The organism is Brevinematia bacterium, assembly GCA_039630355.1.
GTDB lineage: Bacteria > Spirochaetota > Brevinematia > DTOW01 > DTOW01 > SKYB106.
In genome coordinates, this window is the sequence record JBCNVF010000010.1 from 1 (window position 1) to 57,671 (window position 57,671).

The 57,671-nt window shown below is 37.1% G+C and carries 47 protein-coding genes and 2 tRNA genes (1 of these 49 running past the window's edge); 23 read left to right on the forward strand and 26 right to left on the reverse strand.

The window, feature by feature from the left end:
* The first annotated feature begins 207 nt into the window (after positions 1–207).
* The 6 genes from ABDH28_00435 (at position 208) to ABDH28_00460 (ending at position 7,894) form a co-directional block, all read left to right on the forward strand.
* On the forward strand, positions 208–1,263 hold the full coding sequence (locus ABDH28_00435; GenBank protein MEN2997497.1) for a glycosyltransferase family 2 protein: 1,056 nt from the start codon (positions 208–210) through the stop codon (positions 1,261–1,263).
* 161 nt (positions 1,264–1,424) lie between these two features.
* Positions 1,425–2,135 carry a TRAP transporter TatT component family protein gene (locus tag ABDH28_00440; protein ID MEN2997498.1) on the forward strand — a complete coding sequence of 237 codons (711 nt, stop codon included), beginning with the start codon at positions 1,425–1,427 and terminating at the stop codon, positions 2,133–2,135.
* Positions 2,136–2,278: 143 nt separating this feature from the next.
* Entirely contained in the window at positions 2,279–3,034 is a 756-nt protein-coding gene (locus ABDH28_00445) for a hypothetical protein (protein ID MEN2997499.1), read from the forward strand.
* A gap of 200 nt (positions 3,035–3,234) precedes the next feature.
* Entirely contained in the window at positions 3,235–4,671 is a 1,437-nt protein-coding gene (locus tag ABDH28_00450; protein ID MEN2997500.1) for a hypothetical protein, read from the forward strand.
* Between the two features lie 202 nt (positions 4,672–4,873).
* Entirely contained in the window at positions 4,874–6,811 is a 1,938-nt protein-coding gene (locus ABDH28_00455) for a sigma-70 family RNA polymerase sigma factor (protein ID MEN2997501.1), read from the forward strand.
* A 12-nt stretch (positions 6,812–6,823) separates the two neighbouring features.
* Complete coding sequence (locus ABDH28_00460; GenBank protein MEN2997502.1) at positions 6,824–7,894, forward strand: branched-chain amino acid ABC transporter permease; 1,071 nt, start codon at positions 6,824–6,826, stop codon at positions 7,892–7,894.
* Between the two features lie 2 nt (positions 7,895–7,896).
* Here the strand turns inward: ABDH28_00460 and ABDH28_00465 are convergent, their stop codons facing one another.
* Complete coding sequence (locus ABDH28_00465) at positions 7,897–8,997, reverse strand: M20/M25/M40 family metallo-hydrolase (GenBank protein MEN2997503.1); 1,101 nt, start codon at positions 8,995–8,997, stop codon at positions 7,897–7,899.
* A gap of 318 nt (positions 8,998–9,315) precedes the next feature.
* Here ABDH28_00465 and ABDH28_00470 point away from each other — a divergent pair, with 318 nt between their 5' ends.
* Together ABDH28_00470 and ABDH28_00475 are read left to right on the forward strand one after the other, a co-directional pair.
* On the forward strand, positions 9,316–12,246 hold the full coding sequence (locus ABDH28_00470) for a hypothetical protein (protein ID MEN2997504.1): 2,931 nt from the start codon (positions 9,316–9,318) through the stop codon (positions 12,244–12,246).
* A gap of 224 nt (positions 12,247–12,470) precedes the next feature.
* Positions 12,471–13,415, forward strand: coding sequence for an ROK family protein (locus ABDH28_00475; protein MEN2997505.1), 945 nt, complete (start codon positions 12,471–12,473; stop codon positions 13,413–13,415).
* On the opposite strand, the gene dapF is transcribed toward ABDH28_00475, so the two are convergent.
* From dapF to clpX, 3 genes are all read right to left on the reverse strand, one after another.
* A complete protein-coding gene (gene dapF / locus ABDH28_00480; GenBank protein ID MEN2997506.1) occupies positions 13,404–14,267 on the reverse strand; it encodes a diaminopimelate epimerase in 864 nt (287 codons plus the stop codon). The two genes, ABDH28_00475 and dapF, sit on opposite strands and share 12 nt — an antisense overlap.
* Positions 14,268–14,361: 94 nt before the next feature.
* On the reverse strand, positions 14,362–15,210 hold the full coding sequence (gene thyX, locus ABDH28_00485) for an FAD-dependent thymidylate synthase (GenBank protein MEN2997507.1): 849 nt from the start codon (positions 15,208–15,210) through the stop codon (positions 14,362–14,364).
* 25 nt (positions 15,211–15,235) lie between these two features.
* Positions 15,236–16,516: an ATP-dependent Clp protease ATP-binding subunit ClpX gene (clpX, locus tag ABDH28_00490; protein MEN2997508.1), complete on the reverse strand. Its 1,281-nt coding sequence runs from the start codon at positions 16,514–16,516 to the stop codon at positions 15,236–15,238.
* A gap of 132 nt (positions 16,517–16,648) precedes the next feature.
* Between clpX and ABDH28_00495 the strand changes: the two genes are divergently transcribed.
* Positions 16,649–17,572 (forward strand): hypothetical protein, encoded by a 924-nt coding sequence (locus ABDH28_00495; protein MEN2997509.1) that lies wholly within the window; start codon positions 16,649–16,651, stop codon positions 17,570–17,572.
* 12 nt (positions 17,573–17,584) lie between these two features.
* On the forward strand, positions 17,585–18,907 hold the full coding sequence (locus tag ABDH28_00500) for a hypothetical protein (GenBank protein ID MEN2997510.1): 1,323 nt from the start codon (positions 17,585–17,587) through the stop codon (positions 18,905–18,907).
* Here the strand turns inward: ABDH28_00500 and ABDH28_00505 are convergent, their stop codons facing one another.
* Positions 18,908–21,745 (reverse strand): HD domain-containing phosphohydrolase, encoded by a 2,838-nt coding sequence (locus ABDH28_00505; protein MEN2997511.1) that lies wholly within the window; start codon positions 21,743–21,745, stop codon positions 18,908–18,910.
* 131 nt (positions 21,746–21,876) lie between these two features.
* On the opposite strand from ABDH28_00505, the gene pth reads away from it, so the two are divergent.
* Together pth and ABDH28_00515 are read left to right on the forward strand one after the other, a co-directional pair.
* The gene (gene pth, locus ABDH28_00510; protein ID MEN2997512.1) at positions 21,877–22,518 is read left to right on the forward strand and encodes an aminoacyl-tRNA hydrolase; all 642 of its coding nucleotides are present in this window, start codon (positions 21,877–21,879) and stop codon (positions 22,516–22,518) included.
* Between the two features lies 1 nt (position 22,519).
* Positions 22,520–23,365 (forward strand): prephenate dehydrogenase, encoded by an 846-nt coding sequence (locus ABDH28_00515; protein ID MEN2997513.1) that lies wholly within the window; start codon positions 22,520–22,522, stop codon positions 23,363–23,365.
* A 22-nt stretch (positions 23,366–23,387) separates the two neighbouring features.
* Here the strand turns inward: ABDH28_00515 and ABDH28_00520 are convergent.
* Positions 23,388–23,459, reverse strand: a tRNA-Ala gene (locus tag ABDH28_00520).
* An 8-nt stretch (positions 23,460–23,467) separates the two neighbouring features.
* Complete coding sequence (locus ABDH28_00525) at positions 23,468–23,899, reverse strand: hypothetical protein (protein ID MEN2997514.1); 432 nt, start codon at positions 23,897–23,899, stop codon at positions 23,468–23,470.
* Between the two features lie 392 nt (positions 23,900–24,291).
* On the opposite strand from ABDH28_00525, the gene ABDH28_00530 reads away from it, so the two are divergent.
* Positions 24,292–26,304, forward strand: a complete 2,013-nt coding sequence (locus tag ABDH28_00530) for a hypothetical protein (protein ID MEN2997515.1) — start codon at positions 24,292–24,294, stop codon at positions 26,302–26,304.
* A 98-nt stretch (positions 26,305–26,402) separates the two neighbouring features.
* Positions 26,403–27,482: an L-threonylcarbamoyladenylate synthase gene (locus ABDH28_00535; GenBank protein ID MEN2997516.1), complete on the forward strand. Its 1,080-nt coding sequence runs from the start codon at positions 26,403–26,405 to the stop codon at positions 27,480–27,482.
* Here the strand turns inward: ABDH28_00535 and ABDH28_00540 are convergent.
* The 7 genes from ABDH28_00540 to ABDH28_00570 all read right to left on the reverse strand — a co-directional run bounded on the left by ABDH28_00540 (position 27,470) and on the right by ABDH28_00570 (position 30,999).
* A complete protein-coding gene (locus ABDH28_00540; protein MEN2997517.1) occupies positions 27,470–28,165 on the reverse strand; it encodes an ABC transporter ATP-binding protein in 696 nt (231 codons plus the stop codon). The genes ABDH28_00535 and ABDH28_00540 overlap by 13 nt on opposite strands.
* A complete protein-coding gene (gene rpmC, locus ABDH28_00545) occupies positions 28,165–28,380 on the reverse strand; it encodes a 50S ribosomal protein L29 (GenBank protein MEN2997518.1) in 216 nt (71 codons plus the stop codon). Before rpmC ends, ABDH28_00540 begins: the two co-directional genes overlap by 1 nt.
* A 10-nt stretch (positions 28,381–28,390) precedes the next feature.
* Positions 28,391–28,810, reverse strand: a complete 420-nt coding sequence (gene rplP / locus ABDH28_00550) for a 50S ribosomal protein L16 (GenBank protein ID MEN2997519.1) — start codon at positions 28,808–28,810, stop codon at positions 28,391–28,393.
* A gap of 14 nt (positions 28,811–28,824) precedes the next feature.
* Positions 28,825–29,454, reverse strand: a complete 630-nt coding sequence (gene rpsC, locus ABDH28_00555; GenBank protein MEN2997520.1) for a 30S ribosomal protein S3 — start codon at positions 29,452–29,454, stop codon at positions 28,825–28,827.
* Between the two features lie 22 nt (positions 29,455–29,476).
* Positions 29,477–29,815 carry an uL22 family ribosomal protein gene (locus ABDH28_00560; protein MEN2997521.1) on the reverse strand — a complete coding sequence of 113 codons (339 nt, stop codon included), beginning with the start codon at positions 29,813–29,815 and terminating at the stop codon, positions 29,477–29,479.
* 11 nt (positions 29,816–29,826) lie between these two features.
* Positions 29,827–30,108 (reverse strand): 30S ribosomal protein S19, encoded by a 282-nt coding sequence (rpsS, locus tag ABDH28_00565; GenBank protein ID MEN2997522.1) that lies wholly within the window; start codon positions 30,106–30,108, stop codon positions 29,827–29,829.
* Positions 30,109–30,507: 399 nt separating this feature from the next.
* Positions 30,508–30,999, reverse strand: a complete 492-nt coding sequence (locus ABDH28_00570; GenBank protein MEN2997523.1) for a hypothetical protein — start codon at positions 30,997–30,999, stop codon at positions 30,508–30,510.
* Positions 31,000–31,063: 64 nt separating this feature from the next.
* On the opposite strand from ABDH28_00570, the gene ABDH28_00575 reads away from it, so the two are divergent.
* Complete coding sequence (locus tag ABDH28_00575; protein MEN2997524.1) at positions 31,064–33,142, forward strand: heavy metal translocating P-type ATPase; 2,079 nt, start codon at positions 31,064–31,066, stop codon at positions 33,140–33,142.
* 26 nt (positions 33,143–33,168) lie between these two features.
* Here the strand turns inward: ABDH28_00575 and ABDH28_00580 are convergent, their stop codons facing one another.
* Positions 33,169–33,720 (reverse strand): cob(I)yrinic acid a,c-diamide adenosyltransferase, encoded by a 552-nt coding sequence (locus tag ABDH28_00580; GenBank protein ID MEN2997525.1) that lies wholly within the window; start codon positions 33,718–33,720, stop codon positions 33,169–33,171.
* Positions 33,721–33,983: 263 nt separating this feature from the next.
* Here ABDH28_00580 and pheS point away from each other — a divergent pair, with 263 nt between their 5' ends.
* Positions 33,984–35,033, forward strand: coding sequence for a phenylalanine--tRNA ligase subunit alpha (gene pheS, locus ABDH28_00585; GenBank protein MEN2997526.1), 1,050 nt, complete (start codon positions 33,984–33,986; stop codon positions 35,031–35,033).
* A gap of 2 nt (positions 35,034–35,035) precedes the next feature.
* On the opposite strand, the gene hemW is transcribed toward pheS, so the two are convergent.
* Complete coding sequence (hemW, locus tag ABDH28_00590) at positions 35,036–36,184, reverse strand: radical SAM family heme chaperone HemW (GenBank protein ID MEN2997527.1); 1,149 nt, start codon at positions 36,182–36,184, stop codon at positions 35,036–35,038.
* A gap of 451 nt (positions 36,185–36,635) precedes the next feature.
* Here hemW and ABDH28_00595 point away from each other — a divergent pair, with 451 nt between their 5' ends.
* A complete protein-coding gene (locus tag ABDH28_00595) occupies positions 36,636–37,385 on the forward strand; it encodes an SPOR domain-containing protein (GenBank protein ID MEN2997528.1) in 750 nt (249 codons plus the stop codon).
* A 93-nt stretch (positions 37,386–37,478) separates the two neighbouring features.
* Here ABDH28_00595 and ABDH28_00600 read toward each other — a convergent pair whose 3' ends face one another.
* Genes ABDH28_00600 through ABDH28_00610 form a run of 3 tightly spaced genes read right to left on the reverse strand, consistent with a single transcriptional unit; the run spans position 37,479 to position 39,229 of the window.
* Positions 37,479–38,225: an OmpA family protein gene (locus ABDH28_00600; GenBank protein ID MEN2997529.1), complete on the reverse strand. Its 747-nt coding sequence runs from the start codon at positions 38,223–38,225 to the stop codon at positions 37,479–37,481.
* Between the two features lie 4 nt (positions 38,226–38,229).
* Positions 38,230–39,027, reverse strand: a complete 798-nt coding sequence (locus ABDH28_00605) for a motility protein A (GenBank protein ID MEN2997530.1) — start codon at positions 39,025–39,027, stop codon at positions 38,230–38,232.
* Positions 39,020–39,229: a flagellar FlbD family protein gene (locus ABDH28_00610; GenBank protein ID MEN2997531.1), complete on the reverse strand. Its 210-nt coding sequence runs from the start codon at positions 39,227–39,229 to the stop codon at positions 39,020–39,022. The genes ABDH28_00605 and ABDH28_00610 overlap by 8 nt, the downstream gene beginning before the upstream one ends.
* A gap of 322 nt (positions 39,230–39,551) precedes the next feature.
* Between ABDH28_00610 and ABDH28_00615 the strand changes: the two genes are divergently transcribed.
* A complete protein-coding gene (locus ABDH28_00615; GenBank protein MEN2997532.1) occupies positions 39,552–41,216 on the forward strand; it encodes a GspE/PulE family protein in 1,665 nt (554 codons plus the stop codon).
* A gap of 1 nt (position 41,217) precedes the next feature.
* Entirely contained in the window at positions 41,218–42,213 is a 996-nt protein-coding gene (locus ABDH28_00620) for a hypothetical protein (protein MEN2997533.1), read from the forward strand.
* A gap of 34 nt (positions 42,214–42,247) precedes the next feature.
* On the opposite strand, the gene ABDH28_00625 is transcribed toward ABDH28_00620, so the two are convergent.
* Entirely contained in the window at positions 42,248–43,996 is a 1,749-nt protein-coding gene (locus tag ABDH28_00625) for an AMP-binding protein (GenBank protein ID MEN2997534.1), read from the reverse strand.
* 219 nt (positions 43,997–44,215) lie between these two features.
* On the opposite strand from ABDH28_00625, the gene ABDH28_00630 reads away from it, so the two are divergent.
* Entirely contained in the window at positions 44,216–46,213 is a 1,998-nt protein-coding gene (locus tag ABDH28_00630; GenBank protein MEN2997535.1) for a clostripain-related cysteine peptidase, read from the forward strand.
* A gap of 36 nt (positions 46,214–46,249) precedes the next feature.
* On the opposite strand, the gene ABDH28_00635 is transcribed toward ABDH28_00630, so the two are convergent.
* Both ABDH28_00635 and ABDH28_00640 read right to left on the reverse strand, forming a co-directional pair.
* Positions 46,250–47,371, reverse strand: coding sequence for a glycosyltransferase (locus ABDH28_00635; protein ID MEN2997536.1), 1,122 nt, complete (start codon positions 47,369–47,371; stop codon positions 46,250–46,252).
* A complete protein-coding gene (locus ABDH28_00640; protein MEN2997537.1) occupies positions 47,368–48,033 on the reverse strand; it encodes an SDR family oxidoreductase in 666 nt (221 codons plus the stop codon). Before ABDH28_00640 ends, ABDH28_00635 begins: the two co-directional genes overlap by 4 nt.
* 270 nt (positions 48,034–48,303) lie before the next feature.
* Between ABDH28_00640 and ABDH28_00645 the strand changes: the two genes are divergently transcribed.
* Positions 48,304–50,466 carry an adenylate/guanylate cyclase domain-containing protein gene (locus ABDH28_00645; GenBank protein ID MEN2997538.1) on the forward strand — a complete coding sequence of 721 codons (2,163 nt, stop codon included), beginning with the start codon at positions 48,304–48,306 and terminating at the stop codon, positions 50,464–50,466.
* A gap of 12 nt (positions 50,467–50,478) precedes the next feature.
* Here ABDH28_00645 and ABDH28_00650 read toward each other — a convergent pair.
* Positions 50,479–50,551: transfer RNA gene (locus tag ABDH28_00650), tRNA-Lys, on the reverse strand.
* A 124-nt stretch (positions 50,552–50,675) separates the two neighbouring features.
* Here ABDH28_00650 and ABDH28_00655 point away from each other — a divergent pair.
* Together ABDH28_00655 and ABDH28_00660 are read left to right on the forward strand one after the other, a co-directional pair.
* On the forward strand, positions 50,676–51,104 hold the full coding sequence (locus ABDH28_00655) for an NUDIX hydrolase (GenBank protein MEN2997539.1): 429 nt from the start codon (positions 50,676–50,678) through the stop codon (positions 51,102–51,104).
* A 4-nt stretch (positions 51,105–51,108) separates the two neighbouring features.
* On the forward strand, positions 51,109–52,848 hold the full coding sequence (locus ABDH28_00660; GenBank protein ID MEN2997540.1) for a hypothetical protein: 1,740 nt from the start codon (positions 51,109–51,111) through the stop codon (positions 52,846–52,848).
* Positions 52,849–52,987: 139 nt separating this feature from the next.
* Here ABDH28_00660 and ABDH28_00665 read toward each other — a convergent pair whose 3' ends face one another.
* The 3 genes from ABDH28_00665 to ABDH28_00675 form a co-directional block, all read right to left on the reverse strand.
* Positions 52,988–55,972: a hypothetical protein gene (locus tag ABDH28_00665; protein MEN2997541.1), complete on the reverse strand. Its 2,985-nt coding sequence runs from the start codon at positions 55,970–55,972 to the stop codon at positions 52,988–52,990.
* Positions 55,969–56,499: a hypothetical protein gene (locus ABDH28_00670; GenBank protein ID MEN2997542.1), complete on the reverse strand. Its 531-nt coding sequence runs from the start codon at positions 56,497–56,499 to the stop codon at positions 55,969–55,971. Before ABDH28_00670 ends, ABDH28_00665 begins: the two co-directional genes overlap by 4 nt.
* Before the next feature lie 89 nt (positions 56,500–56,588).
* Positions 56,589–57,671 carry the 3' portion of a hypothetical protein gene (locus ABDH28_00675; GenBank protein MEN2997543.1) on the reverse strand. 30 nt of this gene lie beyond the right edge of the window, so 1,083 of the gene's 1,113 nt are visible here — the last part of the coding sequence; its start codon lies off the right edge, out of view; it ends in the stop codon at positions 56,589–56,591.

Genomic DNA, 57,671 nt, shown 5'->3' on the forward strand with positions numbered 1-57,671 from the left:
GTATAACAAGATTTGAAAAGATACAGGATAAGCTAGATTCTCTAGAAATAAGGAAAAATTCGGAAAGGTTCTCTACCAGCAAATTTAAGGAAAGATTTAAGGAGTTTGTTGAGAGAAAAATTAGGGAGTTTTATGGATAGAGTTGCAATTTGACTTTGGTGTAAACGATGCCTTAGATTTCTTAATTAAGAGTAAAGGCATTTAGTTATGAGTAAGATATTTTCTGTGATAATACCTACTCTAAATTCTCAATCAACTTTGGAGATATGCTTATCTTCTGTGATTAGTCAGACTATTGGTAGAGAAAACATAGAAATACTAGTGGTTGATGGTGGATCTACTGACAAAACTGTCGAAATAGCTAAAGAGTATGGAGCGATTGTGTTAGACAATGAACTCTTCCAGCAAGAATACGCAAAGCATATAGGTATTCAGAAATCAACAGGTAAGTACTTGGTTTTTTTGGACTCTGATGAAGTTATATGCAGTGCTAGGACCTTTGAGGAGAGGTTAAATTTCTTTGAGAAGTATAAAAATTTGAAAATGATCTTGTCGGGAGGATATATCACGCCAGATAATTTCAATCCTATTAATTGTTACATAAACCTCCTCGGTGATCCTTTCTCTTCGTATGTTTATCAACTGAAGAATTACAAATCTTTTGTGGAACTTGTTGAAAACCGATATAGTGGTTTGGTAGATGGTGATCTGATAATTCTTGACAAAACTAAGCTTTCGAAAGACAATTCGCTATTGATAGATCTGAATGCTTCTAACTGTGTTGAGAAGGATTCATTGGTTGAACTGCTGAAGGGACAGTTGCAAGATTACACGTTTGTGCCTAAGGTGTTCTATCTTTATTCTAAGTCAGCTTACAGTATAGGAGTCGTAAGGAGTCAGTATGTGATACACTATTCATCGGCAACTCTTGGTAGATATCTGTCAAAACTGAGATGGAAGGTTATGGTTAATGTTCACTACAAAGAAATACCAGGAACTGGTTTCTCAAATAGAGAAGAGTTTTTATCGGGCTTAAGAAAGCTAAGGAAGATATTATTTTTGCCATATTCGTTTTCAGTTTTAGCTCCGTTAATTGATGGTATATTACTCTCTATGAAACATAGAAAGTTTGTATTTCTTTTGCATCCATTTTTAACCTTATATACCGCAATAATGATAGTTTATCATATGATTTTGAAGTTACTTGGTATAAGACCGAAGATGATACCTTATGGAAAGTCTGCATCTAAGTTTATGAAATAAAGTACTTGAACTTTATTAAAAAAGGTTACTCTCAGTTGTAATTGGATTTTGTTGTAATTTGTGGGTATAATTTTACATTAGAAGCAGTAGTTTGAGATAATAATACTTGATTATTAGTGGGACTTGACCTCAGGTAGATTGGTTTTTTAGGGAGGTTTAGTATGAGAAGGTATGTTTTGATGGTTGTGCTCATTTTGCTTTTGCCGGCTTTTGCAATGCCGGAGATTTTTAAGGATATAAGAACCAAAGAAGATGCAAAAAGCTTATATGAGCATTACAAGGAGGCTTTTGCAAAGGATAAAAACTACGAGAATGCGTGGAAACTTTGTGCTTTTGCTAGGTTTTATGGGTTTTATTTTGTAAAAGATAAAAGATCCAGAGAGGCAATATTTGAAGAAGCTAAAAATGCTGGTGAATATGCGGTAAAGGTTAATCCTGATGGAGTTGAGGGGAACTATTTTCTTGGTGTAGCTTATGGATCATGGGCTGAAGAAAGGGGTGTGATGAATAGCTTAGCTCTTGCGGGTCCTATAGTTGACCTTATGACAAAGGTTATAAAGAAGAACCCTTCTTTTAGAGATGGTGCAGGTTACATAGTTAGAGGCAGAGTATATGCGAAAGCACCTGGTTGGCCTATAAGTATAGGAGATGCGGATAAGGCAGTGAAGGATTTTGAGATGGCTATAAAATACCCAAATAGGACAGCATACAGGTATTACTCTGAGTTTCTAATAAGCAAGGGTGAATATAGGAAAGCAAGAGAGCTTATTGAAAAAGGGCTTTCGCTTCCTCCTTCCAATGAGTCCGTTGTTGATGAGTATGAAGTGAAACTCTTGAAAGAGCTGTTAGAGAAAGTTAAAGCTGAAAAGTAGTGCTTCAGCTTGTTTGTTGAATTTCTGCTAGAAGGTTGTTTCCACTGGTTCTCGGGAAGTAAAGGCTATAATTTTTATAGGAATTGTAATATTTGTGGAAACGAAGTTATGGAATCAATTAAAAAGTTTAGAAGGAGGAATATATGAAAAGATTGATTTTTGCTCTGTCTGTGATTGTCTTAGCTGTAGGAGGTGGAGAAGCTTGCTTTGATACATACTTGTTTCTTAACAAATATTCTATGGTTTACCCAAAAGGTAAATTCGTAAGTGATGTTCTTCTTGAGTATTCTGGAAACAGTGTGGTTTTACCAGAAAACGATACCTTCTTTGCTAATCTTAACTTTTTTTATGGTATTACTGATGGTTTATCTTTGCAACTGGGGATTGCAAGTAAGGAGATTACGAGAACTGAGGTATTGGAAGTGGAGGGTTTTGGAATAAGGCTTGTCTATAATCTCCTGTCACAGGTTTTACCTTTTGCTGACAGGTTTACAGTTGATGTTATTTTGGAGCATCATCAAGCTATATTTGGTAGAGATATGACATTTGAGTTTTCGGTGCCTGGAATATTTTATGTTGGATCTGTGGTTGGTGTTGTTCATCCTGTTTTCACACTTGCGGATCTTGAGAAAGAGGTGATAGAGTATAGTCTTGGTGGGCATGTTGGTTTGTTTTATCTCATAGGAAATAGTGCTTTAGTTGGTTTAGGTGCCGAGTATCAAAGTGCTCAGAATGGCTCAACATTTGGTTCTAGGCTCATTGAGGGAGAAGCTGGGGTGAGTGTATTTTTTGGTGCAAAGCTGGGAGATAATTTCTATTTGCAGAATGAGTTTGCTAAAGGTATTGCAAATGCTAGAGACTTTGGAATAGCTTTCACTCTAAAGGTTATTCCTTGGTAGTTTTCTATTGCTCTAAGTAGAATTTTTTGCAAGTGGTTTCAGGGGGCTTTAGGGTAAAAAGTCCCTTCTTCCGAAAATTAAGGGTGTTGGTTAGTAGAAGGTTAATAGGTTACATAGTTGTTTTTTTGCTACTTTTTCTCGGTTCTTACTGTGACTTGTTTGCCCAAATTTCTATTGCTTCAAAGTATGTTGAGGTTGTGATGGATAATTCAAGTGGTAGGTTTTATGTAGCAACTCTTTTAGGTGATCCTGATAATCCGAATGATGATAGGAAGAGAATGTTGTTTGAGAAAATGCCTCCTACTACTTATCCGAGTTTGATGGTTGATGAGGAAGGGTTTGCAGTAGGAACTGATGATGGGTATTTTGAAAATAGGCCAGGTATTTCAAAAAACAAGCTTGTGTGGACATGGAGGCCTAAGAAATTTGACAAAATCAAGATGTTGCAGGTGATAGAGATAGTAACAAATCCGTTCACTCTAAGGGACGATATGGTTAGGGTAAGTTATGTAATAGTTAACGAAGATAAGAGGGAACATAAAATTTCCGTAAGACTGTTACTTGATACTATTTTAGGGGAAGGTGATGAAGCTCCATTTTTTGTGCCATTTTTTGGAAAGATTGACAGAGAGACAGTATTTTACGAGGGGAATATGCCGTATATCTGGTATTCTTTTGATTCTATTAAAAACCCAAAAGTTAGAACTATGGGAATAGTTAGTGGCATAGAGGGTGTTTCTACTCCTGCAATGTTAGTTTTTGCAAATTGGCGTAAATTGGATAGGGATAAGTGGTTTTATGTGCCGGAAGTAGGGGCGAGTTTTGGAGGTGGGCTCTTTGGCGGAAGAGATAGTGCAGTTGCAGTGTATTTCAAAGAGGCAAAGCTTAAACCTCAGGAGTTAACACTTTACTCAACTATGTATGGGATCTATGGAGATACTCTTAGAAAGTTTGATAATTTCTCTGTGTCTCTTACTACTCCGGAGGTTGTTAAGAGCTTTCCTTTCACAGCATCAGTAACTATTGAGAATACACTTGGGGTTGACATAAGAGATTTACTAGTCAGAATAGATATTAACACTAACCACTTTTACATCACTAACTTGAATTATGTTTCATTGAGTAATCTAAAGATAGGAGATTCTGTGGCTTTTTCTTGGAGTATATTTCCTCAGACGGGTTTAGCTGAGGGAGAATATGAGGTTAAGGCAAAAATTTCAGGAGTTGCAGTGTCTACGAATTTTGAGGGAGAGGTATTTAGAAAGTTCAGGGTTTCTTTTGAAACGAAGGAACAAAGGGTTGAGCTTAAGGAGTTAGGTGTAAAACAGACGGAAGTTGTTACAAATTTTGGCACAACAAATGTTCTTACTATCACCAATTACTACACCAACTTCTTTACAAATTTCTTTACTAATGTCACTTACATTACAAACTTATCCGAGTATGTGCCTGTTGATGAAGTTAGTAGGCTTAGAGGGATTATAGAGAAGTTGAACAGAGAGATTGACTACCTTTTATCCACCTACCATCTAACAAGGACTCCTGAGGAGAGAGCATTAGTGAAGGAGAAAGTTAACCTTATAAGGGCGCAGATTGAGGTAGAGAAAGAAAAGTTGAGACTCTTGACGAAACCTTAGGATTTTTGTATATTTTCTTGTATATATTATATAGAGTTATTTTTCTCACTAACTTATGTTTTCTGCTAGTGGAAAGTCCTTCGCAGGGAGTACTTTGGGTTCTCTGTTTATACATAGGAGTGAAAATCTGGTAAATTTTTACAATTTGGACTTAGTTGTGGATTTTTGCAAGTTTTTATATTTTTAGTTTCTAGGAGGTTTTATGGGTTACAAGGCTAAAAGGAAAGAGAATGAATTTGGTGAAGAGTTAGAAGGATTTCATTTTGTTGAAGAATCAGAGTGTGGGGATGCTATTGGTGAGTTAGATAGTATTGATAGTGACTCTGAAGAGCAGGATGATGTTGATGAGGGTTTGTATGGTGAGGATGAGGGTGAGATTTCTGAGGATGATGTGGAGGAGGTAAGTCACTCTGAAGTTGGGAATCAGGGTGAGGAAGAGGAAGAGGATGTTGATATAGAGAAAGAGATAATGAGTATTCCTGCTGTTAAGAAAGTTATTTCCATCGCATCAATTAGGGGTAGGATTTCTTATGATGAGATCAACGATTTACTGCCGGAAGAGTTTGATCCCGAGAAGATAGAATACTTGTTCATGATTCTTCAGAAGATGGGTATTGAAATAATTGAGGAAGTTAAGCAAGATGAAGATATTGACACTAAGCTTATAAATCTTGATGGATTCCCTGCAAATGATAATCCTCTGAGGATCTATATGAAGAAGATAAGTCATAGGCTTTTAACTCACGAGGAGGAGATAGAACTTACTAAGCAGATGGAGGAGGGTAATCAGGAGATATATAGGGTTGCTAACGAATCTGGGGTTATAATATTTGAGGTAAAGAGAGCTCTGGATAGGGCGAAGGAGAGTAGGAGTAAGTTGTATGAGGTTTTGTCGCTTCCCAGAATTTACAGCTTCTCACCAAAGGATAGGAAAGCCCTTTCTGACAGAATAAAGAATCTTAGAGAAGTAGTAACTTGGGGGTTAAAGAAGATAAAGACGATCCATGATCAATATTCTATGGATGTAGTACCGGTAGATGAGGTTAATGAAGTTAGGAAAGTGCTACTTGATGAGATACGAGACCTTAACCTGAATATGGAACTTATAAAGAGAAGTGCAGATAGGATAGTAGACTTGTATAATGAGATGAAATCCAACCTTAAGATTCTTAGTGACATAGAGCTTAAATATGGTAAGTCTGTGGATGAGATAGAACAGATGGAGGATCTTAAGTATATGGATGACTATTTCCTTTATGAGGCTGAACTTACAGATGATGACCTTATAACCGATATAGCTAGGATAAAGAGAGCTAAGCTTGCTATCAATAAAATCAAGAGACAATTGAATATAACCGATCTCTCTCTATTGGAAGATTGGTATAGGAGGGTAGTTGAGGCTAGAAACAAGATAGAGGTTGCTAAACATAAGCTGATAGAAGCAAATCTTAGGTTGGTTATCTCTATTGCTAAGAAGTATGTTAATAAGGGGCTTTCTCTTTTTGACTTGATCCAGGAAGGTAATATAGGTTTGATGAAGGCTGTTGAAAAATTTGAATACAAGAAGGGATTTAAGTTTTCCACTTATGCTACTTGGTGGATAAAGCAGGCCATAACTAGGTCTATTTCTGAACAATCCAGGACTATTAGGATTCCAATACATCTTATAGAGTATGTAAATGAGATAAAGAAGACAGAGAGGGAGCTGATGGAGGAATTGGGTAGACAACCATTGATGCATGAAATAGCTGAGAGGATGGGAATATCTGAAGCTAGGATTGCTCAAATTCTTAACTCTATGAAGGATCCGATTTCACTTGACAGTCCTACTACAAGAAATGATGATGCAAGTGTTGGGGATTTCATTGAGGATGTTAAATCTGTTAATCCTTATACTAAGACGATGAATAATCTCCTTTCAGAGGTTATAGAACAGGTGCTTTCTACGCTACCTAAGAGGGAACAGAAAGTTCTTAAAATGAGGTTTGGGCTTGAGGATGGATATGTCCATACTCTTGAGGAAGTAGGCTATATATTCAAGGTAACTCGTGAAAGGATAAGGCAGATTGAGACGAAAGCTCTGAGGAAACTGAAAAGTCCTGAGATAAGGAACATGCTTAAGGAATACTTTGATATGTAGTAAAGTTAGGATATGAAGGCGTTAATACAGGGGGTTATTGGCTTTTGGGAGCAAGATAAGGTAAAGACTATAACCTACTTAGTAATATTACTCATTATGTTTATTCCAATAGTGCACTATGCTCTTACGGGTGGTGCGACTTCGTATTATCTTGATGTTGCTATAAGAGTGGGGGTTTATCTTCTTCTGGCGCTTGGGTTAAACTTGGTGATAGGGTATACTGGGTTGTTAGATCTTGGATTCATTGGAGTTTTTGGAGTTGCTTGTTATACCACTGCTATACTCAATACAAGCGGAGTTCCTTTCTTGTTATCTGCGACTTTTGCAATTCTTGCGGTTTTGATCTTCAGGCTACTGATAGGACTGCCAGTAATAAGACTTAGAGGAGATTACTTAGCAATAGCTACTCTTGGTTTTGGTGAAATAGTTAGGCTAGTTGCTAACAATTGGGATGCATTGACGAACGGTCCTAGAGGCCTACCAAGAGTAGGGCAAACTATTGAGAGTATTAACTTGGTAGTGTATTCTCTCAAATCTAGTCTGGAAGTATACATATTTACACTGATTATGATAGGATTAGGTATCCTAGTGTCATACAGAATTGAGAACTCTAAAATTGGTAGAGCTTTGGTTGCTATAAGGGAGGATGAGATAGCCTCTGCTCTTATGGGTGTTAATGTTGCTAAGTTAAAACTATTTATTTTCGTGATAAGTGGCATCTTTGGAGCAGTTGCTGGGATAATCTATACTCACAAGGTTGGGTATATTACACCAAATTTAATACAGTTTTGGGATTCTATACTGCTTGTAGCTATAGTGGTTATTGGTGGCATTGGTAGTATTCCTGGGGTTGTGGTTGGCGCTATTCTTTTTTACGGTGTTCCCGAGCTACTTAGGGATGTTCTAGGCTCGCAACTTACAGAGTATAGAATGTTGGTATTTGGGCTTCTTATGCTGATTATGGTTATCTTCAGACCTCAGGGAATTATACCTTCTGAGAGAAGAAAGATAGAGTTAAAGCCTGAAGATGCAAAAATCAGAGAGGAGGAGGATCAGTCTCTGTTTGATTTAGAGAGAAAGTAAGCTTAAGATGTAGCTAGGGATATTACAAGTTTAGTAATATCTATAAGGTCCTTTATGAGTATGAACTCTTCGGTAGAATGTGGGTTCCTCATGCCACAAGATATATTCAGAGTCTCCAGATTTTTTGCGTTTAGGATATTGGCATCGCTACCGCCCTTTGTTACAGTTAAGACGGGTTTTATGCCAATCTTATAGCAGGTGTCAACGAACCTCTTAACAGAAGGAGAGTGTTCGGGAATATCGTAGCCTTCATATAGTTTCTCTGTTTCTATCTTTACTTCGCCACCAAATTTCTTCTTAGCTTCCAAGGATATTTCCTTTATTCTGTCAAGTTCTTTCTCTATTTTACTTTGCTTAAAACTTCTTACCTCTCCCTCAAATACTGTGTACTCTGGAACAATATTTGTGGCTTTACCGCCCTTTATCTCACCTATGTTGATCACAGTATCTTCGTCTAGAGAGCCTGAAGGTAATCTGTCAATAATGTACGCGGACATCTTTATGGAGTTTATTCCTTTTTCAGGTTCTATACCAGCGTGTGAGGATTTGCCAATACATTCCACTTTGAACCTATAGTGTATTACGCCTTTAGTTATTGCTGTTCCTACATCGCCGTGTGAGTCTAAGCAGTAGCCATATTTAGCTTTTATTACCGACGTATCAAGATGTCTCGCACCAATTAGTCCTATCTCTTCACCTGAAGTTATTATCAGGTATATATCTCCGAACTTAGCATGAGCTTCTTCCTTAATATGGTATAATAATTCCAGCATTGCTGTTATTCCAGCTTTATCGTCTGCTCCCAAGATTGTTTTACCGTCAGATTTTATTATTCCATTCTCCTCGTCAACTATTGGATTTATGTCTTTACTAGGTTCTACTGTATCCGCATGAGCACAGAAGAATATAGCATCTCTGCTTTTGTCATTACCTTCCACAAATGCTATCATGTTCTTTACCTTTCCATTGATCTGAATCTCGGATACTACTCCTAGCTCTCTGAATTTCTTTGAGAGATACTCAAAAACGAAATCTTCCATAAGTGAAGGACTATATATCTTTATTAGTTCTATGAAGTTGTTTAGGATTCTTCTTGTGTCCATATTGAAAAATATTATGGATTTTCATTCGTTTTGATTTCAAGCAATTGCTTAGAGGATCAATAAATTCCAATTTGAGTGATCAGAATTCTAAACTTTTCGTTTACTTATTTCCCTCGGTTCTAGACAGCGTTCGTTCAATTACGAAACTTCACTTCATACTAAGTCTCTTGGAAGATACTTACCCAGTCCCGTCAGGGACTGCGAGAGAAATAAAAGAGAAACTATCCTAATTGTTAAATTTTGGACTTTGTTGTTAGGGAATTTGGAAGTAGGTATCAAAATTGATTTCCAACAGATCCTTTATTATAATTTTATTTTGTGAAAGGTGGGGTATTTAGTATCACTTTTAACATAATTCTGGGTTTGGTTGTCTTGCTCTTCAGTAATGTAGATGTTTTCGGGTTTGGTAAGAACAAGGTTAATCATCAGATCCATGACTGGTATATTTACGATCTGGGGAACTATAAGTTGTTTATAGATATTACTCAGACTAATCTTTCAAAGCTTCTTATGAGGGCTGTGAAAGATGCTGATGAAGAACTAAGGGGTTTAACATTGAAGGATCTTAATGAGGTATTTCCGGTTATAATTTTCCCTAACCAGATTGATTTCCAAGCGAATAATATATCTGATAATTTCATAGACGAGGGGATTGGCGGGTTTACTGAAGGTTTGAAGAATAGAGTTGTTATACCACTAAATGGCAACTGGGGGTTTTTTAGGAGGATTCTCAAGCATGAGATGGTGCATGCCTATCAGTTTGATTCGCTGAAGTCACCGCAATTTAGGAGATTTCTGAGAAACTTTGATGTTTCAATACCATTGTGGTTCATTGAAGGTATGGCGGAGTATTATTCTGCTGACTGGGATTTTTCTTCCGAAGAGATTATTAGAGATGTGACGATAAACAACATGATAGTTCCCCTAAGCAGGCTCTCGGATATAAATAAGCTCTCTCCGAAAGAGTATTACCTTGTGTATAAACAAGGACAAGCTTTTTTGAAGTATGTTGGAGATAGGTTTGGAAAACCAGTAGTTTACAAAATTTTCAAGGCTTATTTGACAGGTTCTAAAGATCCATTCAAGGCTGAAACTGGAATTGAACTAAAAGATATTGAGAAATCTTTTGTCTATGAGACTAGAAAAAAATACCTATCTTTGCTTTCTTCTTATGACGAAGTTAGCAGGTTCGCAAGATCAATTACCTCTGAGGCTTATGGTGAAGAAACTTATAGTAAATTTATTCCTACCTTTGTCTCCACGAATCTTGTTGCCTTCTTGACATACAAGGATATATATCCAAAGGTGGTTCTTTACGATATTAATCAAAGGAAGGTGGTTAAGACTTTAGTCATAGGAGGGTTTAATGAAAACTATCTTGAATTTCACATAAGCAGGAATAATATTTCTGCATCTACTAATGGTGTTGTGGTTTTTGTGTCTAAATCTGGTGGTAAGGATGCTATAAACGTATATTATCTCTCCAATAACACTACTTTTCAGATAGGGTTTGATGGGATAAGGATAATATCTTCGCCAGATGTTTCTGTAGATGGGAAGCTTGTGACTTTTTCGGGATTTGATGGAAATAAGGAAGATATATATCTATACAACCTTGATACAAGGGAGCTGAGAAGACTGACAGATGATCTATTCTATGATTCTGAGCCTAGGATCTCAAGTGACGGCAAGTATATATACTTTGTTACGTCAAGAAATAAGTCAAGTATATTCTCACAAGATACTGATATCTACAGAATTGAGGTAGATACGGGTAAGATGGAGAAGTTTATAGACATAGGAGGTGAGGAGCAGAATCCTTTTCTCTCAGTTGACGGCAAATATTTAGTTTTTGTTTCAACTATTGATGGAGTTAGAAATATATTTGTTTACAGCTTTGAGGAGCTAAGTATAAGAAGGTTTTCTAAGATTGTGACTGGTGCATTTTCTCCTAAGTTAGATATTTCTTCAACAAAGATAATCTTCTCTTCGGTTGATAATCTTACTTATAACTTGTATGAGAAAGAGTTTAGTATGTCTAACTTAGGTGGTGAGATTATAACTAATCATCTGGAAATTTCTCAGTCAGATCTGAGCAACTTTAGCTTTGAGAGTTCAAGGATAGTGGAAATAGACTATAGGGAGGCTTCAAGGTATTTTATCATTCCTACTGTTGACTATATAACTGGGGCTTTAACTTTGAGTTCGGACCTAGGCTTTATACTGCTTTTGGGGCTTAGCTTTAGTGACCTTTTAGGTGATCAGAGATTGTCTTTTATGTTTAACAACACTTATGTTGGGGGGTTTGAAACATTCAGTTTTACTGAGATGAACTACCTTTTATCCTATGCCAATTACAAATATTATTTTGACTTCGGTTTTGAGGTTTATAATCTTAGAAACTACCTATTTTCCCTTATGAACTTTTTCTATTTGCCTTCTGTGTTTTACGAAGTTGAGCATAACTACTACTCAAAAGCGGGTATTTTTGGGTTTGTGTCGTATCCGTTTTCTACATTTTCTAGAGCTGACTTAATTTTGGAAAGAGCAGAGTATTTTGGTATTCCTGAGTTTGATTATGGTTTATTTAGGTATCATTCAAGGAAGCTATATTCTCTTAACGAGATCTCACTACTCTATTCTTATGATTCTACGTTGTGGACAGTTGTTGGCCCAGTTAATGGAATAAGGGCTCAAGTTAAATTCTCCTACTATCCATTTCTGGTAGAAGGTGATAGAAGCTTTTTTTCCTTTGTGGGTGATTTTAGAAGCTACTTTATGATCACTCTTGTTGACACATTAGCGTTTAGGATTGTTGGAGGAGGTAAGGTTGGGCAGTCTGCTAAGGATATGGAATTCTATCTTGGTGGGGTGGGCACTATAAGGGGTTATGAGTTTGGAGAGTTTAGAACTACTTCTTTTCTTCTCTCAAACCTTGAGCTAAGAATAGCTTTAATAAGGGCATTGTATGGGCCTTTTGGTTTTTCCTTTCCCCCAGTGTTTGCGAGTGTGTTTGTGGATGCGGGAATTATTGGAGATGATCCTCTGAAGTGGCAATTAACATATTTTGATGAAAAGGAAGGGTTGTTCAAGCTCAGGGATCTCAAGGTTGGTGTTGGTATTGGGATAAGCGTTCTTCTAGGTGTGGGTTTTAAACTGAAGTTTGATTTTGCTTCTCCGTTTGATGGAAGAAGACTTTTGGATTATCAGAATTGGAAAACTTATTTTCAGATAGGGTATGAGTTTTGAGGAAGTTGCGGTATTTGGAAGTAAGCTGAAGGTTTCAATGAACCTTCCAATTTCCCTATAGCTCCTATTTGGTAACTGTGGGTCTTATTGGTGGAGAGATAAGAAGCTTGGAAAGCAAATGAGTATAAAGAATGATATTTTGGATACTTTCTCGGGAGGGTGACCAAACCTCGGATTTGAATGGTAGGGTTTTATGTGTTTAAAATTTAGCGAAGGAGTGGTTTATGTATGTGGGTGTTGATCTAGGGGGAACGAATATAAAGGCTGGGCTTGTTGATGATGATGGTAAGATAATATCAAGTCTCATGATTCCGACTGAGGCAAATTTAGGGTGGGAGAGAGTTATAGCAAACATTAAGAAAGTTATAGCAAATTTGCTTAAGGATGGTCAAGTAAACGCGATTGGTGTAGGAGTACCAGGTCCTGTTGATTTCAAGAAAGGATTGATAAGAGAAATGCCTGCTATTCCTGGTGCTAAGAATATAAGTGTTGCTGATGAATTGAAGAAAGAGTTTGGTAAACCTGTCTTTGTGGACAATGATGCTAATAATTTTGCTCTGGGAGAGGTAGTTTTTGGAGTTGCAAAGGGTAGAAGATTTGTTGTAGGAGTAACATTAGGCACAGGAATTGGGGGAGGAATTGTCATTGATGGTAAACTATACAGGGGTGTGAAAAACTACGCTGGTGAGGTAGGGCATATGACTGTTGTTCCAAATGGACTGCAGTGTAACTGTGGAAAGTTTGGTTGTTGGGAAGCGTATGGGTCCGCAACTGCACTCATAAGAAACGCTCTTTCTTACAAAAAAAGAGATATTGTCACTAGGCTGAGAGAGTTCCCAGATGATAAGATAGATGCAAAAACGATTTTTGAACTAGCAAAGGATGGAGATGAGTTTTGTAACTTTTTGGTTCAAAATATGTTTTTCTACTTAGGGCTTGGGATAGCGTCATTGGTTAATGTGCTAAACCCTGAGATGGTGGTGATAGGAGGTGGGGTTTCGTTGGCTGGAAACTTTCTTATAGAGCCTGTTAGGAAGATAGCCTTTGATAATATTATGCCACCTTTGAGGGAGGAGCTGGAAATAGTTCTGTCAAAATTTGGGGGTAATGCTGGTATGTTAGGTGCTGCAGGGCTTGCTAAAATTGAGTTTGAAGGTTTAAAGAGCTAACTCTTTTAAAAAGATACCGTGAAATACAATATTAGCTCCTCCTACCAAGTAGATGTTATTGTCATCTCCTAGTTCTACTATAAGGTTACCACCTAGTAGGTGGACCTTTATCTTCTTACTGGTCACAAGTTTGTTTGTGAATGCTACTGCCGCTGAAGCACAAGCTCCAGTGCCACAAGCCATTGTCTCTCCGCTACCTCTTTCCCATACTCTCATGGCTATTTCATCGTTACTTACGATTCTGACAAACTCTACATTGGTCCTATTTGGAAACAGAGGGTGTTTTTCTATCCTAGGGCCTATTTCCTCTAGGTTGAGATCTGAAAGATTTTCTGTGAATATTACGCAGTGTGGATTTCCCATGGAAACAAGGTTTATTTTGAATTTGTCAAAACCAAAGTCAAACTCTTCGTCTATTATTTTATCTCTGGGAAGAAGGGAGGTGTTGATAGGTATGCTTACAGAGTTGAAAATTGGTGTTCCCATATCAACTTTAAAGAGAAATTCTTCTCCATCTATAACTTCAACTGTCTTAACTCCAGCTTTGGTGAGAACTTTTATAACATTCTTTTTCTGGATATTTTCGTAAAAGTATCTAGCAACTTGCCTTATACCGTTACCACACATCTCTGCTTCACTTCCATCTGCATTAAATATTCTCATCTCACAGTCGTATTCGTCGTTTGGTATTATTAGTATAACACCGTCACCACCTATACCAAAATTCCTGTTGGACAACACTGGGCTAAGTTTGTTCATCTTCCCAACGAAGAGCTCATACTCTCTATGTTTGAAGAGGTCAAGTAGAATGTAATCGTTTCCTAATGCTTCCGCTTTTGAAAACTCTATCATGGCTTACCTCCTTTTATTGATTGAAGTGTTTGTTAGTGTTACTACTTAGTTTAGTTTCAGCTAACATAGCGATTTATAAGTTCTCCTACTGGTTTCAGTAGGTATCTCTGTCTGCTGGATTTAGTTTGTCTTCTATGATCTCAAACTCCTTTTCAGAAAGAGGTTGGGCTCTGAGAGTGTGGGTTTTGGAAAGTTTTGCATGATCTTCATATATTTTAAACAAGTCCTCTTTGTGGGGCCTTACTTTTGCTAAAGGACATTTGACATATTCTTTGTATTCCTCGTCGCAGTAACCAAGTCTGTATTCACCGCATTTAGGCTGTAAGAGTTTACCTAGTTCTGGAATAACTTTCATTACCTCACTTCTCATCTTTGCTAAGAGTTGTCTAATTTCCCATTGAGCTCTTGTGCAAAGTCTTAGGTCTGCTATATGTTGTAGTTCTCTGAAGTTGACGAGTATGTGGAAGTTAGTTGGTGTGGCGTTGGGTAGGACAAATCTTGCATCCTCTGCTGGAATACCTTTACTAATGGCAAGCTGATAGAAATCACTTATTTCTTTCATAAGGTTTTGATATTTCTCATAAAGTTCAGGATTTGAGGCTATTGTTGATGGTGTTATAAACTCTAATCTGTCTTCTTTGTATTTGACGTATCGCTGAGATTGTTGTTCAAAACTTATGCCAATGTGGTGCCTTACAAGCTGATGTGAACAACTTCTTGATATTCCAGCAACTGCGAACCAGAATACTATTTGCTCAAGTGGTGAATAGTGTCCTGTTTTCAGCCTTTCGTTGACAAAGGAGGCTATCTTCTCCTTAGGTATTGCGTTTGATGTAACTTCCTCCCATATTTCAATAGGAGTCTTTGAGGAGTAACATGTTCTAAACGCTACATATAGCTTTTCAAGAGGGTAGGAGGAATAGTCTATTAGTTTTACTTCCATTACATTCCTCCGATGTTTTTTAATTCTAGGCAGATTTAGCTTTTGATCTTGGTTCTTCTTTGTGGAAGACGATCTTTGGATTTTTCCTTTTCAGTACAACATCTGCGTCTACTACGCATTCTTTTACTCCCTGCATTGAAGGGATTTCAAACATTATGTTTAGCATAATGTCTTCTATTATGCTTCTTAGTCCTCTGGCTCCTGTTTTTCTCTCTTTTGCGAGCTTTACGATTTCGTCTAGAGCTTCGTTTGTGAATACTAGATCTACTCCTTCGTACTCAAATAGTTTCTGGTATTGCTTTATTATTGCGTTCTTAGGTTCGGTTAGTATTCTTCTAAGTTCTTCATCGGTTAATTCATCAAATACTGCTACTATGGGGGTTCTGCCGATAAATTCTGGAATCATACCAAACTTCACGAGATCCTCTGGTAGAACGTGTCTTAGGACATTTTCTTTTCGGACTTTTTCGGTTTTACCCTCATTGACGAATCCTATCTTGTTTCTACCTAGCCTTCTCATTATTATATCCTCAAGCCCTATGAATGCTCCTCCTACTATGAAGAGTATGTTTCTAGTATCAACGTATATTACTTTTTGGTTGGGGTGTTTTCTACCACCTTGTGGGGGGACTGATGCTATAGTTCCCTCCATTAGCTTAAGTAGTGCCTGCTGGACTCCTTCTCCTGAGACATCTCTTGTGATTGATGGACTCTCGCTTTTTCTCGCTATTTTATCAATCTCGTCTATATACACAATTCCCATCTGTGCTTTTTCTATCGCCTCATCGGTAATTTCACCGTTACCAGCGTTTAAAATAAGTCTTAAAAGCACGTTTTCTACATCATCTCCTACATATCCAGCTTCAGTGAGTGTTGTAGCATCAGCAATTGCAAAGGGAACATCAAGGATCTTTGCTAAAATCTTAGCCATGTATGTTTTACCACTGCCCGTAGGGCCTATCATCATTATATTGCTTTTCTCTATCTCTACCTCACCACTAAAGCCTATTTCTTCGGAGATTAGCCTTTTGTAGTGATTATACACTGCAACTGAGAGTATTTTTTTCGCATGTTCCTGTCCTATCACATACTGGTCAAGAATCTTCTTTATCTCAATGGGTTTGAGAAGCCTTTTTATAACCTTTGATGGAGTGACTGCCTTGTTTTCATTCTCTATTATGAAGTTGCATACTCTTATGCATTCTTCGCATATATTTGCATTGTCACCTTTTATTATTCTCAACATATCTGAGGTTTTGCCACAGAATGAACAGGTTAGTGTTTCTTTTTTGGAACTTTTACTCATAAACTCTCTCCTTTTTCAATAATTATAACTAAGACTGATATGTAATTCAAATATAGGTTCTCTTTTGTTTTTTCTTGACAACAATGTGGCTTTTCTGTATTATTTATATTGAGTAGGGTAGAGGTATTAAGTATGATTAATAGGTACCTTTTCTCTTTAGGAACTGTGGATGGGTTTAATAGATCGCTTAGGCATTTTTATAAGACCAGTGGGGTGATGAATGCAATAAAATCAGGTAGAAATCCAGCGGATTCAATAAATGAGTATTTGGATAATGGTGAAATTGAGCCAATACAGATAATTCCAATATCCTATGCCTTGCTTGCTCAAAAGTTTGGCTATAGGTATAAATCTCACAATCTGTCTAGGGGAATAGATGACTTTGATAGTATTGTCAATACTGTTCTTTCGTGGGATAAGGTTGATATAGTTTTAATCTATCATAATCCTACTGTTGGGTGTATGGCTATAAATCCTAAGGTTAAAAGGCACTTTAGTAAGGTTGGCTTTCTAGTTAAGAATCAGCTTATTGTAGTTTACGTCAAGTGTATTTCCGACGATCCTAACAAAGTTGAGATAGAAGAAAATGCGATAAAGTTAATGATTGATCTTCTTGAGGGTAGGGATATAGGAGATGCGGATACTATTCTTAGGAGCAAGGATAGGAAAGTGAGAGCTGAGGAAGTAGTGACAAGTGAAGTTAAAGAAGAAATCAGTGATGAGTCATTTCAAGTTACCCCTAAATATGGTGTTGAGGTTACAAATGAGCTTTTCCACAATGGAAATGTGGAGGCTTGGAAAAATATAATAGAGTCTTACAATGTTAAATATCCACACCTTAAGGTTATGGTTTTTCATGGTGGTGAGCAAATCCATGACCTTAATGCGTTATTTAAGTGGGGTAAGGTCAAGCATGGGGATACAATATTTTTCTGTGTTGCTGGAAGGAACATAAAGGATGTAAGTAAGCTGAGAAAGTATCTCTTTGAGGGTGCTAGCAATAGATTTCATACCTTTTTGAAGAAGGATGTGAACAAACCACTTGAATTGTTCTAGGGGGTAGAATATATGGAAGAGGACATTGAGAGTCTTAAGAAACAGTTGGAGGAGAAAGATAGGATCATAAAGGATCTTGAGAAAATTGTGAGGGCTTATGAAGCTGTCTCGGAAATAAGTAGAAATGAGCTTTTAGACGCATATAAAACCATAGAGGCACAGGAGAGGGTTCAACTTTTGACGCAGTCTGAGATTAGAGAGAGGGATGAGATAATTGAGGCTGAGGAAAAAGTAATAGAAATGAGTGCTGAAGAGCTTAAGCAAGCGAAGAGAGAAATACTTGCGAGGGAGATTGTAGAGGAGCTTGCTAGGAAGGAACTGCTTGATAAGGATAAGGTTATAAAAGCTATGGAAATAGTGGCTGATATGATGACAAAGGATATAAAGGATAGAGACAAGATAATCCAGGCTTTTGAGGCTGCAGAGGAATTAGCAAGGCAGGAGATTATGAGCCTGAAGAAGGAATCTGAGGCTAAGGAAAGTGTAATTGACCTTGCACAGAAAGAGAGAAAGGAAACGATAGATATACTCAAAGCTTATGAAAGTCTTGAGGATTATGCAAGAATAGAGAAGGAGGAAATAATTAAGACGGCAAACTTTCTACTGGAAGTTTTTGTAAACTCTCTAATACAGCTTGGACTTATTCCAAAATCTGAGGAGTCAAAGATAAGGACAGTTGCAAGGAACTTAGTTAGAGAGAAGTGGTATCTTGCCTCTCCTAAGGTTGGAAATATTGATCTCCCAACAGCTTTGAAAATAATAGAAGCTCATGAAATTATAGAGGAGCTTATGAGAAAAGAAAAGATTGAAATGGATAATATAGTCAAAGCTTATGAAATACTTGATGAAGTGAAAAGGAAGCAGTTTATTGAACTTTATAACATACTGTCCGCTTATGAGAATCTTCAGAGTTATATAATGAAAAATAGAGAATTTTTTGATAAAGTCATAAAGGCGTATGACAGTGTGCAAGAGCTTGAGAGAGAAGAGAAGATAACTATGGATAAGATTATAAAAGCTCATGAGATTGTTGAGGAGTTAGCAAGGCAGGAGCTTATTGAAAAAGATAAGTTAAACTTGGCACATGAGGTTGTTGAGGATCTATCTAGAAAAGAACTACTTGAGAGGGATAGAATAATCCAAGCACATGAGATAGTAGAAGAATTAGCTAGGCGGGAAATGATACAACTTAGAGAACTTGCTAAAGCACATGAAGTGGTTGAAGAACTAGCTAGAAGAGAGCTTATAGAAAGAGACAAGATAATTGATGCTTACGAGAAACTTTCGGAATACACTGCAGAGGAAATTAAGAAACTTAAAGAAAGGAAGGAATAATCATTGTTCTTTATATTTTTCATATATTTCGTTAAACTTATGGTGTATTTCGGTAAAAGCTTGGAGTATGTCAGGATCAAAATGATGAGGTTTTGTTCTGTGGTTACCCTTTGTTATTATTTCTACAACCCTTTCATGGTCAAATGCGGGTTTATAGGTTCTTGGCGATCTCAAAGCATCGTATATATCTACTAAGTTTACTATTCTGGCACTTATTGGTGTTTTATCTTTTTCAAGTCCGTAGGGGTATCCACTACCGTCCCATTTTTCATGATGTCCTAAAGCTATGTCTCTAGCCATAATTAGCTTTTGGTGGTCTCCTAATATTAGAGCACCAGCTATGGTATGCTCTTTCATAATCTCGTACTCTTCTGGAGTTAGCGGGCCAGGTTTGCGAAGTATTTCTCTCGGTATCTTGAGTTTACCTATATCATGCATCTGAGAGGCATAGTATATTGAGTTAGAAAAATCTTCACTAAATCCCAAATAGCGAGATATGATTCTTGAGTATTCTCCAACTCTGTATATATGCATACCTGTTTCTTCGTCCATTTCTTCAGCTGCTCTTGCAAGAGATTGCATAGTGTAGATGAAAGCATTGTCCACTTCTTTTACTTCCTCGTACACTGCTTTTATTAGCAGATAGTTCACAAGTAATGATCTCATTAAATCTATGTCCCATGAGGAAATCTTAGAGAAAAAGTTGATTCCTATCAGAACTGAATCTTCTATTGAGATTGCTAGAAAGTTGTAGATCACATTTGATATATGGAGTATCTCTTTGGCAAAAGATTTGGAAAATTCTGAAGGGGGAATTCCTTCAGTTACATGGTCGGACCACATCACCTTGTTTCTGCCAAACTTCTTTCTAGAGTAAAACTCTAGTGGAATATTCAGAGAATCAACAAAAATTACTTGTCTTTCACGCAAAATTGCGAAAACCTTTGAATGTATGAATGTGTTGTTTATCTTACCTACAATCAAAAAGGAAGGGATATTGATATTCGGTTGGAGAAAGAGCTTGGATAGAATCTCAAACTCAATTTCGTCAAAAGAAGTGCTTTTATATCCTAGAATTTTACTAAGTAGAAGTGTAGAAGAGGAGCTAAGAGTTATAATACTCTTAAAGGTGTTTTCAATTTTTTTCCTACCCATCAAGCTGTAAGTGATAAAGGAGATAGTGTCATTGAGATAGTGAAATTCGTTCTTGAAGAAGATTTGTAAGTCTGCAAGGGATTCTAGAAATTCTTTTGCACTGTTTTCATCGGCTTTGTAAAAGCCAATCACGCAGAAGATATTTCTTTTTAAGGGATCTGATTTTATATTCTTTATTAAGCTTATTCCAGCCTTATCGTCAACTTCATTATCGCAGATTACCATGTCTATATTTATTTTTTCTAAAAGCTTTAGAGCTTCGGCGAATGTATTCACACCATAGGTTTCGTAGTCATTCATTACTAATAGGGAGGTAATTGTCTGTTTCACACCTAGGTCTTTTACAAATAGTAGGACATTGTGGCGCAAGCCTTTAAAGAGGCCCTTTGTAATTGTAGCTTGAGTTTCTAAAAGGAGTAGGTGGAATATCTCTGAGATAAAGGTAGTTGTGGATATGTTCATCTCAAATTTATCCTGGGTTGATATAGACACGATGAGCTTTAGGGTATATCCATAGGTTATTGGAATCACTATGTCAGCATCCAGATCATTAAGGATTCTTTGTAGTTCGGTATCATGGGGTGTAAAGAATCTGTTGGATTTTGAGGTTATTGTGTTTAGCTCCTCCGCTGATATACCTAGGTGCTTGATTCTAATAATAGTATTTCCCTTTTCGTCAATAAGGAGTACTGATTTTAGTGTTTTTTCAGTTTCGTTGAAAGTGAATACTTCTATAGTATTTTTACCTAAAAATTTTTCTACCGATGTGTGGAGTTTATCTACTATGGTTCCTATCGTTAGGGAGGGAATTTCACTGTCTTTTATATTGCTCAGATAATGCTTTATTACGCTAATTGTTATATCATTAACCTTTCTTGTTATCAACTTATGGGATGTTATGCTAAGTAAAGTGGAGAGTAAAAACACAAAGCCAGTGATTGGTAGAATTGAAGCTTGTAATAATTCTGAGTTAATCAGTGAAACGATGAAGATGTATAAACTTGGTAAGATGATAAATGTTATACTAAGAAATGATGCGAAGGTTTTTAACTTTGTCTCTTGAGCTTTTGCGAAAGGGGAGATCAATGAGATTGCAGAATAAAGTAAGGGAGTTAGAGTTAAAGGTAGGGTTATATCTTGTACATTTTTACTGCCGTTAATCAGTAGTAGAGACACAGAGAGTAGTAATGGTATTGAAATGCTGGTTTCTTCCAAAATTTTGATTGTTGTGATTTCCCTTCTGAGTGTGAGAAATGATATTACTGCAAAAGATAAGATGATATTGATGAAGGAGGTAGTACCAAATCCTATTTTTTCTGATCCTTTTGTGATAAGAATGGCCATAAGTGCTATAGAAGAAAACAATACTGGAAGAAGAATAAACAGCTTTGGATGACTGAGGATATTAGACTTTCCCTTTTTGTTGTCAAGGTATTCTACGATCTTGAGGTTTACGATTATTGATGAGAGAAAGAGAAGCAGGAGGATAAAGGTTGTCATGAACATTAAGTCCAAGGCTAGGAGTTGGAACAGGTTTGCTAGGAAAGAACTGAGAAGTACTACTGATAACAATGTCCACTGAATGAGATTGATAGGTTTTTCTTTCTCTGTTAGAGTAACAAATAAAGAAAATGATAGTGAAGTGAAAAGTAAAAGTGAGTATAGAAGGTGTGTTTCTATCATCTCTTTACCTCACCATAACAATATAATCAATTGTTTTGTGTATTTCAACAGATTTTTACATCACTTGATTTTACGAAATATATTTATATATTTAACACATAATTTCTGGAGTCTTTTTGCAGGGGGTAAGTATGGCTAAAAATTTTGCTAAGCTTATAGTGGGGCTTGGGAATATAGGTCCACAGTATGCTTATACGAGGCACAATATTGGTTTTATGGCCATAGATGCTCTTGCTAGGGAGTATAATGTGAAGTTTGATGTGAAGAAGAAAAAGAGTGCCCTTGGTGTTGCAAGGATAATGGATAAGAAGGTTGCCCTGCTAAAGCCTCAGACATATATGAACATAAGTGGAGAGCCTGTGTTGTATACTGCTAGTTTTCTAAAAATACCTCCCGAAGACATAATAGTGGTTTGTGATGATGTTTCACTTCCTGTTGGTAAGATCAGAATAAGGAAGGAAGGATCAAGTGGTGGACATAACGGTTTAAAGTCTGTTGCGTACTATTTAAAAACTGATCTTTTCCCAAGAATAAGGATAGGTATAGGTGAGCCACCGGAGTATGTTCCTCTTGAGAATTGGGTCTTGTCGAATATAACACTTAAGGAGTATCAGATCTTAAGTAAGACTTTAAAGGTCTTCAAGAAGGTGGTAGAGGTTATTTTGTTTGAGGGGATAGACTCCGCTATGAACAAATTCAACGGGCTTGAACCAGAAGATTATGAAGACATTCTAGAATCCTCAGATTTATTCTCCTTCAATCTGGAGGACTAGTTTGTTTAGAAAAATTGCCATAGCGGGGCTGGGGCTAATAGGTGGTAGTATAGCATTAGCAGTAAAAAGTAAATCTCCAACAACAAAAGTTATTGGTATAACAAGAAATCCCGAAACTTTGCTAAAAACTGGTTTTCAGAAATATGTTGATGTAGTGGCCGATTACTCAAATTTAGGGTTTCTTAGTGAGGTTGAATTTTGTGTAATATCTACTGTAGTTTCTGCTATTCCTAATGCTTTTAGAACTATTAAACCTTTTCTTAGAAGTGATGCTGTAGTTACCGATGTAGGAAGTGTAAAGGAATGGGTGGTGAAGCAGATAGATGATAGTTTGTTTGTAGGTTCTCACCCGATGGCGGGGAGCGAGAAATCAGGAGTTGAGAATGCGGATCCTAAGATATTTGAAGATGCAGTATGTGTAGTAACTCCTTTCAATAGCTCGGAACAAAATGTTAAAATTGTTTCAGAGTTTTGGAATTTTTTGGGGATGAAGGTTTTAATTCTTCCCCCAGAAGTTCACGATATGATTGTTAGTGAGACAAGTCATTTTGTCCACATAGTTTCTTTCCTAATATCTGATATTCTTTCTCAATCTGAGTATGCGAAGAATTTATTCTATGGAGTTTTTGGCAAGGGCTTGCTGGATACCACAAGGATTTCAAAAAGTGATCCATCTCTCTGGGTGGAAATATTTCAGATGAATAAGACAAATATACTGAAGGTTCTAGAAAAGTTTATAGAACTAGCTAGCGAGATTAGGGATCATATCTCTTCTGAGGATTGGGAATATGTAAAAGATGTTTTGGATAGGGCAAAGAAGTTTAGGGAAAGTTTAGATTGTAGGTAAGACTTTTGTTGGAGGAGGTAGCTGGAGATGAGGGGATTCGAACCCCCGACCCCTGCCGTGCGAAAGCAGTGCTCTCCCACTGAGCTACATCCCCAGATTGTATTACAGTAGTATAGTTTGGTAGGTAACTAGATGAAGCAAAGAAAAAATAACAGTCAAAACTCCTACCAAGTCTGCATATTGGTTTCTAATAGCTAGAATTTCGTCCTTCTTTTCTGTGGGTATATTAAGAATTTGAAGTAGGTAGTGCAGTGAGATGGAAATCCCGGATAGTGTAATCAGAGCCGAAGGAATGGTTGCTCCGAGAATGGTGAGATCTGCACCGGTTACGTTAGTTCTGAATCCAAAGTTAGGTGAAAATAGGTTCCATATACCAACGAATATTCCTAAAGGACCTATTATCAAATCAAATTTGCTGATCCTGTTCAGGAATCTTTCAAAGCCTTCGGACTTGATAATCTTTTTCACTAGATCACTGGCGGATAGGAGACCAAAGACTATTCCACTAAGTGAAAGTAAAATTACTCCGATCACAAAACAAACCCCCTTAACCTTAAGTTAGTTCTACAAGAATTATAACCGTTTCTATGCAAGAGTTTCAAAAAGATAGTTTCAATGAATTCCAATTTCCATTAAGCGAGTAACCAAAACTCCAAGCTTTTTACTTACTCCCTTCGGTTCTAGATGGTGCTCGTTTGATCTCAAAATTTCACTTCACACCAACTCTCATAGGTGTTTGTTAGAAGAAGTGTTTACTCAATTCTGACAGAAACTGCGGAAAGAATAAAAGAAAAACCATACCTAACTGTTAAATTTTAGACTTTATTGCCCCTTTCCTAAGAAGTTGAAAGAGTGAGGGTGATAGCAGTAGTATTATTTATTCCAAATGGGTAATATGTTTGAGGTGGAAATGTAGGGAAAATGGTATGAAGATTGACTACTTCACAATATCTCAGCTTAAAATTCCCGAACTTTATAGATACATTAACCAGAAAAAGAGCTTAGAAGCAAGAAAGGATAGAAAAGATCTGATACGAAAGGTTTGGGTTTTCATTTCATCCCTAGGCTTTGAATTCTTTCTATTTTTGATCTGCTTCACAACAGTTGGAGTTTTCCTAAGTCCTATCTTCTCAGCACTGGGAGTTGCAGTCTCTTTTCTGTTCGTCTTTCTTAGATATATAAGTTTCAGGGAACTTTCTAAGTTTGAGAAGTTACTCAAGAGCTTTCATCTGGCAAGAGTTAAGGTAATAAAAGAAGGAAGAACCTTAATTTTAAGTGAGGACGAGATTGAAATTGGGGATATAGTTGCTATTTCAAAGGGAGAAAGAATTCCATTTGACTTAAGAGTAACTGAATCTAACAGTCTTATTGTTGACGAATCAAAGGTATTTGGGGAAGAAAGGAGGGTAGGTAAGAGTGCAACTGTTCTTCCGAGAAAAGACTTTAAGATCTACGAGTTATCAAATGTGATTTTCTCAAACTCGCTGATAGTTAAGGGCAGTGGTAAGGGAATAGTGGTAAATAAGCCTAACCGTTGTTATGATTTCCCAGACATACAGTTGCAACATCCTAGTTTTCAACAAATCATCTTAACTTTTATTCTTTCTCTGGTTGCATCTTTGGTTGTATTTTATCTGCAGAAAGATATTTGGTCCACTATAGTGTTTTTCACTACAGTCTTTTTCCTATTCTCTGGAAATAACATAAACTTCTCTTTTGCTTACCTTAAATACCTTTTTGTCAAAGAACTTCTGTCTCAGGGGATAATACTTCAGAGTATAAATAAAATTAGTGAGTATGGAGAAGTGAATAAGGCTATAATCAAGCTAGATCAGTATTCCTTTGATCTGTATAGACCAAGTTATTTCATCGTAAGTGAAAACAAGACATACTCAGTTGGGGACTTATTATCCTTGGGTGGCAGGATACCTACTGAACTAACATACTGTTTTGTTATTTCTAAGGTGGTTCACAACAAGATCAAGGAAGTCTCTTCAAAAATCTTTCTAAACTCAATCATAAATACTCTGTCTTCAGTAGGACTTGATGAAGAAGTGACAAAGGAAGTTAAAGTCATAGATCTTCAGGTAAGTAGTAATATTCATTCTCTTTCCACAGTAAGACTTAAGTGTGAGGGAGAAATTTTGCTAGGGGTGATAAGTTTGTCTGCGTATGTGAAACAGTTTGGATCAATAGTGGGTGTAGATAATATGATGGAGGGAATTGTTATACTGAAAAGGGAAATTTCTGCTACTAGCGATGCTTCTTTACAGCCTATTGTTGTTGCAATATTCAATGAATACCAGATTAAAGCGAAGGAAATTGAAGACTTGGAAAGGAAAGTTAAGTTTTTCTTCTTGAGTGAGATGACATTTAAGGAGTTAGTTAAACTGTTTAGTGCTTTAGATATAAATGCTTCAAAGTTCTCTGCAGTAGACACTGACGAGATTCTTGATATCTCTGAGGAACAGAAGGAATTTTTTGTGGAAAAGTTCCAGCTCTTTTTCAATGTCTCCCAGAGGAATCTTTCAGAACTGGTTAAGTTACTCTCACGAAATAATGAGATCGCTCTGGACTGCTTCGCGGAGATATCTCAGTCTGACATAGGAATAATGAAAATTCCATACTTCGGCACATTCTTCACCAGAGGAAATTTGGTCCTTTCTACTACGAAAAGTTTCTTACTCCCCTTTCTTCTGATCCAGAAGGCCAATGATTTTGAAAAATCTCTCCAATCCTTGAAGTTCAAAGGAATAATGCTACTGCTAACCTCTTTTTTCATAACAACTTTATTATACCTTTATGGATTTTTCTGGATTTCTTTACTTTCACCTATCGTTTTAATCTTGATAATCTCGGTTATACCAAGTTATACTAATAGAGTTGCGAGAGAACTGCGGAAGTCTAGGGTTGCGAAGGGAAATAATTTACGAAGATGATTACTCTTCGTAAGTAAATTGTAAATCGTTGATTGGGTTTATACGACTACGGATTAACCGGATGTTGTACATTTGAGCAGTGGAGTGAGTTAGTCGGTATGCAGGTCTTCACGAGAATAATAAGAGTGAGGAATGAAGAGGTTGAGAGAGAGATAAAGCTCCTTAGGGAAGTTGCTTTAGCTTTAAGAAATGGTGAGGTTGTTGCCTTTCCTACTGAAACTGTGTATGGGCTCGGTGCTAACGCAACTAACTCCGAAGCTGTGAAAAAGATATTTGAACTTAAAAATAGACCCAGTGATAACCCTCTGATTGTCCATGTTAGTTCAAAGGAGGAGATAGGTAAATGTGCTGTAGTGTCAAACGAGGTTGAAGAAACGATAATCAATACCCTTATGCCAGGTCCGATAACTGTGATTCTTAGAAAGAAGGAAGTGATCTCCCCCTTAGTAACTGCTGGGCTTGACACAGTGGGTATAAGAGTTCCTTACAATACGATTGCCCAAAAGTTGATAGAACTATCAGGAGTTCCAGTTTGTGCTCCAAGTGCGAACATATCCGGAAAACCTAGTGCTACCGATTCACAAACCGTTATAGAAGAATTCTCAGGTAGAATCCCATTCATAATAGATGGAGGTAGGACTCACATAGGAATTGAGTCTACTGTTGTGATGGTAAAAGAAGAGGAAAGAAGATTCTCAGTTCTAATTCTAAGACCAGGATTTGTGACGAAGGAAGACATTGAGGAAGCTATAAACACTAGACGGTTTTCAAAACCTGTGGAAATCAACTATTCTGAAGAGTTTTCTGTAGACACTCCACTATCACCCGGACAGAAGTACAGACATTATTCTCCTGTGTCACATGTAGTAATAGTTAAGAATATAAAAAACATAGAACCTATTGTCAAGGAGCTTAGGAACGGAAAAATAGGGATTCTCGGGAGACCTAAGTTTCTAAAGGAGGTTAGAAGATTTCTAGAATATATCAACGTAAAGAACATCCTGGAAATTGAGTGGTGTAAATATGATTTGATAGATTGCGCAAGGAATCTGTTTTTTGCCTACAGAATGTTTGACAGGGAAAATGCTGTTTTAATACTTGTGGAGAACCTTGAAGAAAGCGGAATAGGGTATTCAATAATGAATAGAGTAAAGAAATCAGCGACTTATATAGTCTGAGCTTCCTTTCTGTTTTTCTCAATACAAACCTTGGAGTTAACTATTGAGATGATCTTATTTGAGTAACTCATAACATCTTGCCTGTGCGTTATGAACACTACAGCTATACCTTGCTCTCTGTTTATTCTCTCAAGTAGTGAAATTATCTCAAGTGAATTTTTTTCATCAAGGTTAGCTGTGGGTTCGTCTGCGAAAACATATTTAGGTGACATAACTAGAGCTCTTGCTAATGCAACTCTTTGCTTCTGCCCTCCGGATAAGATTCTAACATCGCTGTTTATGTATTCTTCCATACCAACATACTTAATAACCTCCTCAGCTCTACTTCTGTACTTAGATACTGGCTGACCGCATATATACACTGGCAGTAGCACATTATCAATAAGAGACAAACCTTCCATCAGTTCAAATGTCTGGAACACAAAACCGATGTTTTTGTTTCTGAAACTTGATAGGAAAATATCTTTGAAAAACTGTGGTCTGACACCGTCATAGACTACGTGACCCGATGAAGGAGGCTCTACTCCTGCAATTATCTTGAGAAGGGTAGTCTTGCCACAACCTGATTCACCCGTAATGGAAATAAAATCTTTCTCCCTTATCTCAAAAGAAGCACCTTCAAATAAGATTTTCCTTTTGCCGTTTATTAGAAAATGTTTGGATACATTGACTACTTCTATCATTAACCTGTTGTTCCTAGTTCTCTTTCTCTGATGTAAGTTTTGACTAATGCTATGAGCCTTCTAGTTCTCTTTATCTTTCCTGGATTTTCTGGTGATTTAACGGCTTTCTGTAATCTCATAGAGGTATACTCGGAAGTGAGCTTATTCAATTCCTTTTTAAGTTCGTCAAGTGACATATTTTTGTATATCTGTTTTACCTTCTTTGTGAAAGACATGTTTCGCCTCCTAGAGAATCTCAGTTCTCTTTATTAGCTTCACCTTTATTCCAATTTTAGCGGAGATCTTCCTAGCAATTTTCTTAGAAGTTTCATCGTCAACTCCGATCCATTCAAATAGAACCTTACCCCTGATAGCCGGAGCTTCCCAATGATCTATATCTGCCTTTCCTTTCCCCATCCTTGTCTCCAGAGGTCTTTTTGTATACGACCTATCTGGAAAAACTCTTATCCAGTATTTACCATTTTTAGGCATAGTTCTTGATAACATCACTCTCACAGCTTCTATCTGTCTATCTGTTAGGAATGTAGGTTCGAGTGCTATAACGCCGTATTCACCGAAAGAGACAAAAGTATCAGTTGCAACTCCACCTAGTTTAGCAGTGTGAGGTTTTCTCCACTTCGGGTTTGCAGGACTTAATAAGGCCATACTACACACCTCCTTTATTCATATACCCAAACTTTGATTCCTATGATACCCACAGTGCTATTGCCTTCAGCAAAACCATACTTTACCTTAGCAGTCAATGTGCTTAATGGCACTGTTCCAAATTTGAGTTCCTCGGACCTAGCAACGTCTACACCTCCAAGTCTTCCTGAAACTCTTATTCTTATCCCTTTCACACCAGCGTCTATTGCCCTTTGTAAAGCTCTTCTCATCGCTCTCTTGTAGGGCATCCTCATCTCTATCTGCTTTGCTATAAATTCAGCTATTATCTGTGCATCGGTCTCAGGTCTCTTTATCTCCACCACTGAAATATTAAGTTCCTTGTTGGAGTTACCCAAAACATTCCTCTTTATCTCATCCTCCAATAGCTTTATCTCAGTTCCCTTTCTGCCTATTATCACACCAGGCTGTGAAGTGTAAATTATAATATCCACTCGCGAAGCAAACCTAGATATCTCTATCTTTGATATTCCCGAAAGCCTATATCTTGAGGTTATGAATTGTCTTATTCTTGCATCCTCTATTGTGTTACTAACCTGTTCCTCCCTATTTGATGCTATCCAATTAGATAGCCACTTCTCGGAAATACCCAATCTCAAGCCAAAAGGGTGAACCTTCTGTCCCATACTCTTAGCACCTCCCCTCTACTCAAGTTTTGTCAGAAACGGTAATATATACGTTGCAGAATCTTTTTCTTATAATATTTGCTCCACCTCTTGCTCTAGGTATTAACCTCTTGAGAGTAAACGCTTGAGATATCTTTATGTCCTTTACATAAACATTCTCAAGTGGTGACTTTGAGCCTTTGTTTACTAAATTAGCATAAGCAGATCTAATAGCTTTTGAAAGAAGTTTAGCTCCTTTATGTGGAAGATTATCAAGATAAGTTAAGACCAAGTCTAGATTTCTACCCCTTACTACCTTGATAAACCTTATCATTTTCTTCTGGGATATTTTCAGATATCTAGCCCTACAAACCGCTTCCATAACACTCCTCCTTACTCTTTAGACATCTCTGCTTTCTTCCCACCATGTGCCCTGAAAATTCTAGTCGGAGCAAATTCTCCAAGCTTATGTCCTATCATCTGGTCAGTAATGTAAACTGGAATGAATGTCTTCCCATTATACACAGATATAGTAAGTCCTACCATCTCAGGAATAATCGTGGACCTTCTAGACCAAGTCTTTATTGGGGTTCTCTCCCTCCTCTCTATCATCTCTAAAACCTTTTTGTATAAGTGCTTATCCACAAAAGGACCTTTTTTCAGGGATCTTGCCATATACACATCTCCTTAGAAAGCCTTCTTATTTTAAATACCCACCAAAATCCTTTTCAACTTAAGTCTTAGGTCCATCAATAAATTCTAGTTTCCATTATGTTGGTAGATAAGGTTTTAAGCTTTTTGCTTGTTTGCTTCCTCTGGTTCTAGATAGTGTTTGTCGGTTACAAAATTTCACTTCACACAAAACCTCTTATTAAGAAGAGTAAAAGAAAAGCCTTACCTAATTGTTAAATCATTGTTATATCCATAGGAAAGTCTACATTGACTTGACCAGTGAATTGAGGGAAGGTCTGAGAGTATCACCACAGAATTGCTAGTATATACGTACCCACATCTTGAACACCTTACTATCTTGGAGAACTAAGGGATTTTAAGTTTTGATATCTGGGGAAGATATCAGTAGTTAGGGGAAAACCTCTTTACCAACTCTTTTCTACTAGATGCTGTGTATAAACTTACAGCTCTTATCAGAGAGATGAGTGAAAATTTTGTAAGATCTTCTTCCCTTATCCTGACACAATAGTCTACAAACCACTTATCTAGGGAAATGTCGTAGTAAAGGTAGAAGAACCCCAATGACTCGTTGAAATTGTTTGCTCTGAGTAGATGTTCCATAAATTCGTGAGAAGGCCTTTTGTCAAGTACTAAAACCGTTGAGTAAAAACTTACTACTTTCGTCATTTTGCCGTCAGCAAAGTTTATAAAAACTTTTTCAGAACCAACTTGTAGGTCTACAACAACTTTCAAAGTATCTCTAGATACTTCTCCTTCAAAGTAAAAGCCTCTTTCTTTATGGTTTTTTAGGATGAAAATGGCCTCATCCTTTGTAACACCTGCATATCCACTCAAGCAAAAGAGTATCATCAAGAGTGCAAAAACTTTTCTCACAAAGAGAATTATCGGATTTAGACTTACAATTTGACTTACGGGAAGCAATGGGTTAAATTAGAATATGAGATATGTTCTGAAAAATTTGGACTGCCCAAGTTGTGCAGTAAGAATAGAAGAAAAGCTCAGAAGCAAGGGGATAAAAGATGCTAGAGTAGATTTCTCAACTTCTTATCTTTTAACCCAAGAAGAAGACACTAGAAAGATAGAGCAGATTGTAAGAGAAGTTGATAGTGAAATTGTGGTTATACCCGAAAGTAACAAAACGAAGGATAAGGAAAAGGTAGACTTACAAAACGTCATCCTTACCTTTTTGCCGTTTATCCTAACCATAATCTATAGAATCGTTCAGGACAAGCTACACTCCCTACCAATGCTTGGATACCTGGTAGTGATAGGAATACTTTGTGTGGGAGGTGGTAGGATTTTCTATCAGGCATACAGAAGGGTGATTTCTGGGAATTTCTTCAACGAATACACGATGATAACAGTTGCAACGATTTCTGCTATTCTACTGAATGAGGTGTTTGAGGGGTTACTACTTATAACGCTCTTTAACATAGGGCTATTCCTTGAGGATTTAGCTGTGAGAAAGTCAAGGGAAAGAATTATCTCAGGGGTTACGGAGATCTTTGGTAGAGCTAGGATAAAACTTTACGGTAATGAAATCAAAGAAGTGGATGTCAAGGATCTAAACATAGGGGATATAGTTGTTGCAAGGCCTGGTGAGAGGATACCAGTGGATGGAGAAATAGTGAAAGGGAGTGCTTTTATTGATAAGTCTTCAATAACTGGTGAGAGCACTCCCGAAAATGTTACAGTTGGAGATAAGGTTACTGCTGGTAGTATAAACTTAGATGGTCTGCTTGAGATAAAGGTTCTTTCTCCATTTGAAGATACAATACTCTACAAGATAATTGAGGAGATACAAGGTAGCGGAAACACTACAAAGGCTGAGAGATTTATAACTAGGCTAGCTAAGGTATATACACCTTTAGTGATGTCTTTCGCATTCATTGTTTCTGTGGTTCCCCCAGTTGCCTTGGGAACGTATAACTTCAGCGAGTGGATTTACAAAGGGCTTATAATACTTGCAGTCTCATGTCCTTGTGCGATAGTGATAAGTGTGCCCTTGACATATTTCAAGTCAGTAGGCGTTCTAGCAAGCAAGGGGATAGTTGTAAAAAATACGGTTGCAGTTGACAAGTTTTCTGAAATTAAGGTGATGTTTTTTGACAAAACGGGAACGGTGACCAAAAGCAAGCTCTCAGTTGAAAGAATAGTTCCCGTAAAGGGAGTAACCAATGAGGAAATACTGGAAGTTCCGTTGGCAATGGGTAGATTCTCATCCCATAGGCTATTGAAATCCATACTTCACTTTTCAAACTACGGAGAACTATCGGTTGAAGTAAGTGATGTAAGAGAAATTGCTGGCTATGGAGTGGTAGGTAGATTAAATGGTGAGGATGTGCTTGTAGGTAATGACAAGTTGCTTCACGAAAAAGACATAAAACATGAGGTATGTGTGAATGACTCAACAGTCGTGCATATAGCGAAAGGTGGGAGATACTTAGGATTTATCTCTTTTTCTGATGAAGAAAGAGAAGAGGCGGAAGAAGTTATAAAGGAGCTAAGAAGGCTTGGTCTGAAAAAGATATTCATCCTGACAGGTGATAACGAAAAAAACGCTATGAAGATTGGTAAGAGTATAAACGCAGATGATGTGTTTTTCGGTAAATCCCCTGAAGAGAAGGCTAAGATAATAGAAGAGTTTGGAAAAGAGTATAGAGGATATGTAGGCTTCGTGGGAGATGGGATAAACGATAGTATGGCTATGTTGAAGGCAGATCTAGGCATATCTTTCAACACACCCCTAAACTCACTATTACACTCCGCTTCGGATGTAGTGATAAACAGTAGTAGTCTTAGGAAAATCTTAGAAGCAATTGTAATATCGCGCACAACCAAAAGGTTGGTTATACAGAACATACTCCTTGCTCTGGGTATCAAGCTGACAGTAGTAGTTCTGGGAATGTTCGGTATGATGTGGCTGTGGATGGCAGTTTTAGCAGATTCAGGCTCAATATTGTTAACTATCGCAAATACAGTCCTTAGGAGCTTTTCTAAAAATTCTCATCACTGATGAGATAAAGCTCTGTCCTACTTACTTTATTTTTTCTTCTCGTCATTTATCCCCAGTAGGTAGTTGAAATATCTTGCAAGAACAAAAAGATAGTCTGAGAATCTGTTTACATATCTTTTGATATCAGGGTTTATGGAGGATTTGGATGAAATTTCAACAATCCTTCTCTCTAATCTCCTACACACAGATCTGGCGACGTGTGTGAATGAAGCCAGTTTACTTCCACCAGGAAGAAGAAAATTCTTTATAGTTCCAAGTTTAGATTCAATATCATCAATCTCCTTTTCTACCTCGTCAGTCCAATTCCCAACATCCCTATTTTTGTTTCCCATAATCATCACAGTTATGTCCAGAAACCTACTCTGGTTTAGGAGTAGAAAATCTTTCGTTTTTTTCCTTTCTTCCTCGCTATTAATATCATCTAGATGCGAGGTTATAACCCCTAGCCAGGACACAAGTTCGTCAATCTCTCCACAGACTTCTATTCTTATATCGTTCTTTTCAACTCTCTCACCACTCAGTGTAAAGGTTTTACCATCGTCTCCAGTTTTGGTGTATACTTTACGCTTTCTCTCCATAAGTGATATTATATACAAGCAACTGGTGGGGATACTATTTTAAGCGGTGGAGCTAAGTTAAGAAAGAGAAAGGCAAAGAGAATAAGTGTAAGCGAAAAGCTTAGAATCTTGCTTTCTCACCTAACGGAAATTGGAATTTGTTGACTTCTGTTTATTCAACTTGAACAACAGAAAACAGATGATAGATACTATTTAGAAAACGAGAAGTTGAATCCGGTCTAGCCTTTGTGGTAGCATAATCACAATCTCTGGTGGGGTTCGTTATGGATTTGATGGAGTTGGATAAAATTCTTCAGGAGTTCTGTGAAGAAGTTGAGAGTGTGACAAAACCTTCAGAATGGCAAGCTCTGAAGTCCAAATATCTAGGAAGCAGTGGCATAGTTAAGACTTTACTAAAAAGGATAAAGGATATAGAACCTGACAAAAAGAAAGAGTTTGGTCAAAAGGTTAACGAAATAAAGGATAAGATTGAGTTACTCATCAAGAAGAGGTATGATGAGATAGAAAAGAGAATGATTCTTGAGAAGTTAAGATCTGAGTGGGTAGATGTATCTCTTACCCGAGCTTATGATACATTACCTGTGAAGCATCCGGTTAACATCGTCAAGGAAGAACTATGTCAGATATTTATGGAGATGGGATTTAGTGTGGTTGAGGGGCCTGAAATAGAGCTTGAAAGCTACAATTTTGATAAGCTCAACATACCTCCGAATCATCCTGCTAGGGATGACCATGATTCATTTTATCTAGACTCAGAGAAGATAGTAAATAGGCATCTTCTAAGGACTCAGACCTCTCCGGTTCAGATAAGGGTTATGGAGGAATACGAATTCCCGATTGCAATTGTTGCTCCCGGCAGATGCTTTAGAAGAGATACTGTTGATACACGTCATTCACACACGTTTCACCAAATAGAAGGCCTTTATGTAAATACTGATGTTAGGTTTTCTGACCTTAAGGGGGTGATGGATCTGTTTGCTAAGAAAATGTTTGGTCCTAAAACCAAGACTAGGTTTAGGACGGACTTTTTCCCATTCACAGAACCTAGTGCAGAGTTAGCGGTGACATGCCCTGGATGTGGTGGAAACGGTTGTAGCTTATGTTCTAGCTCTGGTTGGCTAGAAATCGCCGGATGTGGGATGGTTCACCCCAAGGTCTTTGAAAACGCAGGATACGATCCTAGGAAAGTCAGAGGGTTTGCTTTCGGAATGGGTATAGAGAGGATCGCTATGGTCAAATACAACATAACTGACATAAGACTCTTTTACGAAAATGACATAAGGTTTCTATCCCAATTCCTTGGAGTCTTTTGAAATTATACGGAAGTCAGTTCTCTAACTATGTAATCCGAAAATATCCAACCCTTGAGAGTAGGTATTACTCTACCATCAAAAACCTTCAGATACTCCCCCTTAAACAACTCAACTTTTTGGAGAAACTTTCTAACCCTTTCTTCTCCAACTAGCTTTCTAACATCTTCAACAGAAAAACCATCCCTTTTTCTTATCCCTAGCATTACTGTCTCTTCGTAGCTTTTGACCACATCAATCTCCTCTTCCATCATCGTAGGCAACATCTTTCCCAAAACTTTCTCTTTGTATTTTTTAAAACTAATCTCATTCTGGTATCTCCTGTTGCCAACAAAACCGCAAGCACCTAAGCCAAGCCCCACATATTCACTTTTACTCCAATACATCATATTGTGCTTAGACTCAAATCCCTCCTTTGCGTAGTTAGAAATCTCATAGTGTATGAAACCATTCTCCGTTAAAAGCCTGTGAACTAGAATAAACTCTTCTTGAAAATTATCCCTAGGAACTACTAGACCCTTTTCAACAAAAACCGAAAGAGGAGTAAACCTTTCAATAGTAAGTCCATAAGCGGAAATATGCGGTATATTGAATCTGACCAACCTCTCAAGAGTTTCAACAAGATCAGCTGTTGTTGAGGAAGGAACATCAAATATTACATCACAATTTATATTGGTTATTCCAACATCTTGGAGTATCTTTATTGCTCTCTCGTTGATACTTCTCGTGTTTCGTCTGGATAAAAAGTTCAAAACTCCATCACTCATGCTCTGGACTCCTAAACTAACTCTATTTATCCCAAGTTTCTCCACTACCTTAGCAAAATCGTCTGTTACATCTTCTGGATTAGCTTCAATTGTAAACTCCGACAGAGAAGCAATGTCTACATACTTACTCAAATTCTCAACAAGCTTTGTTAAAAGTTCTAAACCTATCAGTGACGGAGTTCCTCCTCCAATATACACAGTTCTAACTTTTTGACAATCTGAAAGTCGCAAACTCATTTCAACTCCAACACAATTCATATACTCTTCAAAGAGAGGAAGCTTGTCCTTATTACCAGTGTCAATCACCGTAAAATCACAGTATATACACTTTCTCCTACAAAAGGGTATATGTATGTATAAACCCACTTCCCCAGACCCTTTATTCATACTTCTTGGCTAACTATTAACCTAAAGATTTATCAAACTGAATACCAGTTTCTTGCAACATCTTTTTCGTCTACTCATAAATTCCAATTTTCATTGAGTGACTTTTTGTTTACTTACGCTCTTTGTTTCTGGACAGTGCTTGTCAGTGAGACTTCACTTTATGCTAAACTCTTGGGTGCTTATTAAGAAGGGGATTTACCCAGTTCCGACAGGAATTACGAGAGTAGTAAAAGGAAAGGCTACATCCTAGTTATAAATTTTGGAATTCATTGTCATCTATTCATTATCCCCTAAAATCTCTGACGACCTTACCTTAGAGAGAGGTTGTAGTTCTGTAAGGTTGCTACTATAGCTTTAACGTATCTGTAACGGGAGGTTAACCCACTTTGAGAGGTAGAAATTCTGAAAAAATCGTTTTACACTCCGAAATTTTTACTGGGGGTTTGCGAATATGAACTTTGACAGAGAGGAATTTAACGACTATGGTGTGAGAACAAACTACTACTCGTCAAATAGGTCCAAAACGCAGTCTAACCTTAATCCAAAATTGACACTTATTGTAGGAGTGACTGTGCTTTTCTCAATCTTCAACTTTGTTGTTGGATACATGATAGGGAAATTTCTGGGAAACGATAACTCTAAATCGGCAGTTTTTCTAGAGAACCATAAATTGGTGAAGAGTAGGGATCATAACGAGATAACAGGAATACCATCACTATCACTGAGTAATACTGCTACCAGCGTTACCAATAATAACTTGAAGGAGGAGGAGATAGTTTTAGATCTTGAGGAACCGCTTGTAGAGGTTACACCACCACAGGTAGTGCAAAGAACCCCATCACCCAAAGCGAAACTTGAAATTAAGCAATCAACTGATCAAAAAGCCCAGCCTTCAAAAGAAGTGACTACTACTCAGAAGAAAAGCGAACAGGAAGTTGCACAGCCTCGTCCAAAACCACAGGTAAACAACATCAAGTACTTCATTCAAGTCTCGTCTAATGAAAAAAGAGAAATAGCCGAAGACACAGTTAAAAAGCTAAAGCTAGTTGGGTTAACAAGCTTTATTCAGGAGACAAACATAAATGGTAAAAAGATATACAGAGTTAGGATAGGAGCTTTCAATTCTTACGAAGAAGCCTACAAGACTTTAGAAAAGGCTAAGAAGGTCAATGGAGAAGCATTTTTGGTGGTTAGCAAATAACCACATAGGGAGTTTTAGTGCTTTTTAAGCTCTTTCGGAAGTTAAAACTTTGTTGCTTTTTGATACCAAAATCTTATCCGAGCGCAGATAGTATTATCTATATGTAGGTAGGGAGGACTTTTTGATAAGTTTTATGTACACATCTGTTCTTCTGTTAAAAGCTCTACCTTCGGGAGTATCGTTTGATTCAATGGGTTCAAACTCTGCTCTACCACTTGCGGTCATGATTTCGGGTTTTACGCCGAAGTCAACTAAAGTTCTTACAACTGAGGAAGCACGGGCAGTAGATAATTCCCAATTTGATGGGAATTTTTCCTTTACTAACGGGTTTAGGATAGGAGACTTATCCGTATGTCCGATAACGTTAACTTCTATGTCCTTAAGTGTAGAAATTAAATCTGCTAGCTTTTTTAGCGTTGGTAAAAGTTCTTCCCTTATATCTGCACTACCGTTTTCAAAGAAGAAATCGTCCGCTAAACTTATCTTTATACCTTCCTCAGTGACGGTTATTCTCACTTTCCTGCTTTTTATCTCTGGCTTAAAGAGTTCTCTAGCCTCTTGTTGAACTTTAGACAATGCAACTCCAGTTTCTCTAGCTGGAAGAGACTCAATAGACGAACCAAGCTCTGTAAACTGCCCTTGCGATAGGCTCTTGCCACCGGTTAGAAAACCAATATTGCCTGTGAAGGAAGATAGGATCATTCTAGCTTCAAGTCCTTCAATGGTAGCAGCAGACATAAGTACCACAAAAAGTGCAAGAAGTAAGTTGTTCATATCTGCAAAAGTAAAAATCCAGAGAGGCATTTCCCTTTTATATCCAATTTCCTTCTTCTTAGCCATAAAATTACCCTCCTTCTTTTTTAGATAGTATTTGCTCTCTTAGTTTAGGGGGTAAAAATGCGGTAAGTTTTTCCTTGGTAAGCGTTGGGTTATCACCTGCTTGAATAGACAGAACTCCTTCAAGCATGATAGTTTTTATAAGAATGTCCTTCTGATTTTTGAGGTCTAACCTTGTAGCCATAGGTAGAACTATTGCATTAGACATAAACACAGCATAGAGTGTTGCGATGAAAGCAATAGCAACGCCATGAGTTACAGCAGCTCTGTCTTCTGCGTGACTTAGTGCTGCAATTAAACCTACTAGAGCGCCAGCCATACCAAGAGCAGGTCCGTAATAACCCCACTCATCAAAAAACTTCTTGTTGAATAGATGTCTTAATTCCATCTGCTCCATCTCTGTTATCATTATGTGCTTTACCATCTCAGGATCGGTTCCATCAACTATAAGCTGAATGGCCTTCTTCAAAAATGGTTCCTTTATATCCTGCACGTCATTTTCAAGTGAAAGCAATCCCTCCCTTCTTGATTTCTCTGCAAATGTCACTAAAGTCTCAATAAGCTCTGAATAGTCTGTATTCTCCGTTGAGAAAAGAATTCTCAAAATATTAGGCAAGTTCTTCACGTACTCAAATGGGGTGGAAACTATTGCTGCACCAAAGGGTGAAACGACAGCTATCAAAAATGCTGCTAAATCAGCATAAGTTGTGAGAGGAACGCCATGAAGAAGAACAGCAACAAACATTGAAGTTACAGATATTGCCAAACCTATTACTATGTAGATGTCAAAACTTCTTTCACCCATTTTTACCCCCCAAAGAGTGAATTATTACTTCTTTAAGCTTCTCCTTTATCTTCTCATTTATCTCTTTAGGATGCTCTATGACGATATATGTTATCTCATTCATCATCCTTATGACTGTATTCGTTTTTCTCTCTACCATCTCTATCTGCAATGGATTAATGTTGATTTTGGAGCCGTCTATTCTAGTAAGTTCTATAAGCATATACTTAGTTTATTACTTAACATTTCTCTCTTTCAACTGACCAACCTAGGGGTTAATAAATTCCAAAATCTGCACCTAGGATGTAACCTTTCTTTTTGCTGTTCTCGTGGTCTCTATTGGAGCTAAGTGAACACCCTTTTTGATAAGCACCCGAGAGACTTGGTATAAGGTGAAGTTCTGTAATTGATGGACACTGTCTAGAACCAAAGAGTGTAAGTGGACAAAGGTTAAATCTCATCTACTCACCCGATGGAAATTGGAATTTGTTGAGAGATCGTCAAGTTTGTAGAAAAGGTGGAAGTGGTTGGGATATAATTTTACCATGGCTTTGGGTGATACTCTTGTAGAGATGGGTATATTGACCAGGGAAGAATTAGCGTCTTATTTGCAAAAGCAGAAGATTTTGAATAAGAGGTTAGGAGAAATACTATTGGAGGAGCAAAAGATTACTGAGGAGAAACTATATGATATTCTCTCACGAGAGTTTAACATAAAGTTTGAGACTTCAATTCCTTTGCCATCTCCTGAGAGAGTTCAGATGCTTTTTTCTATCCTACCTCTGGAGTTTTGCAAAAAGAGAAATATTGCGCCCGTAGAGTATAAAGATGACTTTATTGTAGTGGTTATGGATAATCCTTCGGACTTTGATGTAATTAGTGAGATACGCTTTATTACGGGGAAACATGTTGAGACTAGGTTTGCAACCACATCTGCAATCAAGGAATACATAATGGATGTTCAAGAGCTTTTGTCTGGAAGAGGTATTGAGAGAAAGATTGAAGCTAGGGAAGTTGTTAAGGAGAAGAGGGAAGCTCAGAAGGTGGAGAGGGAAGAAAGTAAGGTTGTAACGCTTGTTAACAAGATAATAATTGATGGAATTGAGAAGAGAGCGAGTGATATTCATCTTGAAATATATGGGAGCTACACCTCTTTGAGGTATAGAATAGATGGAAGGCTTTACAGTTTTGAGGGACCTTCTTTGCAGATATATCCTGCGGTAGTCTCAAGAATAAAGATTATGTCGGAGCTTGATATATCTGAGAGAAGGTTACCGCAGGACGGTGCAATAAAGTTCTCTTACATGGGCAGAGATGTTGATATAAGGGTTTCGGTGATACCTGGGATATATGGTGAAAATGTTGTTATGAGGATTCTTTCTAAAGATAGTGCGATAATTTCTGATTTTCGCTCTATAGGAATGAATGAAGTGGAAATTGAATTATACAGGGAAGCTCTTACTAGACCGAATGGGATGATACTTGTGACAGGACCTACGGGGAGTGGAAAGACAACCACGCTTTATGCTGGAATAATGTTTGTGAAGCAGTTTGGGAAAAAGATTATAACTGCTGAAGATCCGGTTGAATACCAGATAGATGGTGTTGAACAGGTGCAGGTAAATCCAGAGATAGGGTTTACTTTCGCTCATGCTCTTAGGGCATTTTTAAGGCATGATCCGGACATCATAATGGTGGGAGAGATAAGGGATCTTGAAACTGCAGAGGTTGCAGTAAGAGCTGCGTTAACTGGACACTTAGTTCTCTCAACCTTGCACACAAATGATGCTCCCTCCTCCGTCACTAGGCTCATAGATATGGGAATACCTCCCTATCTTGTAGCTTCTACTGTTAACCTGATTATAGCTCAGAGACTTGTAAGAAAGTTGTGTGATAACTGCAAAGTTGAGAAGAAGATTGAGTTAGCTAAGCTAAGTCCGGAGTTAAGGAGGTATTTCAGAGAAGGTGGTAGGGTTTTCATACCGCGGGGGTGTAACAAGTGTAATAAAACGGGTTTTAGCGGGAGAACTCCGATATTTGAGATACTAAAAGTGAATGAAAGTGTGAAAAATGGTATTTTAAGAAACCTCTCTTCATTTGAGCTAAAAGAGATTGCTATAAAGAGCGGAATGAAGACTCTACTGGATTCAGGAATGGAGAAGGTAAATAGTGGAATTACTACCGTAGAGGAAGTAATTGCTGTAAGTTGATATGTCAAAGTTTCCAAAACCAGAGAATTTTAAAAACCACAAAACGTTACCGCAGAAAACGTTGGAGGAAGTTTTTCCTTATAGCAATAGTTATTTGTTTAGGAATAATATCTTCCCTAGAAAGTTTAAGAAGTGTTACATCTACGACATTCTAGAACAAAAGTTTACGGATTTCTTCCTGGATAGGGGAAGGTATTACCTAGGTTTTTCGGATAAGTATTTGACAAAGATGGTGAAAAACTACTTGAAAACGTCAATGTTTTCATACTCTAAAGGGGTATTTTCTTATAGATTTACTAAGCTGTTGAAAGAACTAACAGGCAACAGATTTGAGCATTTGCTCTTTGCTCCAAGTTATGAATCTTTATGTGGGGTTATTGAAAGATTTGTGGGAGGGGAGTTATCAGATGGTGTGGAAGTATGTGGTAATAGAAAAGGTTGTTGTAGGCTTTCCTTATATGATCAAAACATGGCGTTGGAGTTGAAAAATCTGGAGAAGGTTTGTGGTGAAGTGGTTGTACTTGACTTAGGGTATGGTCTTAGATATCCGGAAGTAATAAAGTTACTGCAGGAGATAGATTTTGGGTTGGTTATTTTATGGGTAGGAAGGTTTTTTGTTATTCTGCTGAGAAAGGAATTTATCTCACTTATCAGGGATAGTGATATCTGTGGTTGTGAGCTATCAGAGTTTGATGCAATGTTTGGGTATTACTACCTTATGAGGGAGAGGTTTTTAGTAACTAAAAAGTTGGTAGAATTGAGGAAGTTATCCCAGAGGTGGCTTGGTAAATTTGTAGATCTAGGTATTGCAACTCTTCTTACACCTTACTCACTACAGTTTAACTCAAGTCTTTTGCCAGAGGATTTTAACTTAGCTTTGCTTAGGGAGGGAATACTGTCCTACGGGAATACACTTTTCTTTTCTTTTCAACATGAGGAGAATGATTTCAAAAGGCTTAGAAGGAAGTTGAACCAGATTTTTGGAATTGGTGTTTAGTTTTGCTTTTTTAGTAGATATTGGTATGTACGTATTATAGAGAATCTTGGTTTTGGAAGAGGTATCTTTTTATCTTTCTTGTGGAGGTTTTTGGTAGTTCTTCAGTTAGGATTTTGTAACCTTTTATCTTTTTGTAATCTGGTAGTTTGGAGTTGATTTCTCTTACTACGCTTTCAATGATCTTTTCTATCTCGCTGTAATCTACCTTGTGTATAGGTGTCTCTTTTTCAAACTCTATGTAATTGAAGTCGGGGACTATAAAGGCGAAAACTTCTTCTCCTATTGCTTCGTCTTTACTTATTTTTCTGCCCACAACTAAGCTTTCAAGCACATAAGGTGACTCGTTTAGTTTTTCTTCTATTTCCTCGGGGTACACATTTTTACCTCCGTGTGTTACTATGATATTCTTTATTCTTCCTGTTATATAGACATAGCCTTCTTTGTCAATATACCCAAGATCACCGGTTCGGAGGTAGCCATTTACAAGGGTTTCGTTTGTAGCCTCCGGGTTTTTGTAGTAGCCTACCATTACATTAGGTCCTTTTATCAGTATTTCTCCTATTCCTTCTTCGTTCGGAGAGTCTATGATGATTTCCACTCCGGGGATAGGTTTGCCAACAGATCTATTTTTTGGCTTGTTTATGGGGTTGAGGGTAGCTACGGGGGCGCATTCTGTAAGTCCGTATCCTTGTAATATAGTAAAGCCTAAAAGTTCCATAAAGTTGGCTACTCTTTCTGGAAGTGGTGCAGCTCCAGAGATAAAGAGCTCTATACTAGAAAGTCCTGCCTTTTTCCTAAGAATGGACAAAAGTCTTTTACTGATTCCGTTGCCTCCAGTGATAGTTTTAGAAACTCTTGCTATTCCTAGTAAGGTTTTGACAAAAGTTTTCAAAACTACGCTTGATTTCTCTATATTTTTGATTATGCCGTCAGTTATTTTTTCTAGGAAGAGAGGAACTACTAGCATTTTGTTTATCTTTTGTCTTGAAATCAGAGACAATACGACTTTAGGACTTAGAGAAGGTGAATAGACAATACTACAACCTCCGTACAATGCGGTGTATAAGCCTGCGGTTGACTCGTAAGTGTGGTTTAAGGGAAGTATTGACAGAAGTCTGTCGTTAGGAGAAAGTTTTGCAAGAGGAGGCATTACACTAACTTCAAACATTATATTTCTATGGGTGAGCATTACTCCCTTTGACAATCCAGTTGTACCAGAAGTGTAAACGATCTCAAAAAGATCATCAGGTGATATGTCGTTATACTTTTTAAGTTCCTTACCACCATACTTTTCCACTATCTCTTCTAGAGAGATTTGCTTTTTACCCTTTGGTGGTGTGTCTATAACAATAACTTTATACTGCTTTAGATCAACTTCATCTTCTAGATACTTTAGCATCTTTTGAGAAATGAATATGACGTTGCTTTCGGAATGCTCCAGTATCATTTTTATTTCTGTTGGAGACATTCTAATATCAATAGGAACTAGAACAAAGCCGTTGTATACTGTGCCAAGTGCACACAGTCCCCATTCAGGCCTGTTTTCAGATATAAGCGCAACCCTATCTCCTTTCCGCAGTTTTAGTGTGTTTGTTAGATAGTAGCTTATAGCTTTAGCGTAGTAACCTATATCCGAGTAGGTATACCAAATATACTCTTCCAAATTCTCTTCGGATATAGGCATTCCTAAGCTCTTCTTGTCACGATAATTTTCAGAGATATAGTTTACATACTCTCTAGCATTTAGGAACTTGATATCAGGCTCTATGCTAGTTATGCTCATACTTCACCCCCTGCGCTGTTAGGGATATTCTAAAAGAGAAAACCTTGGTTGTCAATTAGGGGTTGGAGTCAGTAAATTCCAAAATGGAAATTGGAATTTGTTATTCTTTTCCCTTTATAGTTGTGAATAAGCAATGATGGAATTAAAGATTGTGGATGTGTGTTAAAGTTTTTCAGTTTACAAAAACCTTGGGACAATAGTGGTTTGTAGGAGGTATATATGGTTATACGTCTGATTTTTATGGTATTAATTGTGTTTGTGACTTTGGTAGTTGGTTGTACGCTTTCGCCTGTATCTCCAGCTGGTAATACTAATACTAACACTAATATCTCTAATGTGCCGAAATCTTGGACTATACTAATACACATGGCTATTGATAATGACATAGACTATGAGTATGAGGCAAATTTCAATCTTGTAAGCTACTATCTACAAACTCTCAAATTCCTGAAAGCAAAGGATTTTGGTAATAAAGTAGAGATTCTAGTTTTGATGGATTCTTACAACTATGAGACGAATGGGTACGAAACGAAGTTCAAGGATGGATACTATAGGATAAAGGGATCTGGTAGTATCTCAAGTGATCTTGTGGTTCCGAAGTCGGAGATAAACTCAGGAAGTGTTCTAGATATCAAGGGATTTATAAATTGGGTTATCGGTAATTATCCGGCTACTAACTATATCTACATAATCTTTAACCATGGAAACGGTTTTGTAGATCTTAACGAAGAGGGAAGGTGGCTTGGAATAGCATTTGACGATATAGCAGGAGATTCTCTTTCGCTTAGCGAAATCGGGCAGGTTACAAAATATCTTGCTACTAAAGTAGGTAAGAAAATTGACTTGTTTTATCCATTTGCATGCCTTATGGGGGGAATAGAACTTGCTTACGAAGTTAAGGATTCTGTAAGCTATCTTCTTTTCTCTGAGGAGCTATTTCCGGCGGATTTTTGGTCATTTGAAGCTTTAGAGCTTATAATCACTAATCCATCTTCTTCTGCTGAGGATGTTGGTAAAATGTTCTGTAATTCAGCTTACCAGTATTTTTCAAACAGCGGTAGGTCGTTTACTCTAGCACTTCTAAAGCTTGATAATGTTGATGGTGTGAAACTAGCTATAGATAACTATGCTGATGCTATTACTAACTATATAACTAACTTCCAGAATGCCTTATTGTTGAACAAAGTGGCATTCAGTAACTCAATAGTAGGTTCTTTCCTTCAACCTTTACATTGTTACATTGATCTTAAGGGTTATGTAAAGGCTGTGAAGCAGAGTATAACAAACTCTGATATACAAACACTTACTCAGGGGATTTTGGATGCAATAGATTCATTGATTGTTTACAAGAAAATACTTTTGACTAACGATCTTACTTTCTACTTCCCAGATTTTACAAACTATTCTGGGCTTTCAATATTCCACAACGTTGTAGAAAGACAGGGGTATCCGGAGGAGTTGTATTTCTCTATCATAAGGTTTGGTATAGAAAGCAAGTGGAGGAATTATCTTTCGGTTTTGAGTAATTACCTAAGGTCGCCTGATTTTTATGAGCCTGACGATACTCAAGCACAAGCTAGAGCTATAAGCATTGGAGAAACACAAACAAGAACATTACATTCTCAAGGTGATGTTGACTGGATAATAGTTTCCAATGTTTCTGGTAGAGCTTTTGTGATGTTTTCATCATCAGATGGTGACATACTTTATGGAGAACTTTACGATGCGGATAGTATGGTGAAGATAGATTATGGGGATGTAGATAAGGTTCTAGAATTTATAGGAGATGGTGGAAACTATTACATAAAGGTAACTTCACGTAGCAGTAGGAAAGGAGTTTATACTGTTGCTATGAGTACTATCGGGGAAGATGATTACGAGCCAGATAATAGTTTTGCTAGTGCCAAAGAAATAAATGTTGGTGCTTTTTCACAGGAAAGGTCGTTTCACGTTGAGGGGGATGTTGACTTTATAAAAGTCTACCTAACGGGAAGTAAAGCCTATAAGATAGAAACGTACCAATGGGGTTTGATTACAGATACGGAACTTACTCTTTATGATTCATATTACAGTCAAGTGGCTTACAATAATGATGCTAATGGAGTTTACTCCGTTATAACTTTCACTCCTTCTTCTACAGGATGGTACTACATAAAGGTAAATGAATACAAAAACGATGATGTTGGAAAATACAAAATAAATGTCGTTGAGTATTGATTTAATAACTTTGCCTTGTAGTTTAATTTAAATTTTTCAGAACTCATGAATAAACTTTGCTACTTCCGTTACACCGTTTTTTATTTCTGCTTTTTTGATGTTCTCACTCAGGGTTTTCAATTCTTCTTCGTTTGAGATGAGTTTACTGACTATTTGTGCAACTTTCTTTGGGTTAGTTTCAAACAGGCCTAGTTTGTTTTGTAAAACAAACTCAACATTTCCTTTCTCTTGCTCCCATAGATAAGAGGTTATTATAAGTGGTTTACCTATCAATAGAACTTCCATAACTGTTGCTGGTCCTCCTTTTGTTATAACCACGCTTGATATGTTTATAAGCTCGTATATAAAGTCTACGAAGCTGTAGACTGCTATTCTTTTATTGGGATATTCTTTTGCTATTTTTTCGCTTTTTTGCTTGAGTTTTTGATTCCTTCCGCAGACTATTGCTAGTTCAATATCTAGATTAGTTTTTGCAAGTTCTCTTAGGAATACTTCTCCCTTTTGTAGTCCTTCGCCACCTCCGGTAATTAGAACAACATGCTTATCAGGAGAAAATCCTAAATTTCTCTTTAGTTCATTTATCTTCTCATCTGGAAGCTTGGTATTAAACTTCCCCCCGACAACTGTTGGTAATACTGTTATTTTGTTAGGAGCTACAGAGTGTTTGATTGCTAGAGATTTCACTTGATCGCTGAAAGCAACTAGGTCAACTTCAGGGCAGGAGAACCATATGGGATGGCAGGTAAACGGGTCGGTGACAATTGTTAAGAGCTTTGTGTTTAACTTTTCCTCTTTGATTATCTCATAGATGGGTTTGGTAAGGAAGAAGTGGACAGAGATTATTTTTTCTGGTCTTTCACGTAGAATGTATTTTCTTAGTTTCTCCTTTATGAACATGGATACAGTTCTTATTTCCAATTTTGCTACCGCAGAGGGTTTGCTGAAAAGGTAGATTGCGCTCCATATGTGTGGAAGATAGTTTGAAACCGTGGAGTAGCCTTTCTCTATCACTGTTCTTATGAGTCTATTGCTCTCACTAAAAGCATCATACAATGTGATTTCTACGTCTGGGTAAAGTGATCTGAGTTCTTCGGAGAGAGCTTTAGCGGTTGATAAGTGTCCTCCTCCTGCTCTAACAAACACTATTGAGATCTTCATACATATTTCCAAACATCTACATCTTCTCCTGAGGAGACTTTTATTTTGTTTTCAGCAACTCTGAATATAACATCTGCAACTTCTTCGGGGGGTCTTCCAACGAAATTTGTCATTCTGGTTCTAGTCATGTCTGGATTAACTACGAAAACCTTTATGTTTGTAACCTCTTTAGCTAGAGCTTGAGTAAACCCCCTTACTCCGAACTTAGTTGCGCAGTAGGTGGTAAGATCAGCAAAACCTGTTTTTCCAGCACCACTGGAAACATTGATTATCATCTCCTTAACATAAGGTAAAAGTATCTTTGTTAACTTTATTAGTCCTTCTAAGTTTACCCTGACTTGGAATGAGATTTCCTCAAATGACTGTTGCTCTAATCTTTTCCATGCGAGAACACCAGCGTTGTTGATGAGAATGTCAATTTGCTTAAATCTGCTAACAACCTCTGCAGAGAACTTCTTTATACTGCTGTCTTCTGTAAGGTTTAGGTAATAGCTGAATACGTTTTTTGCTCCAAGGCTTAGACATTCCTTTTCGGTTTCCTTAGCTTCTTCTTCATCTTTGTAATAGGAGAATACGATGTTATACCCAGCTTTTGAAAATGCTAAGCAAGTTGCCTTACCTATACCAATATTACCACCCGTTATTAACACAGTCTTAGGCATAGAAGTTTAGATAATAGTATAGGTTATAAAAAACACATTTCAACTTTCGGGGAAATTTACAATAGATTCTGATTTCCACAGTTTACCTTAAAATTAAGTTTCAGCCTCTATCAAGAGAACGATTTTACCCAGTCCCGACAGGGACTGCGAGAAGTAAAAGATCATACCTAATCGTTGGATTTTGGAATTTGTTGAGCAGTTGTAGATTTTGGACTTTATTAGTTATTCTCGGTTATTGAAAGTTTGTGAATGTTTATTTATTATAGAGTTATGAAAAGATCACTAAAGGATGTAATTATACTTTTCTCAATATCACTTCTAAGCTTTTTGTTTGCGTATATCCTTACTCAGACTTTTTTAGCTAGGGTTAGGGATGCTTTTGTTAACGGGTTTTTTCGTGTGAAGGAGATAGAAAGGGCGGTAATAGCGGAGGGGGTGCAGAAGAGGGAAGTTGAGGGGTTAGTGTATACATCAGATCAGATTGTGATAGTGGGTATAGATGATAAGACTTTATCAAGACTTGGGAAGTATCCTTTTCCAAGAAGGTATTATGATGAGTATTTTCTAAAACCTCTGTATAGCGAGAAGGATTCTCGTTATCCAAACTCTGTCTTTTTTGATATTGTTTTTTCGGAGTATTCGGTGAAGGAGGAGGATTCTGTTTTCTTTAATTCTTTGGCGGAAGCAAAGAAACGGTTTAGACCGTTGGTGGATTATATATTCTATTTTGCTACTGAGAGGGGTGAGGAAGGGACGGAAGAGGGGTTAAAACTGAGTGAGGATATAAATGTTAGGCGTATTGCTTTGCTGAGAAGGTTTGTTATACCAAGGGAGAATATAAAGGGTGAGGCAAAATTTCTAAGAATTCCTTCAAGGGGGGTATTGCCTCTAGAGGAAGTTGTTCAGAATTCTTGGGGAGCAGGATATGCTAACTTAGTCAAGTACTTTGGAAATACGGATACTTACAATGCTATTCCTATGGTGCTTGAATACAATGGAGAGTATTACCCTAGCATAGTATTGGTGATACTTTGTGCTTATTACGAAACTACTGTGTCAAATGTTTTTGTTGAGTTAGGTAAAGAGATAACGATAAAGAATGCGAAGATCAAGTATCCTGATGGAAGTTACCGAGTAGGAGATGTGAAGATACCTGTTGATGGTGAGAATTTGTTTTTTATAAACTATGTGACAAGAAGTGAGAAGACTGAAAGAAATGGCATGATAAGAACTATATCTCTTTGGGATTTACATCGTATCAAAGGTTTGGGCAAATATGTTGAGGATAAGATATTGATGGTGGGTATGCTTACTTATGGGTATGGAGATATTTGGAAATCACCCATAGCAGATAATATGTACGGTATAGAACATCTAGCAAATGCTGTAAACAATATAATAATGGCGACTATTCAGGGTTACCCTGGGTATGTTAAGGTTGTATCTGATATAGTAGTAGCGGTAGTATCACTTCTGTTGTCTTTGATAGCAACCTTGATATTGATTCTTAACAGGAGTGCTCTTTTTGCTCTTGTACAGGAGATAGCAGTTCTAGTTTTGTTTGTGTTTGTAACATACTTTTTATTTTCGCAAGGGACAATTATACTCCAGTATCCGATTACGAAGTATGCCTATCTGACGGATATTCTGACTCCTATCCTATCATCTGTTCTTGCTTATATAGGGGGGCAAGTTTTTGTAATAGCAAAGGAAAGAGCTCAGAGAATGCAGATAAAAGGAATGCTTGATAGTTATGTTTCTCCAGAGGTTGTAAACATTTTGCTTAGAAATCCGGAAAAACTTAATCTGGGTGGTGAGGACAGAGAGGTTACGATATTCTTTTCAGATATAAGAGGGTTTACTACCCTATCTGAGGGATTAACGCCACAAGAGTTAGTAGCTCTGATAAATAGGTATCTTTCAAGGATGACAGACATAATTATGGACAATAGAGGCACGGTTGACAAGTATATAGGGGATGCGATAATGGCGTTTTGGGGAGCTCCCCTTGATGATCCTGAACATCCATTTAGGGCGTGTAAGGCTAGTCTTGAAATGTTGGAGGCTTTAAAGGAACTAAATGCGTCACTGCCGACTGATAGACAGATAGATATAGGTATAGGAATAAACACAGGAATAGCAACTATAGGTAACATGGGGTCAACGAAGAAGAAAAATTATACAGCAATGGGAGATACCGTGAACCTTGCTTCAAGGCTGGAGGGGGTAAACAAACTCTTTCATACGAGGGTAATTATAAGTGAGTCTACTTACGAGAGAGTAAAGGACAGAATACTTGCGAGAGAATTGGACCTTATAAGGGTTAAAGGTAAGAAGCTACCCGTAAGAATATACGAGGTGATTGGCTTTTTAGATAGCTATGATGGGATAATCAAGGGAATGGGGTTACGAGAAGAAGACGTTCTTCCGTAAAGGCTTACTTTTTGAGCCGTGCTGGACTCGAACCAGCGACACCCGGCTTAAAAGGCCGGTGCTCTACCACCTGAGCTAACGGCTCTTTTCTCTTAAAAGTATAAAACTTCTCGCCGGGAAGTCTCAAATTAGGTTTTACTGATAATAAGTTTAAACCAAGTGTCCTAAAGCTTCATAATATTGTAAAAGTGTCTTGAGTAGAAGTGAATATGATAAGGTTGAGAGTTCAAGGTGTTATGTTTAACAGAGATGGTAAACTACTTTTGGTAAAGCATCGTAAGGGGGGAAAGGAGTATTATGTCTTACCAGGAGGAGGAGTAGAGTATGGGGAATCTCTAGTAAATGCCTTGGCTAGAGAGCTCAAGGAAGAGCTTAATATTAGGAAAATATTTTCTGCAAAATTCCTCGGAATAAATGAATTTATTGACGGGGAGAGTAATAGACATATCATTGACTTGTATTACTATGTCATTGCAGACCTGGAGGAAATAAGAATTGTTGAGAGTGATGGTATCATCGTAGAGTTTGATTTCTTCCACTTGAGTGAAATTGATAAAATTACTGTTTATCCCTCCTCTTCTTTTGTAAGAGGATTGGTAGAGAAAAGTTTGGGAGAGGTGATTGAGTTGAGAGTGTAGAATTATGGTTGGAAGTGAAAAATTAGAGAGGGAAATAAGGAAAATGCCACCGTCGGAGAGAGAGCAACTTAGGAAGAGAATGGAAGAGTCTATCAAGGATCTTAAGGTGGTCCAAAATAATCAGCAGAAGTCCATCCCTAGTGCCTCAGGTCAAATGGTTACCTTGAGTTTTTGGGATAGAATTTTAATATTCATTTTCTCACTTTTAGGTGTAATGTCTTATGGTGAATACATCAAAAGGAAAAGGTTGAGGATGATAAAAGATAGAGTTGCTGAAATCTCACCGCCTATAATGAATGTTAGAAGGGGAGTATTGTATCCTCAGTTTGGGAAATACCTATATGAGCTGTATTTAGCTCTTGAATCAGTGTCGGAAGTGCTTAATATGACTGTATTCAATCCTAATGTTTGGGATGCAACCTCACCCAGTGATTTTAAACCTTGCGTAGAATACTTGTTTGAGTTTTTGACAAATACTAGATCGTTGTTTGGGGTTAGCGATGTAAAAAGCGTTATTTCTGAATATAAATCTCTGAAAAAGGTTTTTGAGAGAATAGAAGTTGAAGTTGAAAACAACATTTCATCTTTAGATTCAACTATACTTACAAGAGCAAATAAGATATACTCTAGGTTGTTTGTTTTTAAAGACCTTCTAGAACAAGTCAATTTCAAAAAGTTGCTGAGATATTTTATTGACGAGAAGGGTAAAATTTCTTTAAGTGCAGTTCCAGATTTCTGGCTGACAGAGGAGATGGAAAAGTTATGCAATATTATTTCCGAAATTGATATTACCCCTATGATGATAGATGTGATAATGGCTCTCAAAAAGTATCTGGAAAGCATAATAGATAAGGAGTCTTATGAATATAAGAAGTTTTCTCAAATTTCTCAGAATTTAACTCCTGAGACTCTGAACAAGGCATACGAAATCACTGAGAAGCTTAATATAGTTGATATAGTCTGCATTCTGAAGGATGATCCAGACTATATTCCAGTGTTTTTAGTGCCTGAGTACTCTTTAGTAAACGTTTACAAAGATGTTGTTGTGAGGAAAAACAAAAACCTTGCTTCAAAGATGGTAAAGGATACAATAGAGGAAAAGTCAAATACTTTTTACCATCTCATAGGTAGGACAGAAAAAGAAGTTAAGGAAGTACTAGAAACGATATACACTGAAGAGAATAGTGATAAGCTATCTCTTTACAAGCTAAACCATTTTGCTTATCCTACTGCTTTTCAGATTATCTATTCGTTTTTAAACTATTTCTGGAAGCCTACATTCAGAGAGGCGGTTAACGATATAGCTGTGAACGGGATATTTAAAGAGAAATACTTGAAAAGCACTTTTTCTTCAATAATTCTTTCAATAGATGAGATAGAAAAAGATGTCTCAGTCTTCCTAAAACATACAACCAGAGGAGGAGAGTATTATTCGGTCATAGGTAGGTTTTTTGAGGATCCTAGCGTTGCTAAAGTTGAAAGCTCTAGGAAAGTTCTTCAGCAGAAAATCACTCTTGCTAACAACTTAGCGGGTAGTATAGTGGTAAAAAGTTATGACTCGCTATCTCAGCTGAATAAGTACCTAAAATTTATTCTACAGGACTATTCTTCTCTTTCTCCTGAACATATACTCAACATAAAAACAGTAAAAGGAATCCATAATAAGATACTCATTGAGTCTATAAAGAGGGGACAAGAAGTTTTATCAGTGTTGCTGGAGATTCTTTCGTATTATACAAGCTAAGCTGTGAGCTAGATCCTCCTGTTCTAGGTTCTTTGGATTGGCCGATTCTCTTTCTAAGTCGGGTGGGGTGTGTTGATTGGCTTTTAGGTTTTGTCAGGAAAGAAGTTGTGAGAGGAGTATTGAAGGTAAATGGTAGCTCTTACCGATTAATCTCTCTTTCAGAGATCATCTTCCTGTAATTGTTCAATACTTCAAGATATTTACTGTGTATGAATGGATCGCGGATGTAGACTTTCCTTTGCACATTGATAACATTCTCAACTTTAGGGGCTTTATACTCCTTTGGACGCTCAGCTTCTCGTTTTTCTGAAATTCCTTTCTCAAACATTCCTCTCTGATACTCAAGCATATTAAACTCTAGTTCTTTTGCTTTGGTATTAGCTAAGAGTAGTTCACCTTTCTTTATCTTGTCTAGAATCTCTTCCAGTCTCTCTCTTATTTCTCTAGCCATTCCGTCACCTGGACTTTTAGCTTCAAGTTCTCTAGCTTTCTGTATAGCCTTGCCGAGGAGTTTCTCTAGGTTGGATAATATTTCCTCACTTGTTTTCTCCTCTAGCGCTTGACTCATCATCTTGAGTATTTGGTTATACATCTCCATAATTTCGCTCAAGCTTACTCCTGAAGGAGAAATGTTTATGTTTTTATCCATACTCTCTAAAAGTTCAAGAAGTTTTGAAAGAACTGATGATGTCCTACCAATCATGTTTGCTATGTTTTGGGATACGTAGTAAGTCACTCCGCTTGAAACAGCATCTGTGAAAAAGTTGAAGTCTTTTTCTATTTCCATAACATTGTATTCTATCTCGGAGAAAATTTCACTCAAACTGGGCTCTAACGAGAAGTTGTCTAGAAAATCTCTCATAGTCAATCTAAAGTTCTTCACAGAGTCAGAAACTATCTTAAACTCATCTTTTATGTGTTCTAAGTTTATTCTGGGAATCTTGAGCCCTAATTTATCTATTTCCTTCTTTGCCTTGGTCAGGGAGATCTGTGAGCTTAGAACTCCAAAGTATATCTCCCAAAACTTTTCTCTTTGTTTTTTCTGCATCTGCGAGAGTTGTCTCATCGCCTCCTTAAAAATTTCAAAGTCAATATTCTTGAATATTTCAGAAAAATTCTCTTTAGTGTTTTTCTTATTCTCTTTTAGAAGTTTGTCAATCTGCCTAATTTTTTCTAGAAAGCTACTCCTAAACTCACCGCTCATTTTCTGGAATTCTTCACTTTTTAGAAACTCCTCTACTTTTCTATTGAACTCTCCCATGTCATTTCTGTCAATACCTTCGTAGAGTGAACTTTCTATTTCTCTTGTCTGGGAGATGGATCTTATTATATCTCTAAGTTCTGATAGTCTATTTATCTCCATATCTAGCTCAGTTATGGCTTTCGTTAATTCGTCAATTTTTCTTAATGCCTGGTGTTGGTTGTTGTCTTTCTCTCTCATTAGAGTTTCAACAATCTTTCTAAACTCTTTGTCATTGAGAATATTTTCAAGCTTTGTGGATATATCTTCTAGTTTTTTAAATTCGTCAATTAGACTTTTGGTTCTGTCTAACTGCTCATATATCTCTCTAGCCTTTTCTGAGAATTCACTGATGTTGGTTATGAAGCTTCTTAGACTTTGTAACTTGTCAATAAGCTGTGAGAAGCTAACTTTATTCCTCGTTACATCATACTTAAGTTGTAGTAATTCTTCTTTCCAGCTGGATGTATCTTTCTTCTTTTCATTTATTTCTTCGTTCATCATTCTTGTTATTTCTGAGAATGTTGGAAGGTATATACTTCTTGAAGCGTTTCCAACAGCTCCGTAGATATCCTTAGCGTACACGGTGATCTTTATATTGTCACCTGGTAGAAATCCAGCTATAAACGAGTCTAGAGTAAAACTGAAGCCTTCTTTGTAGGAAAATGCAATCCCTCTGCCCTCTCCTCTTAGAGATTGTATTTTTTTGGTAATACCTGTTAAGGAGTTGCTTACACTAATGTCTAGCCAAGAGTCTACTATGGTGTGGTTATCTGTAATTTCACCGTAACCTTCTAAGACAAATCTAGAAACTAGAGTGAGATCTTTTTCAGGATATTTTATGCTGACCAAAGGTATATCATTTGTAACTATCCTTAACTCAATTTCTTCAATCCTTAGTTTTCTGCCGAAGTTATCCATAGCTTCTATACTGAACTTTTTTGGAGTGTTAGCAACTAAAAAAATAACTATACTGTTACTTTTGTCTTTTTTCGTCCATTTGATACCATAGTTTCTTGAAAAACTGACGTTTGATACATCTTGTGAAAAATCAAGGTGAATAAATACTTTGCTTCCTTTTACTAGTTCAAGTGTTGGAATATATTCATATGAAGAGAGTTTTAGTGATCCAAAAAATACTTCAACGTTTTGACTGAGTAACGAGAATTCCGTTAAATATCTTAATGAGAGGAGTTTTATTTTTTTGAGGATGCCGTATTTGCGGGCCAATAAGACAGCATTTGAGGAAGATGTGAATACTTCTGCTGTAAATCCTTTGCCTGTAGGAGTCAGTTTGGTGATACTCTCAGAATGCACGAAAAAGTCTCCTCTGAAGTTAGGTTTGACTTCTACCCGAAGTGGAATATCAGATGAAATGTATCTATTGTAGTTTACTTCAATATCGCTGTTTATGAAGTTATAAAGTTCTCTTATCCCATTGCTTCCTTCGGTAGCCAGTAGGATTGTTAGAAACATCAAGAAGAGTGAAAGAAGTGCTATCCATCTTATTTGTATTACTAAATTATCCTTTAGTTTCCTTTTTAAGTCTTTTTCCTCCTCTATATTGATGGATTTTTGTTTGTTATAGGCTTCCATGATGGAATCTAGTAGGAACCTCCTTTTGGAAAACAAAAGTGTTTCTAACCTACCACATGAAAAAGTAAAGGATTTTACCAGCCTTACTTCAAGGAGTACCAAAGCAAATAGAAGAAGAATTATTACTAGAATTACTAGAATTATAGATGGGATTTCTGAGTTGAAGTCAAAGATGGTGAGTATTATTGAAGAAGAGAGTATAAGTATCAGAAGGGATATGACAGTTGCTAGGGAAAGATTTATCCTTCCGAGAAGAATTATACTTTTTACAAGTACAGGTATTTTCATATCTTCTTTAGCTCCTCGGACACTAAGCTAAGCTCTGACAGAAGTTTGGTTATTTCTTTGTAAGCTTCTATGAAGGTATCTATTCCTTCATAAATAGAATGAAAAGAATTGACAAACTCAAGAACACTTTCAAAGTTTTTCTCAAACTGGTAGAATGTCTCTAGGAGTTTTTCATTTTCTCTCTCAAGGTGTGATAGTGATGAGAGAACTTCTGATATTGTGTTGTATGCGGAATTTATATTAGATTCAGCTTTAACTCTTTCCTCTGATAGAGTATTTATGGTTGCTGATATTTCCTCAAGGTTTTTCCCAATCTCGGAGAAAGATTCAATAAATCCTTTCATTTTATCAATGTTTTGCTTTAGTTCTATTTCAAATCCTTCCATACTTGATTTCACTGCTCCAAATACACTGCTAACTTCTCTTGAGAGATTGACTATCCTTGTGGCGATATCGCTCAAGGCCTCGCTAGATGAGGAGAGTTTTGAGAACTCTATACTGGAATTTATACCTATTGTTCTTAGCATTGAGGAGATGCGTTTGAGCTCTGAAAGAACGTAACTTACGTTCTCGGTTGACTTTCTGAAAGAAGTTAGAATGCTGTCTGTAATGCTTTTTAAATATCGGAGGTGTAATTGAAGGCTATTTCTTTAGCAAGTTTGTATTGAGAAGAAGTTGTTTCTAGAATCTCGTAAACTGTTGATGTTGGTTCAAATATCTCCGAAGACAAAGCTCTAAGTTTATCAAACCCTGTATATATCTTCTTTACCTCTGCATCCATTAGGGAAAAGGATCTACTAAGTGAATCCCACGCACTTGAGAAGAAAGTTGAACTTATATTGGATATATTCTCCTTTAGATTTTCCATATAAGGGATGTAAGAGGTTACTGTTTCTACTTTTTCATGCAACATAGAAACTATCTCGGATATTTTATCTAAGATTCTTTCTTTTTTTAGGGTAATATTCTGAAGTTTTTCGGAAGTTAAGTTGACTGCTTCCTGAAGCACTGCAAAATCACTTTTAGGATCAATTATTTCCAAGATTTCGTAACTTTCTCTTCTTAAGGCTTTTAATGTGTTGTCTGAGACTATTTTGACTACTTTCGTAAGTGAAGATAAGTTTCTGAATAAGCTGGCAGAAAGTATTCCTGCTAAGATGATGATCAATAGGAATATTATAAATGCGATTGGGATCAAGATAGATCTGATTGATGAATAGAAGCTCTTGTGGAAATCCACAAGATAGATTACGATTTCGTCAATATCTTCCTTTGAGATGTTACGTTTTCTTGCTAGGTCTATCTTTGCTTTTAGTCTTTCAGCACTTGCTTTGACATCGTTTAATATTGGTAGGGCTCTCATAATTATAGTTCCGTAAACTACTAGAGGTATTTCACCTTTAGACATTCCAAAGTCTAACCAGAGTTTTTCTATTTCTCCGTATGGTCTTTCACGGGAGAATAGGAGTTCATAGAAAGCATAGAAGCCTTCAATTTTTCTTCTAAATTCGTAGTTTTTCTCTTCGGAGAATATGGTATCGTCATAGATTGAAAGAAAATAGTTCTGGGTGTAAATTATCAGTAACGAGGATCCTTTTGTGTAAGCTGTAAGAATATTCAGCAATAGTAGCATAAGTAAAACTAAGATTAATCCTCCTACTATTAAAGTAGTAGCAATGGTAAAGATGGTTAGTCTTAA

Bases quoted from the DNA above. Each gene is read 5' to 3' on its own strand.
- ABDH28_00435 (MEN2997497.1), top strand. From the start codon at position 208: ATGAGTAAGATATTTTCTGTGATAATACCTACTCTAAATTCTCAATCA.
- ABDH28_00440 (MEN2997498.1), top strand. From the start codon at position 1,425: ATGAGAAGGTATGTTTTGATGGTTGTGCTCATTTTGCTTTTGCCGGCT.
- ABDH28_00445 (MEN2997499.1), top strand. From the start codon at position 2,279: ATGAAAAGATTGATTTTTGCTCTGTCTGTGATTGTCTTAGCTGTAGGA.
- ABDH28_00450 (MEN2997500.1), top strand. From the start codon at position 3,235: ATGGATAATTCAAGTGGTAGGTTTTATGTAGCAACTCTTTTAGGTGAT.
- ABDH28_00455 (MEN2997501.1), top strand. From the start codon at position 4,874: ATGGGTTACAAGGCTAAAAGGAAAGAGAATGAATTTGGTGAAGAGTTA.
- ABDH28_00460 (MEN2997502.1), top strand. From the start codon at position 6,824: ATGAAGGCGTTAATACAGGGGGTTATTGGCTTTTGGGAGCAAGATAAG.
- ABDH28_00465 (MEN2997503.1), bottom strand. From the start codon at position 8,997: ATGGACACAAGAAGAATCCTAAACAACTTCATAGAACTAATAAAGATA.
- ABDH28_00475 (MEN2997505.1), top strand. From the start codon at position 12,471: ATGTATGTGGGTGTTGATCTAGGGGGAACGAATATAAAGGCTGGGCTT.
- dapF (MEN2997506.1), bottom strand. From the start codon at position 14,267: ATGATAGAGTTTTCAAAAGCGGAAGCATTAGGAAACGATTACATTCTA.
- thyX (MEN2997507.1), bottom strand. From the start codon at position 15,210: ATGGAAGTAAAACTAATAGACTATTCCTCCTACCCTCTTGAAAAGCTA.
- clpX (MEN2997508.1), bottom strand. From the start codon at position 16,516: ATGAGTAAAAGTTCCAAAAAAGAAACACTAACCTGTTCATTCTGTGGC.
- ABDH28_00495 (MEN2997509.1), top strand. From the start codon at position 16,649: ATGATTAATAGGTACCTTTTCTCTTTAGGAACTGTGGATGGGTTTAAT.
- ABDH28_00500 (MEN2997510.1), top strand. From the start codon at position 17,585: ATGGAAGAGGACATTGAGAGTCTTAAGAAACAGTTGGAGGAGAAAGAT.
- ABDH28_00505 (MEN2997511.1), bottom strand. From the start codon at position 21,745: ATGATAGAAACACACCTTCTATACTCACTTTTACTTTTCACTTCACTA.
- pth (MEN2997512.1), top strand. From the start codon at position 21,877: ATGGCTAAAAATTTTGCTAAGCTTATAGTGGGGCTTGGGAATATAGGT.
- ABDH28_00530 (MEN2997515.1), top strand. From the start codon at position 24,292: ATGAAGATTGACTACTTCACAATATCTCAGCTTAAAATTCCCGAACTT.
- ABDH28_00535 (MEN2997516.1), top strand. From the start codon at position 26,403: ATGCAGGTCTTCACGAGAATAATAAGAGTGAGGAATGAAGAGGTTGAG.
- ABDH28_00540 (MEN2997517.1), bottom strand. From the start codon at position 28,165: ATGATAGAAGTAGTCAATGTATCCAAACATTTTCTAATAAACGGCAAA.
- rpmC (MEN2997518.1), bottom strand. From the start codon at position 28,380: ATGTCTTTCACAAAGAAGGTAAAACAGATATACAAAAATATGTCACTT.
- rplP (MEN2997519.1), bottom strand. From the start codon at position 28,810: ATGGCCTTATTAAGTCCTGCAAACCCGAAGTGGAGAAAACCTCACACT.
- rpsC (MEN2997520.1), bottom strand. From the start codon at position 29,454: ATGGGACAGAAGGTTCACCCTTTTGGCTTGAGATTGGGTATTTCCGAG.
- ABDH28_00560 (MEN2997521.1), bottom strand. From the start codon at position 29,815: ATGGAAGCGGTTTGTAGGGCTAGATATCTGAAAATATCCCAGAAGAAA.
- rpsS (MEN2997522.1), bottom strand. From the start codon at position 30,108: ATGGCAAGATCCCTGAAAAAAGGTCCTTTTGTGGATAAGCACTTATAC.
- ABDH28_00575 (MEN2997524.1), top strand. From the start codon at position 31,064: ATGAGATATGTTCTGAAAAATTTGGACTGCCCAAGTTGTGCAGTAAGA.
- ABDH28_00580 (MEN2997525.1), bottom strand. From the start codon at position 33,720: ATGGAGAGAAAGCGTAAAGTATACACCAAAACTGGAGACGATGGTAAA.
- pheS (MEN2997526.1), top strand. From the start codon at position 33,984: ATGGATTTGATGGAGTTGGATAAAATTCTTCAGGAGTTCTGTGAAGAA.
- hemW (MEN2997527.1), bottom strand. From the start codon at position 36,184: ATGAATAAAGGGTCTGGGGAAGTGGGTTTATACATACATATACCCTTT.
- ABDH28_00595 (MEN2997528.1), top strand. From the start codon at position 36,636: ATGAACTTTGACAGAGAGGAATTTAACGACTATGGTGTGAGAACAAAC.
- ABDH28_00600 (MEN2997529.1), bottom strand. From the start codon at position 38,225: ATGGCTAAGAAGAAGGAAATTGGATATAAAAGGGAAATGCCTCTCTGG.
- ABDH28_00605 (MEN2997530.1), bottom strand. From the start codon at position 39,027: ATGGGTGAAAGAAGTTTTGACATCTACATAGTAATAGGTTTGGCAATA.
- ABDH28_00610 (MEN2997531.1), bottom strand. From the start codon at position 39,229: ATGCTTATAGAACTTACTAGAATAGACGGCTCCAAAATCAACATTAAT.
- ABDH28_00615 (MEN2997532.1), top strand. From the start codon at position 39,552: ATGGCTTTGGGTGATACTCTTGTAGAGATGGGTATATTGACCAGGGAA.
- ABDH28_00620 (MEN2997533.1), top strand. From the start codon at position 41,218: ATGTCAAAGTTTCCAAAACCAGAGAATTTTAAAAACCACAAAACGTTA.
- ABDH28_00625 (MEN2997534.1), bottom strand. From the start codon at position 43,996: ATGAGCATAACTAGCATAGAGCCTGATATCAAGTTCCTAAATGCTAGA.
- ABDH28_00630 (MEN2997535.1), top strand. From the start codon at position 44,216: ATGGTTATACGTCTGATTTTTATGGTATTAATTGTGTTTGTGACTTTG.
- ABDH28_00635 (MEN2997536.1), bottom strand. From the start codon at position 47,371: ATGAAGATCTCAATAGTGTTTGTTAGAGCAGGAGGAGGACACTTATCA.
- ABDH28_00640 (MEN2997537.1), bottom strand. From the start codon at position 48,033: ATGCCTAAGACTGTGTTAATAACGGGTGGTAATATTGGTATAGGTAAG.
- ABDH28_00645 (MEN2997538.1), top strand. From the start codon at position 48,304: ATGAAAAGATCACTAAAGGATGTAATTATACTTTTCTCAATATCACTT.
- ABDH28_00655 (MEN2997539.1), top strand. From the start codon at position 50,676: ATGATAAGGTTGAGAGTTCAAGGTGTTATGTTTAACAGAGATGGTAAA.
- ABDH28_00660 (MEN2997540.1), top strand. From the start codon at position 51,109: ATGGTTGGAAGTGAAAAATTAGAGAGGGAAATAAGGAAAATGCCACCG.
- ABDH28_00665 (MEN2997541.1), bottom strand. From the start codon at position 55,972: ATGAAAATACCTGTACTTGTAAAAAGTATAATTCTTCTCGGAAGGATA.
- ABDH28_00670 (MEN2997542.1), bottom strand. From the start codon at position 56,499: ATGCTAAGAACAATAGGTATAAATTCCAGTATAGAGTTCTCAAAACTC.